At 40.8% G+C, this 48,114-nt stretch carries 50 protein-coding genes; 40 read left to right on the forward strand and 10 right to left on the reverse strand.

The window, feature by feature from the left end; all coding sequences use genetic code 11:
- Nucleotides 1–30: 30 nt before the first annotated feature.
- On the reverse strand, nt 31–861 hold the full coding sequence (locus HHA43_RS09030; protein WP_168419037.1) for a hypothetical protein: 831 nt from the start codon (nt 859–861) through the stop codon (nt 31–33).
- Nucleotides 862–1,071: 210 nt separating this feature from the next.
- Between HHA43_RS09030 and HHA43_RS09035 the strand changes: the two genes are divergently transcribed.
- Together HHA43_RS09035 and HHA43_RS09040 are read left to right on the forward strand one after the other, a co-directional pair.
- Nucleotides 1,072–1,992: a LysR family transcriptional regulator gene (locus HHA43_RS09035; RefSeq protein ID WP_168419036.1), complete on the forward strand. Its 921-nt coding sequence runs from the start codon at nt 1,072–1,074 to the stop codon at nt 1,990–1,992.
- 119 nt (nt 1,993–2,111) lie between these two features.
- Nucleotides 2,112–3,287 carry an MFS transporter gene (locus HHA43_RS09040; RefSeq protein WP_323126718.1) on the forward strand — a complete coding sequence of 392 codons (1,176 nt, stop codon included), beginning with the start codon at nt 2,112–2,114 and terminating at the stop codon, nt 3,285–3,287.
- A gap of 42 nt (nt 3,288–3,329) precedes the next feature.
- Here the strand turns inward: HHA43_RS09040 and HHA43_RS09045 are convergent, their stop codons facing one another.
- Nucleotides 3,330–3,785 (reverse strand): DUF441 domain-containing protein, encoded by a 456-nt coding sequence (locus tag HHA43_RS09045; RefSeq protein ID WP_168419040.1) that lies wholly within the window; start codon nt 3,783–3,785, stop codon nt 3,330–3,332.
- Nucleotides 3,786–3,943: 158 nt separating this feature from the next.
- On the opposite strand from HHA43_RS09045, the gene HHA43_RS09050 reads away from it, so the two are divergent.
- The gene (locus HHA43_RS09050) at nt 3,944–4,666 is read left to right on the forward strand and encodes a pseudouridine synthase (RefSeq protein ID WP_168419035.1); all 723 of its coding nucleotides are present in this window, start codon (nt 3,944–3,946) and stop codon (nt 4,664–4,666) included.
- A 43-nt stretch (nt 4,667–4,709) separates the two neighbouring features.
- Here HHA43_RS09050 and HHA43_RS09055 read toward each other — a convergent pair whose 3' ends face one another.
- The 3 genes from HHA43_RS09055 to HHA43_RS09065 form a co-directional block, all read right to left on the reverse strand.
- Nucleotides 4,710–5,153 carry a GNAT family N-acetyltransferase gene (locus HHA43_RS09055; RefSeq protein ID WP_168419034.1) on the reverse strand — a complete coding sequence of 148 codons (444 nt, stop codon included), beginning with the start codon at nt 5,151–5,153 and terminating at the stop codon, nt 4,710–4,712.
- 93 nt (nt 5,154–5,246) lie between these two features.
- Entirely contained in the window at nt 5,247–5,603 is a 357-nt protein-coding gene (locus HHA43_RS09060; protein WP_168419033.1) for a type II toxin-antitoxin system RelB/DinJ family antitoxin, read from the reverse strand.
- 109 nt (nt 5,604–5,712) lie between these two features.
- Nucleotides 5,713–6,627, reverse strand: a complete 915-nt coding sequence (locus HHA43_RS09065) for a pseudouridine synthase (protein WP_168419032.1) — start codon at nt 6,625–6,627, stop codon at nt 5,713–5,715.
- Nucleotides 6,628–6,843: 216 nt separating this feature from the next.
- Here HHA43_RS09065 and tsaE point away from each other — a divergent pair, with 216 nt between their 5' ends.
- The 4 genes from tsaE (at nt 6,844) to hfq (ending at nt 10,857) form a co-directional block, all read left to right on the forward strand.
- Nucleotides 6,844–7,320 (forward strand): tRNA (adenosine(37)-N6)-threonylcarbamoyltransferase complex ATPase subunit type 1 TsaE, encoded by a 477-nt coding sequence (gene tsaE, locus HHA43_RS09070; RefSeq protein WP_168419039.1) that lies wholly within the window; start codon nt 6,844–6,846, stop codon nt 7,318–7,320.
- On the forward strand, nt 7,313–9,295 hold the full coding sequence (mutL, locus tag HHA43_RS09075) for a DNA mismatch repair endonuclease MutL (RefSeq protein WP_168542435.1): 1,983 nt from the start codon (nt 7,313–7,315) through the stop codon (nt 9,293–9,295). The genes tsaE and mutL overlap by 8 nt, the downstream gene beginning before the upstream one ends.
- 6 nt (nt 9,296–9,301) lie before the next feature.
- Complete coding sequence (miaA, locus tag HHA43_RS09080) at nt 9,302–10,246, forward strand: tRNA (adenosine(37)-N6)-dimethylallyltransferase MiaA (protein ID WP_168542437.1); 945 nt, start codon at nt 9,302–9,304, stop codon at nt 10,244–10,246.
- A 92-nt stretch (nt 10,247–10,338) separates the two neighbouring features.
- Nucleotides 10,339–10,857: an RNA chaperone Hfq gene (hfq, locus tag HHA43_RS09085; RefSeq protein ID WP_168419029.1), complete on the forward strand. Its 519-nt coding sequence runs from the start codon at nt 10,339–10,341 to the stop codon at nt 10,855–10,857.
- Nucleotides 10,858–11,027: 170 nt separating this feature from the next.
- On the opposite strand, the gene HHA43_RS09090 is transcribed toward hfq, so the two are convergent.
- Nucleotides 11,028–12,329, reverse strand: coding sequence for a peptidylprolyl isomerase (locus HHA43_RS09090; protein WP_168419028.1), 1,302 nt, complete (start codon nt 12,327–12,329; stop codon nt 11,028–11,030).
- A complete protein-coding gene (locus HHA43_RS09095; RefSeq protein WP_168542439.1) occupies nt 12,329–14,770 on the reverse strand; it encodes an LPS-assembly protein LptD in 2,442 nt (813 codons plus the stop codon). The genes HHA43_RS09090 and HHA43_RS09095 overlap by 1 nt, the downstream gene beginning before the upstream one ends.
- Before the next feature lie 120 nt (nt 14,771–14,890).
- Between HHA43_RS09095 and HHA43_RS09100 the strand changes: the two genes are divergently transcribed.
- From HHA43_RS09100 to pyrF, 28 genes are all read left to right on the forward strand, one after another.
- On the forward strand, nt 14,891–15,904 hold the full coding sequence (locus tag HHA43_RS09100) for an aminoglycoside phosphotransferase family protein (protein WP_168542441.1): 1,014 nt from the start codon (nt 14,891–14,893) through the stop codon (nt 15,902–15,904).
- Nucleotides 15,905–16,594 (forward strand): N-acetylmuramate alpha-1-phosphate uridylyltransferase MurU, encoded by a 690-nt coding sequence (gene murU, locus HHA43_RS09105; protein WP_168542443.1) that lies wholly within the window; start codon nt 15,905–15,907, stop codon nt 16,592–16,594.
- A gap of 84 nt (nt 16,595–16,678) precedes the next feature.
- On the forward strand, nt 16,679–17,311 hold the full coding sequence (gene rsmG, locus HHA43_RS09110) for a 16S rRNA (guanine(527)-N(7))-methyltransferase RsmG (RefSeq protein WP_168460346.1): 633 nt from the start codon (nt 16,679–16,681) through the stop codon (nt 17,309–17,311).
- A 24-nt stretch (nt 17,312–17,335) separates the two neighbouring features.
- Nucleotides 17,336–18,118, forward strand: a complete 783-nt coding sequence (locus HHA43_RS09115; protein ID WP_168419023.1) for a ParA family protein — start codon at nt 17,336–17,338, stop codon at nt 18,116–18,118.
- Nucleotides 18,115–19,002 (forward strand): ParB/RepB/Spo0J family partition protein, encoded by an 888-nt coding sequence (locus HHA43_RS09120; RefSeq protein WP_168419022.1) that lies wholly within the window; start codon nt 18,115–18,117, stop codon nt 19,000–19,002. The genes HHA43_RS09115 and HHA43_RS09120 overlap by 4 nt, the downstream gene beginning before the upstream one ends.
- 30 nt (nt 19,003–19,032) lie before the next feature.
- The gene (locus tag HHA43_RS09125; RefSeq protein WP_168542445.1) at nt 19,033–19,686 is read left to right on the forward strand and encodes a MotA/TolQ/ExbB proton channel family protein; all 654 of its coding nucleotides are present in this window, start codon (nt 19,033–19,035) and stop codon (nt 19,684–19,686) included.
- Between the two features lie 9 nt (nt 19,687–19,695).
- A complete protein-coding gene (locus tag HHA43_RS09130; protein WP_168419020.1) occupies nt 19,696–20,118 on the forward strand; it encodes an ExbD/TolR family protein in 423 nt (140 codons plus the stop codon).
- Nucleotides 20,118–21,845 (forward strand): lipid A export permease/ATP-binding protein MsbA, encoded by a 1,728-nt coding sequence (gene msbA, locus HHA43_RS09135; protein ID WP_168542447.1) that lies wholly within the window; start codon nt 20,118–20,120, stop codon nt 21,843–21,845. The genes HHA43_RS09130 and msbA overlap by 1 nt, the downstream gene beginning before the upstream one ends.
- A gap of 3 nt (nt 21,846–21,848) precedes the next feature.
- Complete coding sequence (lpxK, locus tag HHA43_RS09140; protein WP_168542449.1) at nt 21,849–22,865, forward strand: tetraacyldisaccharide 4'-kinase; 1,017 nt, start codon at nt 21,849–21,851, stop codon at nt 22,863–22,865.
- Nucleotides 22,862–23,623 carry a 3-deoxy-manno-octulosonate cytidylyltransferase gene (kdsB, locus tag HHA43_RS09145; protein ID WP_168460252.1) on the forward strand — a complete coding sequence of 254 codons (762 nt, stop codon included), beginning with the start codon at nt 22,862–22,864 and terminating at the stop codon, nt 23,621–23,623. The genes lpxK and kdsB overlap by 4 nt, the downstream gene beginning before the upstream one ends.
- Nucleotides 23,624–23,637: 14 nt before the next feature.
- Complete coding sequence (locus HHA43_RS09150) at nt 23,638–24,627, forward strand: DNA polymerase III subunit delta' C-terminal domain-containing protein (RefSeq protein ID WP_168542451.1); 990 nt, start codon at nt 23,638–23,640, stop codon at nt 24,625–24,627.
- A gap of 10 nt (nt 24,628–24,637) precedes the next feature.
- A complete protein-coding gene (locus HHA43_RS09155) occupies nt 24,638–24,979 on the forward strand; it encodes a PilZ domain-containing protein (protein ID WP_168542453.1) in 342 nt (113 codons plus the stop codon).
- A gap of 24 nt (nt 24,980–25,003) precedes the next feature.
- A complete protein-coding gene (locus tag HHA43_RS09160; protein ID WP_168542455.1) occupies nt 25,004–25,777 on the forward strand; it encodes a TatD family hydrolase in 774 nt (257 codons plus the stop codon).
- 97 nt (nt 25,778–25,874) lie between these two features.
- Nucleotides 25,875–26,489 (forward strand): TetR/AcrR family transcriptional regulator, encoded by a 615-nt coding sequence (locus HHA43_RS09165; protein WP_168419013.1) that lies wholly within the window; start codon nt 25,875–25,877, stop codon nt 26,487–26,489.
- 7 nt (nt 26,490–26,496) lie between these two features.
- Nucleotides 26,497–27,048 carry a prepilin-type N-terminal cleavage/methylation domain-containing protein gene (locus tag HHA43_RS09170; RefSeq protein ID WP_168542457.1) on the forward strand — a complete coding sequence of 184 codons (552 nt, stop codon included), beginning with the start codon at nt 26,497–26,499 and terminating at the stop codon, nt 27,046–27,048.
- On the forward strand, nt 27,038–27,418 hold the full coding sequence (gene gspI, locus HHA43_RS09175; protein WP_168542459.1) for a type II secretion system minor pseudopilin GspI: 381 nt from the start codon (nt 27,038–27,040) through the stop codon (nt 27,416–27,418). The genes HHA43_RS09170 and gspI overlap by 11 nt, the downstream gene beginning before the upstream one ends.
- Nucleotides 27,415–28,044, forward strand: a complete 630-nt coding sequence (gene gspJ / locus HHA43_RS09180; RefSeq protein ID WP_168542461.1) for a type II secretion system minor pseudopilin GspJ — start codon at nt 27,415–27,417, stop codon at nt 28,042–28,044. The genes gspI and gspJ overlap by 4 nt, the downstream gene beginning before the upstream one ends.
- Nucleotides 28,045–28,059: 15 nt before the next feature.
- The gene (gspK, locus tag HHA43_RS09185) at nt 28,060–29,040 is read left to right on the forward strand and encodes a type II secretion system minor pseudopilin GspK (protein ID WP_171525205.1); all 981 of its coding nucleotides are present in this window, start codon (nt 28,060–28,062) and stop codon (nt 29,038–29,040) included.
- 178 nt (nt 29,041–29,218) lie between these two features.
- Nucleotides 29,219–29,815, forward strand: coding sequence for a 6-pyruvoyl trahydropterin synthase family protein (locus HHA43_RS09190; RefSeq protein ID WP_168419009.1), 597 nt, complete (start codon nt 29,219–29,221; stop codon nt 29,813–29,815).
- A gap of 37 nt (nt 29,816–29,852) precedes the next feature.
- On the forward strand, nt 29,853–30,566 hold the full coding sequence (gene ung, locus HHA43_RS09195) for a uracil-DNA glycosylase (protein WP_168419008.1): 714 nt from the start codon (nt 29,853–29,855) through the stop codon (nt 30,564–30,566).
- The gene (locus HHA43_RS09200; RefSeq protein ID WP_168419007.1) at nt 30,563–31,684 is read left to right on the forward strand and encodes an enoyl-CoA hydratase/isomerase family protein; all 1,122 of its coding nucleotides are present in this window, start codon (nt 30,563–30,565) and stop codon (nt 31,682–31,684) included. The genes ung and HHA43_RS09200 overlap by 4 nt, the downstream gene beginning before the upstream one ends.
- A gap of 28 nt (nt 31,685–31,712) precedes the next feature.
- A complete protein-coding gene (gene tadA, locus HHA43_RS09205; RefSeq protein ID WP_168460259.1) occupies nt 31,713–32,240 on the forward strand; it encodes a tRNA adenosine(34) deaminase TadA in 528 nt (175 codons plus the stop codon).
- 66 nt (nt 32,241–32,306) lie between these two features.
- Nucleotides 32,307–32,738, forward strand: coding sequence for an SRPBCC family protein (locus tag HHA43_RS09210; RefSeq protein WP_168542463.1), 432 nt, complete (start codon nt 32,307–32,309; stop codon nt 32,736–32,738).
- 17 nt (nt 32,739–32,755) lie between these two features.
- A complete protein-coding gene (gene cmk, locus HHA43_RS09215; protein WP_168542465.1) occupies nt 32,756–33,448 on the forward strand; it encodes a (d)CMP kinase in 693 nt (230 codons plus the stop codon).
- Nucleotides 33,449–33,568: 120 nt separating this feature from the next.
- Nucleotides 33,569–35,245, forward strand: a complete 1,677-nt coding sequence (rpsA, locus tag HHA43_RS09220) for a 30S ribosomal protein S1 (protein WP_168419003.1) — start codon at nt 33,569–33,571, stop codon at nt 35,243–35,245.
- Between the two features lie 160 nt (nt 35,246–35,405).
- Complete coding sequence (locus tag HHA43_RS09225) at nt 35,406–35,711, forward strand: integration host factor subunit beta (protein ID WP_065992960.1); 306 nt, start codon at nt 35,406–35,408, stop codon at nt 35,709–35,711.
- A 17-nt stretch (nt 35,712–35,728) separates the two neighbouring features.
- A complete protein-coding gene (locus HHA43_RS09230; protein WP_168419001.1) occupies nt 35,729–36,094 on the forward strand; it encodes a lipopolysaccharide assembly protein LapA domain-containing protein in 366 nt (121 codons plus the stop codon).
- Between the two features lie 182 nt (nt 36,095–36,276).
- Entirely contained in the window at nt 36,277–36,957 is a 681-nt protein-coding gene (gene pyrF, locus HHA43_RS09235; RefSeq protein ID WP_168542467.1) for an orotidine-5'-phosphate decarboxylase, read from the forward strand.
- Nucleotides 36,958–37,045: 88 nt separating this feature from the next.
- Here the strand turns inward: pyrF and HHA43_RS09240 are convergent, their stop codons facing one another.
- Nucleotides 37,046–37,951: a lysine exporter LysO family protein gene (locus tag HHA43_RS09240; protein ID WP_168542469.1), complete on the reverse strand. Its 906-nt coding sequence runs from the start codon at nt 37,949–37,951 to the stop codon at nt 37,046–37,048.
- A gap of 69 nt (nt 37,952–38,020) precedes the next feature.
- Nucleotides 38,021–39,499, reverse strand: coding sequence for a flavin-containing monooxygenase (locus HHA43_RS09245; protein ID WP_168542471.1), 1,479 nt, complete (start codon nt 39,497–39,499; stop codon nt 38,021–38,023).
- A 154-nt stretch (nt 39,500–39,653) separates the two neighbouring features.
- Here HHA43_RS09245 and HHA43_RS09250 point away from each other — a divergent pair, with 154 nt between their 5' ends.
- The 5 genes from HHA43_RS09250 to HHA43_RS09270 all read left to right on the forward strand — a co-directional run bounded on the left by HHA43_RS09250 (nt 39,654) and on the right by HHA43_RS09270 (nt 46,863).
- Nucleotides 39,654–40,661: a helix-turn-helix transcriptional regulator gene (locus HHA43_RS09250; RefSeq protein ID WP_168525462.1), complete on the forward strand. Its 1,008-nt coding sequence runs from the start codon at nt 39,654–39,656 to the stop codon at nt 40,659–40,661.
- A 101-nt stretch (nt 40,662–40,762) separates the two neighbouring features.
- Nucleotides 40,763–41,917 carry a cell division protein ZapE gene (zapE, locus tag HHA43_RS09255; protein WP_168542473.1) on the forward strand — a complete coding sequence of 385 codons (1,155 nt, stop codon included), beginning with the start codon at nt 40,763–40,765 and terminating at the stop codon, nt 41,915–41,917.
- Between the two features lie 357 nt (nt 41,918–42,274).
- Nucleotides 42,275–44,440, forward strand: a complete 2,166-nt coding sequence (locus HHA43_RS09260; RefSeq protein ID WP_168542475.1) for a malate synthase G — start codon at nt 42,275–42,277, stop codon at nt 44,438–44,440.
- Nucleotides 44,441–44,641: 201 nt separating this feature from the next.
- Nucleotides 44,642–46,084 carry an aldehyde dehydrogenase family protein gene (locus HHA43_RS09265; protein ID WP_168542477.1) on the forward strand — a complete coding sequence of 481 codons (1,443 nt, stop codon included), beginning with the start codon at nt 44,642–44,644 and terminating at the stop codon, nt 46,082–46,084.
- Between the two features lie 101 nt (nt 46,085–46,185).
- Nucleotides 46,186–46,863, forward strand: coding sequence for an SOS response-associated peptidase family protein (locus HHA43_RS09270; protein WP_168542479.1), 678 nt, complete (start codon nt 46,186–46,188; stop codon nt 46,861–46,863).
- Between the two features lie 30 nt (nt 46,864–46,893).
- Here the strand turns inward: HHA43_RS09270 and HHA43_RS09275 are convergent, their stop codons facing one another.
- Entirely contained in the window at nt 46,894–47,358 is a 465-nt protein-coding gene (locus HHA43_RS09275) for a MarR family winged helix-turn-helix transcriptional regulator (protein ID WP_168418921.1), read from the reverse strand.
- Between the last annotated feature and the right edge of the window lie 756 nt (nt 47,359–48,114).

Here is a 48,114-nt window from a genome sequence, read left to right on the forward strand (position 1 = left end):
ATTTTGTGTGTAGGCTTCTTCATTTGAAAATTATATCGCTGAAAAAGCCTTTACAGATAGGTTTGTGCAACAAAGCCGTTTTAAACCATCACGACGCTGTAATAGGTGATAAACCCGTTCAAATGCAGTTTGCCATTCTGGCTCAAGGTCTAAAACCAAGGCAGGTTCATCGAGTTGTACATAATCCACACCACGTGCTTTTAGTTCATCAAACAATGCAGCATAAATAGGCAGTAATGCATCTATAAATTGCAAAGTGGCTTGATTTGCGGCAACTTCACGCTGCATTATATTACATTCACACGTATGCTGTTTTGTTTCTAGCGTTTCATAGGTATCGACAATGCGTGATAAGTACAAAAACGTTAGCAAGCCGGGTACAACAACTTTTAGCGGTTTATTAAAGGCTTTTGCGCGTTCCACTTGTGTAAATAAGTCGGAAAAATCAGCTTTAAATTCCTGAGCTGAATTTAATTCAGGTACAAGATAATGGTAGTTGGTGTCGAACCATTTGGTCATTTCCAGCGCTGCAACATCACTACAGTTTGGTGCACGACCACGTGCTAAATAAAATTGTTGATCGACTTGATTCAGTTTTGCTGCATCTTTAAAACGTGCTGGAATGATACCTAAACGTACAGCATGTGTGAGAACGCTGTCATAAAGTACAAAGTCACCCACTGTAAGTATAGAAATCCCTGCATCTACCTGTGCTTGCCAGTTAGCGGCTTCAACCGCTTGAGCTTCAGCTAGAAAGTCAACTTGTTGAATTTCACCTTTCCAATAGGATTCTTCTGCAAATTTGAGTTCACGTTTTGCCCCAATACGTGGGTAGCCTAAAATATGTGTGGTTAATGTCATGATAATTCCAAGGGAGATTGAGCTGATTATGTTGTAAATATCATCAAATAAAAAATAAGATGAAACAAACTCATTATTTTCATGTTAAAATTAATTAAATTCATTTTTTTGTGTTTGCATTTAAGCTTTGTGAAATGATCTGCTACAGATTAAATCTCAATAAAAGCATCGAACAAATACATCAGCAGTTTTAAAAATTAGGAACAAGCAATGCTTGAAATTCGTCACTTAAAAACTTTGGCAGCCCTGCGTGAGCATGGTTCTTTGGTTGCTGCCGCCAATGATTTGTGTCTGACCCCATCAGCAATTTCTCACCAGTTAAAAGAATTAGATCATTGGTATGGGGTAGAAGTGGTGAACCGCCGTAGCCGCCCTGTGACTTTTTCTAATGTGGGGCAGCGATTATTAAAATTGGCCGATGATGTCTTGCCGCAAATTCAGATTACCCAAACCGACATTACCCGCATTGTGCATGGTCAAACGGGGCGAATTATTTTTTCTTCGGAATGTCATAGCTGTTTTGATTGGTTGATGCCGCTACTAAATCAGTATCGACAACAATATCCTGATGTAGATTTGGATTTCGCTTCAGGTTTTGAAGCTAATCCTCATGAATTGCTGCAAACGGCAGAGTTTGATTTGTTGATTACCGCAGACCCGATTGCACTCAAAGGTATCGAATATTTTCCAATTTTTGAATATGAATCACGTTTGGTATTGTCCAATACTCATCCTTTGGTACGTGCAGAGCGTATTACCGTGCAGGAATTGGCTGAAGAAACGTTAATTACCTATCCTGTAGATAAACACCGCTTGGATATTATGTCTAAGCTGTTTATTCCTGCCAATATTCAGCCCAAAGCCATTCGTACTACAGATCTAACCCAAATGTTAATTCAGCTTGTGGCCAGTGGTCGCGGTATTGGTGCTTTGCCTGACTGGGTGGTGAATGAATATGAACAAAAAGGCTGGGTGACTTCACGTCGTTTAGATTGTGTTGCTGCAGGCGGGTTACGCCGTACTTTGTATGCAGGTTATCGGAGCGAAGAAAAAGAAAAGAGTTATTTTGAAGGTTTTTTAAAGCAGCTCGAAAAATTTTCACAAAAGCGGACACAGTATTATTCAAGCTGAGCACGCTATAAAAGATAGTGCAGACTTATTGTTAAAAGCATTAAGCTGATTCAAATATTCTCTAAAGCCAACGGAATGTTCTTGCTAAGCTTGCCTTGCAAATATTAAGGGAGAGCGTGGTGAGTTCGGTGCGTTGGCTGACAAAGGATTTGTGGATTGTGGCAGCGGGTTTTATGGCCGCAATGCATATTGGCAAATTGCCGCCCACTGTTCCTGTGCTACAGGCTGAACTTGGGATTAGTTTGGTTCAGGCAGGCTTTTTACTGTCTTTGGTACAAGCTGCAGGCATGAGTTTTGCCTTACTGTTGGGCAGTTATACTGCAAAAATTGGATTGAAGCGTTGCGTATTATTAGGTCTGACTTTACTGGGTAGCGCCAGTTTTATAGGTGGTTTTGTTCAAGACTATTCAGCCTTATTAATACTGCGTGTCATTGAAGGTTTTGGCTTCTTACTGGTCACTTTGAGTGGTCCTGCAATGATTCGTCAATTGGTTGCTATAGAACAACTGCCTGCCAAAATGGGACTTTGGAGCGCCTATATGGGTGGTGGTATGGGCATTGGCTTATTGACCACACCTTTTTTATTGGATGTGTTGGATTGGCAAGGCGTGTGGATGTGCTTTGCATTGTTATCCTTTATCCTTGCAATCATCATTTATAAAGTCGTGCCGAGTGTGCAGATCGGCACGCAAACGATCGCCATATTTGACCTGATCAAAGCGACTTTAACTCATCCACCTGCATGGATACTGGCTTTGGTTTTTGGTGTATATGCTGGGCAGTGGTTCAGTTTGGTGGGTTTCTTACCCACGATTTATCAGCAATATCAAATTTCATTACAAACTGCAGGCATACTCACGGCAATGGTGGCAATAGCCAATGCAGTGGGGACATTTGTGTGTGGAATTTTATTGCAACGTGGTTTTAGAGCGTTGGTTTTGATGCAACTCGGCTTTGTTGTACTTATACTGTGCGCGCTGAGTTTTTACATATTACGTGAAGCTTTACCCTTTGCTGTACAGTTTTTACTGGTACTCAATTTTTCTTTATTTGGCGGTTTGGTTGCCGCGGTAGTATTTGCACAAGTGATGCATTTTGCCCCTCAACCTGTTGCAATTAGTACAACCATAGGTTTGGTGCTGCAATGTTCAGCAAGTTCTCAATTTTTGTTGCCACCTGTGGTGGCGGCTATCGTTTCTGCCACAGGAACATGGTTTTGGGTCGGTATTTTAATGGCAGTCTTATCTGCTATAGGGATGCTGTTAACCGCTATCTTATTTCGTAAAACTGCATGAATTTGGAAGGTTTTCATTTCCAATGCGTGATCTAAATTAAGTTCAAGAATAGCCAATAAATAAAGTTAAAATTCCTGCGGCAATCAATGGGCCGACAGGAACACCACGTAACACTGCAACACCTACCACAGTGCCGATCAACAAGCCTGCTACGACATTGGGCTGATTGGTCATTAGTTTCACACCACGCCCACCTAACCATGCAACAAAAACACCAATCGCAATAGCAAGTAACGATTTCCAACTAAGAAAAGATTTTAAAATTGCATCACCAGGAATTTTGCCACTGGCAATGGGTGTCAGTACACCAATGGTCAGAATAATAATGCCAATATTTAAACCGTGCTGCTGCAATAGTGGGAAAAACTCACTCAGAGGTGTAATTCTGAACACAATCAATATACCTGCAGCAATGGTTACTGCGGAGTTTTGACTGAAAATACCGCAGGCCAGCAGCACGATCAGTACCATTAAGTTAAGGTCTAATTGGGAGAGCATGATGATCAATACAATAGAAAACTGGAAAAGTGTCATTATTGTAACGGCTTTTAGCCATGAATGGGCAGAGCGCACGAACTGATCAGAAATTGTTGTGTATTTGGTTTAGAATAGCGGGCAACAGTTATTTTTAAATGTTTATGCACGGAAAGGTCGTTATGTTGCTGGAAAAAATGCTGCAATCACAAGGTTTTGGTTCACGTAAACATTGTCAGCAACTTATTAAAAATGGTGCAGTAAGTATTCAGAATGAAATTCAGACCAACCCTAAATTTGCTATCCAGATAAAACCAGATACTGCTTTGCAGTTTAGCGTGTACGGACAAAACTATCAGTACCGTGAACAGGTATATATTGCCTTACATAAACCACAGGGCTATGAGTGTTCGCATCAGGCGACGCATCACTTTAGCGTATTTGACTTGTTTGATGATGTATTGCTGAACCGTGGGCTACAATGTGTAGGACGTTTAGATCAAGATACTACAGGTCTGTTGCTGCTGACTGATGATGGACAATTTTTACAGGCGTTGACCCATCCTAAAAAGCATGTGGCAAAAGTGTATTCAATGCATACAGCAGACCCAATAAGTGCTGCACAAATACAGCAACTAGAGCAGGGTGTAGCATTGCGTAATGAAACAGGGCTATTTGCTGCAACAGAAGTACAGCAACTTGCTGAATGTGAATTGCAAATGACCATTCATCAGGGGGTATATCATCAGGTCAAACGTATGTTGGCGGCAGTCGGCAATAAGGTGGAACAATTGCACCGCCAGCAGGTGGGTGCATTAAATCTGAATGATTTGGCCATAGATGTCGGTGAATGGGTCTATTTAAGCCCCGAACAAATCCAGTTAGCGAAAACACGTATTGAATAAAGCACGAATAAAACTACTGATGCAAAGCTAGTAAGGTGCACTACTATTTTAAAAAGCAGTGATAGGTTTGAAACTCATCATCTTTGACAAAACCCATCTTTTCATACAATTGATGCGATTGGTAATTACTTTTCTGTGTTTCAAGGCTAATGCGTAGTGCATTTTCATGTCGTGCAAATAAAATAGCGGTATCAATTAGCTGTTTGGCCGAGCCTTGTCGTCTAAAAACTGGGGTGACATAGACGTCATCTAAAATATAGTAAGTTGAACAGGCAACAGATGAAAAACCTAAATAAAGTAGTACAAATCCAGTAATTTTATGGTCTTTGATATGTATGAAAATCACACTTTCCTGATTTTTAAAACGCTGTTTTAGGAAGGCTGCAGAAAGGCTTAAATTTGAGGAAGCGCCATAAAATTGACGATACTCATCAAACAATACCGCAAGTTGTTCTAAATCTTCTAAAGTGGCACGTCTTACAATCATATTGGTACTCCATGCTTTTTTATTATCCTTGCATGAAGCATAGCTAAGTTTTTAAAGCTATTTTTTAAAATTTTGTTTAAAAATGCAACACTGTTAATTTTTGTCAGTTTCACCCAAAATGGCATTCAACTCATCAAACAGATCTAAATGCTCATCATCTAGCTCAAATTCTTCGGTTTGAGCGGTAGGCATTGCGCTTGTATCTGGGGTTGCAGATGGCTCTGTAAGGTCTGCTTTTTGCTCTTGTTTTAATTTACGTAACTTAATCAATTGCTCCAAATTAATATTCTGATTTTCAATTGAAAAGGGGATTGATTTTGTTAGTACCACTTGCTTAAAGAATAGGCGTACTGCTTGCGCAGGTGTAATCCCGAGTTGTTTAAACACAGCAAAAGCTTGTTTTTTCTCTTGAGAGTCCAAGCGTACTTGATAGACTTCAGTTTTTCTCATAATTTTTAATGGAATAAAAAGATTTAAATTTTAGCGTTATTGTAAACAATTGGAGTGTAATTTCAATATGACTACAGATAAAATACGCTATTTTGTAATGACAAACATATTACAATGTCAATTCTTGTACTGCACTAAATTGTAATTGCTGTTGGCTGATCGGGTCAAAAAATGCTAAATGCTTGGCCAGTAATTGTAATGGCTGAGAAAAATCATCATTTTTTTTATGCTGCAAAATAGGATAAAAAGGGTCATTTTTAATTGGGATGCCTAAATGATTTAAATGTACTCGCAATTGGTGTTGTTTACCTGTGGTGGGATGCAGTTCGTATTTTCCCCATGTCTGATTATGTTCAAGTAAATGAATATCTGTTTCGCTATTTGCAGTGCCTGACACCACTTGCATCAAATAAAAAGGTTCGCCTTTTTCCATGCGTAATTGCACTTTACATGGCAGTGTTAAATTCGCTCGATAAGGCGCAATTGCATGATAAATTTTTTGCACCTGACGTTCTGCAAATAATTGTTGATATACCGCACGAGTTTCAGGCTGTTTGGAAAACAGCACCACACCTGCAGTTTCACGGTCTAAGCGATGAATAGGGGTGAGTTGTTCATTTTGCGTTTGTTTTTTCAGCCTTACCAATAAGGTTTCTTGTACATATTGCCCAGTGGGGCTCATGGTTAAAAAGTGAGGTTTATCGACCACCAGTAAATGTTCATTTTCAAACAAAATTTGATGCTGAAAAGGCACAGTAACTTCATGTGCTAAAAATCGATAATAAAAAATATCCTGATGTGCGAGGTAAGGTGCATCTACATTTAGACGATTGCCTTGATTGTCATAAACCAGACCATCTACAAAGCGTTGTTGCCATTCCTGCGCAGAAATATGCGCAAATTGAGTTGTTAAATAATCAAAAACAGAGCTAGGGTTGTTGTCTAATTTGGGTAAATGCAATTTGCTGGCGCTCACACCATCTAACATAGGCGGAATAAAAGGGCTGAGGTGAGTCGACTTCATCTGCGAATTGCTCGTATGAGGTGAAAATAATTTACATTTGATTAAATACAAATAGCCTAAGCAAATTCGGGTATTCAATTGCGTCAGATCAGACAATCTAGCTGTATAAATATGCAATATATTGTCCACATTTACACAGTTTTATACATCAGTACATAGGCTTTAAAGCAGTGCGATGCTATCATAATTGGTCTTTTGAATCATGTCGTGAGCGCTATGCAGTATTCATTTAATTTGGCTTTAAATAATGAGCAAGATACCCAAAATCTGGCACAGGTTTTGGCTACGCATTTTCGTTCTGGTGTGATTTATTTGATCGGCGATTTAGGTGCAGGAAAAACCACCTTATCGCGCTATTTTTTGCAGCATTTGGGGCATCAGGGTGCAGTTAAAAGCCCGACTTACACATTGGTAGAGCCGTACCAAATTCAAGGGCAAGATATTTTTCATTTTGATTTATATCGCTTAAACGACCCATACGAATTGGAGTTGATGGGTATTCGTGATTATTTAGAAACTCCAAATGCCTTATTTTTGTTTGAATGGCCTTCTAAAGGTGGCGATGAAATTCCAGCTGCCGACCTCATTATTGATATTAAAAAATCTGAAGATGAATTAAGCCGTTTTGCAACACTGAGTTCATCTTCGGCTGAGTTACAACAAGCTTTGGAGCAACAGTTTAATCATGCCTAATGATGCGTTAAATCTACGTCGTATTCATACGCTTGAACCTGCATTAGCCAACCAAATTGCTGCAGGGGAAGTGATTGAGCGGCCTGCGTCTGTAGTCAAAGAATTATTAGAAAATGCGATTGATGCAGGTGCAACTGAGCTGATTATTCGTGTGGCACAAGGCGGCAGTACACTGATTGAAATTATTGACAATGGTCGTGGGATTCATGCCGAAGACCTGCCTTTGGCGGTCACTCGTCACGCAACCAGTAAAATTCAGACAGCGGATGATTTACATGCCATTGTCAGTTTAGGCTTTCGTGGTGAGGCCTTGGCATCAATTGCAGCGGTATCTCGTTTGACTTTAGTCAGCAGTCAAACGGAAGATGGTGTGGGGTATCAGGTCGAAGTGAATGGTACAGCCTTTGATCATCAAGATATTCAGGCTGTGGCTGCACCCAAAGGTACACATATTCGAGTACAGGATTTATTTTTTAATGTCCCTGCACGACGTAAATTCCTAAAAAAAGCGGGTACAGAATTCGGACATATTGAAGAAATTGTACGCCGTTTGGCGCTCACGCATTTTGATATTCGTTTTGTTTTAGAACACAACGACAGCATCAAACTGAATTTACCCATTGCCGACAGTGGCGAATTGCGTTTTCAACGGGTACAACAACTGCTAGGGCGAAACTTTGTTGAAAATGCTTATTGGATAGATGCTGACAGTGTCACTATGCGCTTATCGGGCTGGTTGGGTCATCCTTCCGATGCTCGCTCGCAAGCCGACTTGCAATATGTGTATGTAAACGGGCGTATTGTTAAAGACAAGACCATTTCCCATGCTTTACGCATGGCTTATGATGGTATTTTGCATGGGCATCAACATGCGGCATATTTACTGTTTTTAGAAGTTGAACCTGAAAATATTGATGTCAATGTGCATCCAACTAAGCATGAAATCCGCTTTTTAAATCAGCGTGAAGTGCATGAGTTTGTACGGCATTATACCAAAGAAACCTTGGCACAATTTCAAACTGCAACAGCTGATCTTGCGACCGCAATGAAAGCCGACCCAGTAGAGCAGGCAGCACCTTATGTCGTACAACCACGTTACCAAGAACAATTTCAGCTGCACAAATCTGTGCAGACCAATCCCCTAAATCCGTACGAACAAACGGTAGATGTAGATCACGTATTAACTACAGCAGCATCAGGTAGTGATTTACTCACGGAGTTTAATCGTAGCCATCCGCAAACTGTGCAATACAGCCAAGCAATGCAAGGCAGGTACCAAGGCTCACAACAGCTGAATAATGCCTTAAAAAGCTATCTTGCACCTTTGCGTGATGCTGACCCTCAAGATTCAACTAGCGTAGCGTATGAATCAACGACAGCTGTAGATGAACACCCACTTGGAATTGCGATTGCACAATTGCACGGTATTTATATTCTGGCGCAAAACAGCGAAGGTCTGATTATTGTCGATATGCATGCCGCACATGAACGTATCGTTTTACAGCAGATGAAAGCTGCATGGGATAAACCAGAGTTTTGGACTTCACAGCAATTACTTATTCCTAAAGTTATCAGCATTAGCCGTATGCAGACCATGCGTGTAGATGATTTAAAACCACAATTGGCACGTTTAGGTTTGGAAATTGATCAATATGGCGATGAGCAAGTTATTGTGCGTGGTGTACCAGCCATTTTGCATAAAGCAGATTTTGCAGAGTTAATCCCAGAATTGCTGAATGATTTAGACCCAAATGATGAAGCGCAGGCATTACTGCAAAAACGTGATCATATTTTGGCGGGTATGGCGTGTCATAGTGCAGTACGTGCACATCGGATGCTGAGTCTTTCTGAAATGAATGCCTTGTTACGTCAAATGGAACAAACCGAATTTGCCAGCCAATGTAATCATGGTCGTCCAACATGGCGTACTTTCCCATTGGCCCAATTAGATAAACTTTTTGCTCGAGGAGAGTAGTATTACATGTCAAAACAATTGCCGGTCATCAATTTAATGGGACCAACTGCAAGTGGTAAAACTGCTTTGGCATGTGAACTCTATGAACTAGGTCATTTTGAGCTAATTTCAGTCGATTCTGCGCTGGTTTATCGAGATATGGACATTGGTACAGCCAAACCAACTAAAGCGGAACAGGCGCGTTATCCGCATCATTTGATTGATATTATTAGCCCGCTTGAAGTTTATTCTGCTGCACAGTTTGTGGAAGATGCCTGCGCCTTAATTGATGATATGCACGCACGTGGAAAAACCCCAATTTTAGTGGGTGGTACCATGCTGTATTTTAAAGCTTTGCTTGAAGGGCTATCTTCTAATTTACCCAGTGCCAATTATGACGTCCGTGCAGAAATTGAAGATAAAGCTGCACGCGAAGGTTGGGAGGCGGTCTATGCAGAGTTATGTGCAGTAGATGCACTAGCAGGTGAAAAATTTAAGGTGTCAGATAAACAACGTATTATTCGTGCACTGGAAGTTTATAAATTAACAGGAACGCCAATTACCCAGCTTCAGGCAGAACAACCCAAAAATGTACCATATCGTTACACTTTTCATAACCACGCTTTGATGCCTGATCGGGTAGAATTACATCAGCGTATTCAAAAACGCTTAGAGATTATGTGGGAAATGGGTTTTTTGAATGAGGTGCGGCATCTTATTGAAAATTACGATTTAGATGCTAATTTACCCTCTATGCGTTCAGTTGGCTATCGTCAAGCTTTAGAGTTTTTGCAAAACGGTGATGAAAGTCGCGAAAAAATGCAGGAAATGGAGGATAAGGCGCTATTCGCGACACGACAACTCGCGAAACGTCAATATACTTGGCTCAGATCGTTGCAAGAATCGCATAAATTTCACACATATTTTACGATAAAGCAGGCTCAAGAAGACTTGCGAAACTGTTACGGATAAAGCAAAATTTACCTACTGTCTTTTTTATAATTTTTAATTGAAAAATAGAGATAGTTTTTGCGCTGATTTTTAATTATTTTTGGAGTTATAACATGTCTAAAGGTCAAACTTTACAAGATCCGTTCTTGAATTCTCTCCGTAAGGAACGTATTCCTGTTTCTATCTTCCTTGTGAACGGTATTAAGCTACAAGGCCATATTGAATCTTTTGACCAATATGTTGTTTTATTAAAAAATACAGTAAGCCAAATGGTTTACAAACATGCAATTTCTACAGTTGTTCCTGCACGTAATCCACGTCCTGCTGGTGCACCTGCTGGTGGTCAAGGCGCAGGCTTTGGCGGTCAAGGCGGTGGCTTCGGTGGTCAAGGTGGTGGCTTTGGTGGTCAAGGAGGCTTCGGTGGTCAAGGTGGCGGCTTTGGCGGTCAAGGCGGCTTCGGTGGTCAAGGTAGCGGTTTCGGTAGTCAAGGTGGCTTTGGTGGTCAAGGCGGCGGCTTTGGTGGTCAAGGTGGCTTCGGTGGTCAAGGTGGCTTCGGTGGCGGTCAAGCAACAGGCGGTTTTGACAACGATTCTAAATTTGAAGAATCTTCAGAAGACGATAACAACCATTAATTGATCTTCTTAAAAAAACCTCTCAAAATGAGAGGTTTTTTTATGTCTATGGTTTTTATCAAAGTCATATTTGAGTAGTAAATAAGATGCGGTGCACATGTTAGAAAAGCATAAAAAAAACCAGTGTAGCAACACTGGTTTTAATCTTAGAAATAGCAGAAAACTTAAGCTTAGTTTTTCTTGCGGTCTAAGCTTGGGTCTTTAATTTCTACAAAAGCATTGTTGCGCGTTTCACGTAACCAGCTATCCAATTCAGTATCAAACTGGCGTTCACCTAGTATTTGACGTGCCATACGTTCTTGGTATTCACGAGTCATATCTTGCTGGCGTGTATCGGTCACTTGCAGTACATGCCAACCAAACTGGGTTTGGAATGGTGCGCTAATTTCACCTTTTGCAGTGTTTTTCATTTGATTTTCAAATTCTGGCACCATCACGCCAGGATTCACCCAGCCTAGACTACCGCCATCACGTGCAGAGCCAGCATCATTAGAGAAAGTCGAAGCTAAGGTTGCAAAGTCTTCACCCGCTTTTAAACGGTTGTGAATACTGTCAATCATGTGTTTCGCATTTTCAGGGCTTACTACTTCACTTGGCTGAATCAAGATATGTCGAGTTTGGTATTGTGGAACTAGTGCACGTTGCTCAGTACTTTTGCGTTCCAGTAATTTTACGACATGAATACCATCACGGACTTCAATCAATTCACTGGTTTGCCCCACATCTAATGGCGTAATACGTGCAGCAAGTTCTGCAGGAATATCGGTCAAGTTACGTAAGCCCATGTCTGCAGACTGAACAGTTATGCCGTTGCCTGTATATTTTTTACTGATGGCTTGAATGTCATTGTTCTGCGCCAGTTCAGCTTTGACTTGTTGCGCAACCTGAGCTGCATTTTCTTTTCCTGAAACACGCACATGCAAAATATGGACTTGGTTGCCTAAAGCGGCCTGACCTTGTGGGGTTTTCAGAAAGTTATCAACGTCTTGATCGCTAATTTGAATACGTGACATCACCACTTGCTGACGCAAACGATTCATGGCCAAATCTTCTGCAATACGATTACGTAAAAATGCATAACTGCCAGGAGATGATTTATCTAACTTTTGCTGAAAAGCCTCTAAGCTATTGCTTCCATTTTGCTGTGCAACTTTTAACACAGCTTCATTCAGGGATTTTTCATCAGCTTTAATGTTATAGCGTTTTACTTGTTCTAATTGAGCCTGACGTACAATTAATTGCTCTAAGGCTTGTTGTTCTAAAATTTGTTGAGGTGGAACAGGGCGCTTTTGCATTTCAAGCTGTTGCTTAAGTTCAACCACGCTTTGCGCTAAATCACTTTTTAAAATGACACTATTGTCAACTACAGCCACAATTTGATCATTCGCAGCAGCAAATGCAGGCAGGCTAACAGCCATGCTCAGTGCCAAGGTAGATGCTTTTAAAAATCGTTTTAACTGTACTGTCTTCATTAACGTTGTGTCCAAGATTGATTAATTTTATTAAAACCTAAAATACGGTTTTCAAGCAAAGAAGCAAGTTTATTATTGAAACTGCCTAAACCTTTTAAATTTAGCTCTGCCATAATGGCACGTTTTGGTTTAACACCTGCATCTGTCACATCGTCCAAGTCGTTATAGTAAGAGCGACCATAGACTGAAATACCCCAGCAGCATGATTCGTAATTTACACCCAGTAAATACTCACGTGCCACACTGTTATCTAAGTCATATTGTGCGTGACCTAAAATACGCCAGTTGTTGTGAATGGGTTGAATGAATGATGCAACCACTTGATCATAATGGTCTTGGCGGTTTGGAATATAACGACGGTTAATATAGCCAAAGTTATATAAGTTACCCTGATCGCCAGCGTAAAGCAGATTTACATTACGCTGAGCATTGTCGCCATTAGACATCCAAGCAGCATTGGCACTGATGCTGAGATTTTGGCTTAATTGGCTGGTGAGGCTGACAATTGGCCCTGTACGGCTTTGCGTGTCAAAATCATCGCTGGTATTTTCTAGTGTGACACGGCGGTCTTCAAAATAGAAACTTTGACCAATGCCTGCCTTAACGCGCTCTAAACCAATTTCATCAAACAGACTGTAGCTTAGGCCTAAAGATAGGAAATTATTATCTTCTAAACGGTCATGTCCATAGAAACGGTTTGGACTGAATAATTGATCATAATTGATTGATGCTGTTGCAGAATCAAAGTTAGGGTGATCATTTTGATTTTTATACGGTGCATAGGCATAGAATGCACGTGGCGTAATCGTTTGTAGGAAGCGACCATTTTTTTCAAAGGTAATCCCTGTGTCCAATGTAAATTGTGGCACAGTGACAGATTCACTTTCACTAGATGAGTGATATTGATTCAACGCATTGTCATAGAAGGTGTTAATGTTGCGTAAAGACACTTCTGGAATAACAAATGACCACGGATTGCGGTAGTTATAACGTACTGCAAATTCGTTATAAATACGGGTGCCGCTTGGTTCGCCTACATCTAATGCACCAATGTCTTTTTTGAAGTAAGCCGTGTCGTTATTAAACTCGACTTGGAAACCTTGAGGATTACCTGTTTTATAATTCAACAAGAATTGTGGTAAACGTGCATAAGGGCGTTTTTCATAGGCAATAGATTGATCCAGCGTTTGGAAATCTTCAACTTTGAGCTGAGCTTTTAAGCCAGGAATACCATTGCGATAGTTAAGTTCCCAAGCACGACGTAAATTAAGATCGGTTTTGGAGTTAGGGTTATTATTTAAATCGGCAAAGTAATCTTTGTCTGAAGCATAGTTGTATTCAAGATTAGTCGAAAACTGATTGTTAATTTGCCAGTTGTGTAAAAAGTGCAAGTCTTTACGGTCTTGATCATCATATTTGGCATCTGAAGCTAAATAACCACCCCAGATTTGGCCTGAACCAAAATTTTCAGTTAAATAACGGAATTCACCCTCTAGCATTGCACCACGATCGCCAATATAGCGCGGGCTAACGGTTGCATCGTAATTAGGTGCTAGGTTCAAATACACAGGTACAGAAAGTTCAACACCACCATCATTGGTAAAACCAAAACTTGGGGTCAAAATACCTGTCGTGCGGCGGTCGTCAATCGGAAAGTTAAAATAAGGCACAGCCATGACCGGTACATTTTTTACATATAGTTTTGTACCGCGTGTTTCACCGCGTCCAGTTTCCTGATTGAGCTTAATTTCGTTGGCTTGAATTTTCCAGGTTGGCGCTTGCTCGGGCGGGCAGGTGCTGTAGGTGGCGTTATTGAGTACCATGGTATTGGTTGAGGTACGTGCAATTTTTTCTGCCATGCCATGAGCATGCTGTTCTTCAGCAATATAAAAACTGTTATTTAAATCGCCTTGCTGAGTTTTAAGGTTGTAGTTAATTTCATCACTTTGCGCAAGTAAACCAGCTTGTGCCATTTGAACACGACCTTCGGCTTTGGCAAAGGTTTGGGTCTGATCAATGGTAATTTTATCGGCGCGAATTTGACGGCCTTGCTGGTCAATCAGGACATTGCCTTCTAAGACAGAATCGCCATTTGGGTCATAGTGACCATAATCGGCAGTAACGGTAGAGGTTGCTTCTGCAGCGTCTACAGCAACTGTATTTGAACTGATAGGTGTCAGCCAAGCACCTTTACAATAAGCCGAGCTGGCTGTGTTACCAAATTGTTGTTGCGCTTCGGGCGTTGCTTTATCAACATAATATTGCTCAAAGAATTGCTGACCTGGGTAAGTCTCTTGAATACTTTGTTTAAGCCGTTGGTTGTCAATATGACTGACCGATGAAGCCTGATCTGCTGTCTGTGCATAACTGGAAACAGAGTGACCACATAACAGAGTTAAGACCGCAGTCGCTAAAGGATTAAATTTAAACTGATGCTTCATTTATCTCATCAACCAAGAGTGCTTAATCGCAATTAATTATTGTCGCATCATAGAGAAAAAGCGCAGAAGTAGCTACACTTAGCACTTTAAAAACTCAGCCTGTATTAGAATTTATTGCAAATGAATACACAACGTGAACAATTGATACAAACATGGATAACATCTGTACTTGGTTCAGATCAATTTGAAACTCATTTTTTAGCAGGCGATGCAAGTTTCCGTCGTTACGCACGAATCAAATTGAATAATAAAACATTTATGCTCATGGATGCACCACCAGAAAAAGAAGATTGTGGTTCTTTTGTCACGATTGATGAATTTTTTGCTGCCAATGCTGTGCGTGTACCCAAAATTGTGGCCAAAGACCTGACACAAGGCTTTTTGTTGTTGGAAGATTTTGGCGATGTGCTGTTATCGACCTTATTAAATGAACACACAGTAGATGACTATTATGCACAGTGCTTTAAGCAACTGATTCAATTACAAGCGATTGATGGTGCGGCACATTTCCCTGGATATTCGTATGACAAGTTGATCAGTGAAATGGAGCTACTCACCGACTGGTTATTGCCCGCTTTACAGATTCAGCCAACGGCTGAAGAAAGTGCATTAATTAAACGTACATTTGCGATTTTGGCCAATGCTGCTTTGGCGCAGCCACAAGTGATTGTGCATCGTGATTTTCATAGTCGTAACTTAATGAAAATTAATGATGATGCCGAGTTAGGAGTAATTGATTTTCAGGATGCTGTGATTGGTGCAGACACTTATGACCTGATTTCAATTACACGCGATGCTTATGTGCAGTGGAATGCTGAGCGTGTGTATCGCTGGTTTAAAATGTTCTATGACTTGTTGCCAACAGCATCTAAGCAAGATCGTGACTTTGAACAATTTAAAAAAGATGCCGATATGATGGCAATTCAGCGTCATATCAAAATTTTAGGTATTTTTGTGCGTCTGTTTGAACGTGATGGTAAGTCGGGTTATCTCAAAGACTTACCAAGAGTAATGTGGTATTTGCTTGAAGAAAGCAAGCCGTATCCTGAATTACAACCATTTATGCAATTCATTCACAATATAGTAATGCCAAAATTTACGGCTAAATATGGTCAGTATGAGGTGGTTGCTTAAATGAAAGCCATGATTCTTGCTGCGGGCATGGGTAATCGTATGCGTCCTTTAACACTGCATACGCCTAAGCCATTATTGGAAGTCGGTGGTAAGCCTTTAATTGTGTGGCACATCGAAAAATTGCAAAAAATTGGTGTGCAGGAAATTGTCATTAATACCGCATGGCTAGGTGAAAAACTCACAGATGCTTTGGGTGATGGTTCGCAATTTGGTGTAAAAATTTTGTGGTCGCATGAAGGTGAAGGCTTAGAAACCGCAGGCGGAATCATCAATGCGCTGTCATTATTAGGCAATGCGCCTTTTATATTGGTGAATGGTGATGTTTGGACCACGATGGATTTCGCACCTTTGTTGAATGTACAACTGCAGGATGCTTTGGCACATTTGGTTTTAGTTGAAAACCCTGTGCAGCATCCACAAGGTGATTTTACCTTGTCTGAAAATAAGGCTTATACCTTTGAACAAGCACAGTCAGGTGAAAATCTGACTTACAGTGGGGTCGCGGTGATGCATCCACAAATGTTTGTTGGCTTAGAATCGGGCAAGCGTCCACTAGCACCATTATTGAAACAAGCCATGCAGCAAGAAAAAATTTCTGCACAGAAATTGCAGGGCGTTTGGGTGGATGTTGGCACTCCTGAGCGATTAAATGCACTAGATCAACAAATTCAGCAGGGTGTGTACGCTTAAGTGCATATTCACTAAGCATTCGCCCCTATGACTGCAACTATAAATCGGTATACTTCCATTAACTTTTTCGAGATGTGAATTGTGATGCATTCGTTTTTTCAGGAACTCAAGCAAGGTAGTCAGGCTTTAGGTTTAGAGCTCAGTGATGAGGCTTTAAATTTATTACTCAAATACCAAGATGCTTTGGTGCTATGGAACAAAGCGTACAATCTCACAGCAATTCGTGATCCGAAAGAAATGCTAGTGAAGCACTTGCTAGACAGCTTAAGTATTTTAAAAGATTTGCCTGCCGGTCGTTTGTTGGATATTGGTACAGGTGGTGGTATGCCAGGCATGATCATTGCCTTATGTCAGCCTGAACGTGATTGCGTGCTATTAGATTCTAATGGTAAAAAAATTCGTTTTTTAAAGCAGTTTATTGCTGATTTAAAACTGAAAAATGTAGTTGCTGTACAAACTCGTGTCGAAAATGAAGATAGCATTCGTGAGCTAGGTCAGTTTGATGTAATTACCAGTCGTGCTTTTGCATCTTTAACTGACTTTGTTGCAGCATCTAAACCATTTATGCATGAACAAAGTATTATTGCTTCTATGAAAGGTTTGGTTCCTGCCGATGAAGTGGAAGCATTGAAAGATGAGTTTAGCTGTGAAATTATCGAGCTCAAAGTTCCACGTTTAGACGAACAGCGTCATTTACTTTTATTAAAACGTATTTAAATTTTTCAAAGGACTGGGGTGATCATGGCACAAATTATTGCGATTGCGAACCAAAAAGGTGGTGTAGGAAAAACCACAACCGCAGTAAATTTGGCAGCATCATTAGCTGTTTTGAAAAAGCGCGTTTTATTGGTCGATATGGACTCGCAAGGCAATGCCACCATGGGGTCGGGTATTCAAAAAAATGATTTGCTCTATTCTGTGACCGATGTATTGTTGGGTGAAGTACCCATTGAAACAGCGATTACCAAAGCAGAAGTTGGCTATAAAGTTTTGGGTGCCAATCGTGATTTGGCAGGGGTTGAACTGGTCATTGCCGAGCAAGAAGGACGTGAATTTATTTTACGCAATGCTTTGCAGGAAGTTGAAAAAGATTTTGATTACATTATTGTCGACTGTGCGCCAAGTTTAAGCTTAATTACGGTGAATGCTTTGGCTGCTGTGCAGAGTGTGATGATTCCAATGCAGTGTGAGTACTATGCTTTGGAAGGTTTAGCCGATTTAACCCAAACCATCGACCGTATTCAGCAAGCCTTGAACCCTGATTTGGAAATTATTGGTGTACTACGCACCATGTATGATGCACGTAATGCCTTAACTCGTGATGTTTCAGAAGAATTGTCACATTATTTTGGCAAAAAATTATACGATACCGTAATTCCACGTAATGTGCGTTTGGCAGAAGCCCCAGCACATGGCCTGCCTGTCATTTATTTTGAAAAAAGCTCTAAGGGGGCTGTTGCCTACCTAAATTTAGCAGCTGAAATGTTGAAAAAAAGCAAAGTGAAAAAAGGAAGTAAAGCATGACCACAAAAAAACGCGGATTAGCCAAAGGTCGTGGTTTGGATGCCTTGTTAGGATCGATCCAAAAAGAAAAATTACAACTCGAAGTACAAGCCTTAGATCACGGTCAGCTGAAACAGGTAGATGTTAATTTATTAAAGCGGGGTGAATACCAACCACGTCGTTTTATTCATGAGCAAGATTTGCAGGAGCTGGCCGCATCTATTGAAAAACATGGTGTGATGCAACCGATTGTGATTCGTCCAATTGACGATGAACAGCACCCTTATGAAATTATTGCAGGTGAACGCCGCTGGCGTGCAGCGCAGTTGGCAGGTTTAACCGAAATTCCAGCAATTGTGCGTGACCTGACCGATCAGGTGGCAATTGCTTTGGCGTTAATTGAAAATATTCAGCGTCAAGATTTAAACCCGATTGATCAGGCACTTGCATTACAGCGTTTTCATGATGAGTTTGGTTTAAGTCATCAGGAAATTGCAGAAACAGTGGGTAAAGCACGTACTACAGTCAGCAATTTATTACGTTTATTGACTTTGACCGACGCTGTAAAAGATTTGATGCAGCAAGGTTTGCTGGATATGGGGCATGCACGTGCGATTTTGACTTTAAAAGCCAAAGATCAGCTCAAAGTTGCGCAGCATGTGATTGAAAAGAATTTATCGGTACGACAAACAGAGCAATTGGTGCGTGATTTCAATGCACCAAAACAAGAAAAACCTAAAACTGTGGTTGCTCCCGATATTCAACAACTCACACAGCGTTTGTCTGAGCGCTTTAGTGCAGATGTAAAAATTGATTATAACAAGCAGGGCAAAGGCAAATTGGTCATCAGCTATCACTCTCTGGAAGAGCTGGATGGCATTTTAAATATTTGCCTGTCCGATTAATTTTAATTCGTATTTATTGGGGAAAAACGAATGTGGGAATTAGTAAAAGCAGGTGGTTGGCTCATGCTACCGTTGGTGTTGTGCTCGGTATTTACCGTTGCCATCACCATTGAACGTTTTATGCGTTTAAAGCGTGCTGGCGTGTTACCAAATGCACTGTTATTAAACCGTGGACAGAGTTTGTCTACAGTGTTGCAACAGTTGAACCAAAGTGAAAGCTTAAAAAACAGTACCCTAGGTCGTATTTTTACTGCTGGCGCACGTAACCAACAACAATCAGAACAATATGCACGTGCACAAATGGAAGCGACTGCATCACAAGAAATTGGTTATTTAGAAAAAAATATTAATTTTTTAGGGACGCTTAGTGCTGTTGCGCCATTATTAGGTTTGTTAGGTACAGTGCTTGGAATTATTGAATCATTTTTAGTGATTGATGTAGGCGCAAGCAATCCCACACTCATGATTCCAGGGATTTCTAAAGCTTTGATTACTACAGCGGCGGGGATGTTAATTGCAATTCCTGCGTTATTTGCCTATCGTTATTTTCAGCGTTTGGTGCAAGAATATGTTGCGGAATTAGAGCAGCAATCGACCCTATTTCATGCGGGACTTTTTCATCAAAAACCACTTACTCAGGCTGAACCTGAGTTGAATGCGCAAGATGTGAAGAAAGTTAGCTAGGGTGAAGATATGAAATTCAAACGCTCGCAAGTCGAAGATATTCATATTAACTTGACCCCAATGATTGACTGTTTATTGTTTATCTTGGTGTTTTTATTGCTTTCGACCACATTTAACCAGTTTAGCCGTATGAATTTAACCTTGCCTGAAGCGCAGGGTGTTCCACCAAAATCCTATGAACATAAAATTGAAGTGGTGGTCGACTCTACAGGGCATTACTCTGTGAATGGTCAGGCACTTTCTACTAAAGAAGTGGCAGACTTAAACACAGCAATTAAACAAATTTCGCAAGATCGTCGTGATTTAATGTTTATTATTGCTGCAGATGCCAAAGCAAGCCATCAGGATGTGATTCGGGTGATGGATGTCGCAGGACAACTTGGTTTCGTCAACATCAATATCAGTACGAAAGTCCCAACTCGAGGTTATTAGTGAAGAAGGATTTACAGGTCTACCGCCGTCTTCTGAGATATTTGCTCCCTTTTTGGGGTTTGGCTATTTTGGTCATTGTTGGTTTTGCCATCAATGCAGCCACAGAAGTTTCAGTGGCAAAACTCTTAGAGAAAATTATTAACGCCATTCAGGAGCGAGACCAGTCGTTTACGACACTTTTTCCACTTTTAGTTATTGCTTTAATGTTTTTCCGCGGTTTAGGCACCTTTATTGGAGGATACTTTACTGCGGTGATTTCACGTAATTTGGTCTTTAATATTCGTCAGGAAGTTTTTGCGAAACTGCTGCGGCTGCCTGCACAGTATTATCTGGATAATACCAGTGGCCATATTACGGCCAAAATTATGTATAACGTAGAACAGTTGACCGCTGCCTCTACGGAGTCCCTGCGTACTTTGGTACAGCAGGGTTTAATTACTTTGGGTTTGTTGGGGTATTTGCTGTACACCAACTGGCGTTTGACCTTATGTATTTTGGTGTTTGGTCCATTAATTGGTTTGCTGATTCGTAAAGCAGCAAAACGTATGCGCCGTTTGTCTATTCAGGTACAAGACACCATGGGTGATGTAAACCATGTGGTGCAAGAAACTGTAAATGGCAATTTGGTGGTGAAAGGCTTTGGTGGTCAAAGCTATGAACAAACCCGTTTTAAGGAAAACTCTTTAGAAAATTTACGTCGTGGTCTAAAGATGGTGGCTGTACAACAACTGAACAGCCCAGTTGTGCAGTTTATTATGTCGATTGCGTTGGCCATTATTATTTGGATTGCATTACGACCTGAAATTTTGCGTGATATTTCAGCAGGTGAGTTTGTAGCATATATCACTGCGGCTGGTATGCTCAGTAAACCAATTAAAGCCTTGACCGATATTAATGAAAAATTACAGCGTGGTTTGGCTGCAGCACATTCAGTATTTGAACTGCTAGATATGCCTGAGGAAGAAAATCAGGGCACGCTCACGCCAAATCTAAAGGGTAATTTACAGTTTAAGAATGTCAATCTGGTTTACTCAGATGGTCATCATGCTATTCATGATTTTAATCTGGATGTTAAAGCAGGTGAAACGGTCGCTTTAGTGGGGCGTTCTGGTGCAGGCAAGACTTCATTGGTCAATCTGTTGGTGCGTTTTCAGGAAGCATCCTCAGGGCAAATTTTATTTGATCAGCAAGATATTCGTGATATTGAGTTAAATAGCCTACGCTCACAAATCGCCATGGTTAATCAGCAAGTGGTGTTGTTTAACCGCACGGTACGAGAAAATATTGCCTATGGTCAGCTTGAAGGTGCTAGTGATGATGCCATTATTGCTGCAGCCAAAGCCGCCTATGCACATGATTTTATTATGGCTTTACCACAAGGCTATGACACACCATTGGGTGCGCAAGGATTGAATTTGTCAGGTGGTCAACGACAACGTATCGCCATTGCTCGTGCTATTTTAAAAAATGCGCCCATTTTAATTCTAGATGAAGCTACCAGTGCTTTAGATAATGAATCTGAATATTTTATTCAGCGCGCATTTGATGCGGCCATGCTAAACCGTACGACCATTGTTATTGCACACCGTTTATCTACCATTGAAAATGCTGATCGTATTGTGGTGATGGATCAGGGACGAATTCTAGAGCAAGGTACACATCAAGAGCTTATGACGCGAAAAGGTGCATACTTTCAGTTGCATCAACGTAATTTTGAGGAACATTAACTCATGTCTTTGGCACAATTCATTCAGGACGCTTGGCATAAACGAGCCAAATGGCTGGTTGTGCTGAGACCGTTGTCATTGTTGTATCGTGGCGTGAGTTTGTTGAATCAAAATTTATATCGTTCAGGTATTAAAACGGCTTATACCGCACCCGTACCAGTTATGGTGATTGGTAACATTACTGTTGGAGGAAGCGGTAAAACCCCTTTACTGATTCACTTGGTGAAATATCTGCAAAGCCTAAATGTCAGTGTCGGTGTGATCAGCCGTGGCTATGGCGGCAAAGGTCCATTTCCAGCCTATGTGGGTATTGATGCCGATGTTGAGGCAGTAGGCGATGAGCCAACCTTGATTGTGCAATCAACAGGTGTGCCGATGGCTGTCGGGCCAAACCGTCAAAAAAGTATTGAGCTATTGCTTGAACAGCATGATTTAGACTTGATTATCAGTGATGATGGTTTGCAGCATTTGGCTTTAAACCGTCAACTGGAATGGATTGTTTTAGATAATAACCGTGGATTGGGTAACGAGAAAATTTTGCCTGAAGGTTATTTGCGAGAACCAAAATCACGTTTGGATGATGCCACCGTGATTGAACATGCAGCACAACCGCACTCGAACTTAAATATGCATCTCGCAGTGGCTGCACCGTATTTGTTGCATCCTCAACAAGAACTGATTTTTGACCGAACCCAAAATTTTTATGCGGTGGTTGGTATTGGTTTTCCTCAACGATTTTACACAACTTTAGAGTCAATGGGAGTAACGCAGTTTCAATGTCACGAATTTCCAGATCACCATGACTATGAAATTACCGATTTGCAGTTTGAGGACTCGCAACCGATCATTACCACAGAAAAAGATGCAGTGAAATTATTAGCATTGTTGAAGCAATATCCAGATTTTCAGCGTGAAATTTGGGTCGTGCCTGTAGAGGCAGTATTGTCATCGGCCTGCTATGCCACCTTACATCAACAATTGAAACAATTAGGTTTAAACCTGCCTGAAGGAACATTATGAAGCACATTGTTATCCCTGCACGTTATGCCAGCTCACGTCTACCAGGCAAACCTTTGTTGGAAATTCATGGTCGTGCCATGATTTTACGTGTGGTCGATCAGGCTAAAAAAGTGGCAGGTTTTGATGACTTGTGTGTGGCGACCGATGATGCTCGTATTGCTGAGTTATGTCGTGCCGAAGGAGTTGATGTAGTGCTGACCTCGGCAGACCATCCCTCTGGTACAGACCGTTTAAGTGAAGTGGCACGTATAAAAGGTTGGGATGAAAACGATATTATTGTGAATGTACAGGGTGATGAACCGCTTTTACCTGCACAGTTGGTGCAACAAGTGGCACAGTTACTTGAAGATCAACCCGAGTGCTCTATGTCTACGCTGTGTGAGCCGATTCAGCAACTAGATGAATTCACTCGTGATAGCATTGTGAAAGTGGTAATGTCTAAGCACAATCAGGCTTTGTATTTTAGTCGTGCCACAATCCCTTATGACCGTGATGGTGCAAAAGCAGCGGAAGCTCAATTGCATGCACATGCCTATCGTCATTTAGGTTTATATGCTTACCGTGTAGCGTTGTTACAAGAATATGTGACTTGGGAAATGGGCACATTGGAAAAATTGGAAAGTTTAGAGCAGTTGCGTGTGTTGGAAAATGGCCATCGTATTGCTATTGCCGTAGCAGAAGCAAATTTACCACCTGGCGTGGATACGCAGGCAGATTTAGACCGATTAAATGCAATGGATATTGCTCATTTTGAATAAGTGAATTGCCCACCATGCAGCATGATGTAATTGGACACGTTTATCCGTGGCAGCAACAAGTTTGGGAAAACCTGACTGGTCGATTTCCCCAAATGGGGCATGGTTTATTATTTTTTGGTAAGCAGGGTTGTGGTAAAGAAGCTTTTGCACAGCAATTTGTGGCCTGGATTTTGTGCCAGCAGCGTGATGTACAATCACAGCCTTGTGGTGAATGTAGTAGTTGTCAGTGGTTAAAATCAGATACACATCCAAATTATGTCTATATCAGCACCGATGAAGAGAATAAAAAACAAAACGCGAAAATTAAGATCGAGAAGATCCGTGATTTATTACCTTTTGTCCAGCAAACGGTAGATGGTTGGCGGGTAATTGTGATTGAACCTGCTGAAGCCTTAAATATAGCATCATCCAATGCTTTACTAAAAACCTTAGAAGAGCCAGGTGATCGGATTGTGATTATTTTGCTGGCAGATCATTATCTTAAATTACCTGCAACCATTCGCAGCCGTTTACAGCATTTTGCTTTAGACCGTATTGATTCAGTGCAAGCCACAGCATATTTGCAGCAGCATTTACCTGATTTGGATGTAACTAAGCAACAATTGTTGATGAATCTGTCCAACCACATGCCATTGCAGGCTTTAGCGTTGGCAGAGGCGGCATGGCTTGAGCAACGTACAGATTTTCTTAAAGACTGGTATAGATTGGTCACTCAAAAAAATATGCCAATAGCAATCGCAACAAAATGGAACAAAGCGCTGAGTTTTACCGAGTTCAGTCAAATGTTTGAATACTTGTTGTGTGATTTAATTTGTGTCAAGCTAAATCAAAGCATTAAAAATCTAGATTTAAGCACTGCTTTGCAGCATTTAGCCGAACAATATGACTTGGAACGTTTGTTTGGCCTATATGCAGAATTACAGCAAGCCAAGCCAATGCTTGAGCAAAACGTGCAAAGTAATCTGGTGCTTGATCAATTATGTATTAAGTTAATGAATATTTAAGGGGAACATCATGCAACCACGTATGGGCGGTATTATTCAGGCCAATATTCCTGATCTCGACACGCTATATTTAAGTTATATGCCATACGTTGTGGGCGGTGGCTTATTTGTACCCTCAAAACAACCTGTAAAAATGGGTGAAGAAATTTTTGTACTCGCGACTTTACCTGAGCAATCACAAAAAATTCCCCTAACAGGCAAAGTGATTTGGATTTCCCAAAAGCAAAATGGTATCAAATTGCAGGGCTTTGGCATTCAGCTCAGCGGTGAAAAAGGCGTTTATTACAAATCAGAAGCCGAAAGAATCCTTGCGGGGCTTAAGTCTGACAACCGTACAAGTTACACTATGTAGGTAGTTTGCTTTTAGGAAAAAATCGTGTTTGTAGATACACATTGTCATTTAACCATGTTGGATTTAAGCCCTTATGATGGTGACTTAGATGCAGCAATTGCACAGGCACGTCTCGCAGGTGTCTCTAAAATAATGGGTATCTCGGTTGAGTTAGACGATCATATTGCCTTGGCTGCAATTGCAGCTCGTCATGCTGATGTAGGTTATAGCGTTGGTGTACATCCCTGTGAAAATGCAGAAAATATGGCACGAGCTACCACAGAACAACTGATAGCTTTGGCACAAGCAGACAAAGTCTGGGCTTTGGGGGAAACAGGTCTAGACTATTTTCATAGTACTGATTTTGTTGCGGAGCAAAAAGCCTGTTTTGCGCGCCATATTCATGCCTCGCAAGCTGTGAAGAAACCAGTTGTAGTGCATACTCGCGCTGCCAAGCAAGACACAGTGGATATCATCCGTGCCGAAAAATCGACCCATGGCGTTTTGCATTGCTTTACTGAAGATTGGGCAACTGCCAAAGCGGTGCTAGATTGCGGTTACTATGTGTCATTTTCAGGCATTGTTTCTTTTAAAAATGCACAAGATTTACGGGATGTGGCCAAACAAGTGCCTTTAGATCGTGTGCTTATTGAAACAGACAGCCCATATTTGGCACCTGTGCCATATCGCGGTAAGACAAATGAGCCAAAATACGTTCCGTATGTAGCCAAAGCCCTAAGTGATGTATATGATAAGTCCTTAGAGGAAATGGCTTTCATAACAACACAAAACTTTGAAAACCTGCTCAAAGGACATTAATTTACACGCTGGATGTGTGTAAATGTGGCGCATGTCCACGTGAAATATGAAAAATTTTAATTGATAGAATAGTGAAAAGAGAGTTTATCGGGTGAAGATGGATCGTCAGGCTCAGTTTCGAGCAAGAGAAACGTTAATTTTCCAAGTGGCAGAGCAATTGCTTTTGGAAAATGGTGAAGCAGGAATGACCCTTGATGCTTTGGCAGCAGAACTGGATTTGGCCAAAGGGACTCTATATAAACACTTTCAAAGTAAAGATGAGTTGTATATGTTGCTCATTATTCGTAATGAGCGCATGTTGCTAGAAATGATTAAAGATGCTGAAAAGCAGTTTCCTGAGCATTTAGCTTTTTTTATGCTGCATCACTTGCATCATCCTGAGCGCACTGTGCTTTTTCATCAAATTGAAGAGCGTCTTTCTACCACAGGTGTTGGCATTGGCTTGTTGTTCAGTGAACTCTATCAAGTCCGTAAAAGCCGATTACGCATCATTATCCGTATGACTGAACAATATTTAGAATCTATTCATAGTCACATGGAAGTACGTGACTATTTAGCTTCGATTTGGGCGTTGACGCATGGTGCTGCAGCTATTTTAAATTCAAGCTTCTATCAGCGTTATTTGGGTTCGCGGGATACTTTACGTGTGGCCTATATTGATCAGGCTTTGGCTATGCCAAAACAAGCACAGTCTTTTGAACAATTGACCTAATTAAAATATGAACACTCCACTGTCTTCGGTACGCGGTTTCACGCTCATTGAATTGATGGTGGTGATTGTGATTATGGCAATCATGGCATCACTGGTTTTAATGAATATTGGTGGTGTCGATCAGCGTAAAGCCATGCAGGCGCGGGAAGTGTTTTTATTGGATTTGCGTCAACTGAACCGTGAAGCCAATGATCAAGCACGTATTTTTGCTTTAAATTTGCATACCGCAACTGATGTTTCTCCTGCACGCTATGAGGTGTTGGAATATCAGCCTTACGCTTCAGAGCAGCAATTAAGCCTGCAAAATAATCAAAAATGGCGAACTTATACAGAATTTAAAACGAGAATTTTGCCTGAACAAGTTTCTATCCAAATTTTATCTTTAGAGCAAAATTATCCGCAAGCGAATCAGAGTGATTTGTTGCAAAGTAATGCGCCTGCCTTGATTTGGCTGGGTAATGGTGAAGCCAAACCTGTGCGGATTCAGTTTTATTTTGAACAACGTCCAGTAGGTGCAGAAATTGAAGTCGATCATTTAGGGAAAATCCATGAAAGTTAACGGATTTACACTGCTTGAAGTGATGGTTGCTTTGGCAATTTTTGCAACGGCTGCCATGGCCATGACCAAGGTGGCCATGCAGTACACTCAATCTACCGCAAACGCTATTTTAAGAACCAAGGCGCAATTTGTGGCCTTGAATGAAGTGGCATCTATGGAAATGCATCGCCAGTGGTTAAGTGGCACAGAGTCAAAACAGGTTACGCAACAGGGAGAAACTTGGCAAATTGACAAGTCTACACAAGCGACCATTAGCCCAAATGTGCAACGTGTGGATATTCAAATCAGTTTATATAATACAGACACTGGACAGGTTGAAGCAGGGGTAACGTCTTTGGTGTTTTTTAATGCACGTGAGCAAAACCCATGAGTGCAAGAAAAGGCTTTACCCTAGTTGAGTTATTGGTTGCGATTGCTATTTTTGCTGTACTGTCTGCATTGGGTTGGAAAGTGTTTGACTATTTATCTAAAGTCAAAGACCGCAACGCCATGCATGAAGCCAATTTGGAGCAGTTGCAGGAAAGCTATCAGCAAATTTTACGTGATACCTTACAGGCTGTGCCTTTGGCTGCGAATGTAAAAGGGCAGCAACAACCTGCTTTAGTCTTACAGAGTGGACGTTTTAATTTTAGTAAAACAGGTGTGACTGATCCTTTGCAACAAGGTATTTCACCGAATGAACGCGTAGAATATCAATATCGTGCCGATGAAAAAAAGGTGTATCGTTTAAAATATCGTAATTTGCATCAAACAGGGCATGACCAACCTGAATCGAGCGTGTTATTAGATCAGGTCAATGCATTTGAAATAGTGGTATTAAATCCTCAAACATTAAATAGCTGGCCTGAAAACCCGATCAATCCAAACCAAACCGAGCAGCTTCGACTTTTACCCAAAGGCGTAAAAATTAATTTGACTGTGCGTGATGTGCAGTATGAATGGGTTTTTAGTTTATTACAGACCGATTTTTTAAATAAAAATAATCAAAATAAATAAAGACAAAGGGCGGCCATGCGTTTACACCATACACAGACCTCACGCATTATCAAATCACAGCAAGGTATAGCCTTGATTACGATTTTGATGTTGGTTGCCTTGGCTACAATTTTGGCAGCGACTATTGCTAAACGCCAAATGTATACTAGCGAGAATACCGCGTATTTAATGCGACAAAATCAGGCGCTTTTGTATGCCAAAAGTGCTGAAGTATTTTTTTCGGAATTGCTGCAAGATGATGCTAAAAATGCTGGCCAGGTCGATCATTTACAAGAAAACTGGGCGAAACCGATGCCGCCATTTCCAGTCGAAGATGGCTATGTGTCAGGTGTGCTACAAGATGAGTCGGGTAAATTTAATTTAAATAGTTTGCTGACACCTGAAAATCAGATCAATGAAAAAGCGAAAAAGTATTTTGAAAAATTGTTGCAGCGGGTGGGTTTGCCTGCGCAGTTGAGTGAAGCGGTGATTGATTGGCAAGACCCGGATGATGAACCGAGTGGCGCAATGGGTGCAGAGTCGAGTTATTATCAAGGTTTGCCGCTGCCATATTTACCGCCCAATAATTTATTTCACAGTGTTGAGGAATTAAAACAAGTCCGAGGTTTCGAGGGCGGTAAATATCAGTTACTTACGCCTTATGTGAGTGCATTGCCAAAACGTGACACGACCATCAACATCAATACTGCACCAGCATTAGTGTTGGTGAGTTTAGATGAAAAACTGGATGTTGCTGCTATACAAAATTTATTAGACCGTCGCAATGCGAATTTAGAACATTTTAGTAACGTGAATGCGTTGTGGGAGTTGGAAGGCTTTCAGAATGTAGATGCGTCAATACGCAACGAGTTTTCAGGTTTGCTGGGTGTGCAATCTAATTATTTTAAAGCGAAAATAGAAGTGGTGTTGAGTGAGCGTAAACGACAATTTAGCAGTGAATTTGTACGTAGTGAGAAAACGGTTGATGTGGCATATCGAAGTTTGACGCCTTTTTAATTGGTTTTAAGTGGGCGAGCTTTGCTGAGCTTTTGATCTTAGCTCAAATTGACATGAGAACGCATCTTTAAATACTGTTATTGTCAGGCAATCTGAGGGCTAAAATTAGCTTATTGTTCACGTTTTGCATTATAATTATAAGGAATATCCCCCAAATATTGTGATGACCTAACGACACATGATAATTCGTAAGTTATTTAAGTTTGAAAATGCACATATTGTGCGTAATTGCACTTCCGACCGTTGCAAGCGCTCGATTCATGGTCATAGCTATAAAGTAGAATTGTTACTGAAAGCTTCCAAACTTGATCATGGTCAAATGGTGTATGACTTTGGCTTACTCAAAGGCGTTATTAAAGAATTATTTGATGCCTTCGATCATGCAATTTGTTTTTGGGAACATGATGACCCTGAGTATATTCAGGCCTGCAAAAAATTTAGTGCACGTTGGGTATCTTTGCCAGTGTCACCATCGGCAGAGCAGTTTTCTCGCATTTTCTTTTATTTGGCACAGCAGGTATTGGCATCGACCATCACACAAAATGGGGAAGGTGATGTAGAGGTCTATTCTGTGATTGTGCATGAAACAGATACAGGCTATGCACAAAGCTTTTTAGAAGATATTGAAAATGCACAAATGGGTGAGTTGCAGTTAGCGCAAATCCATTTTTCTGATCAAGTGCAGGCAGAGTGGTCAGACCCTCAAATGTATGAAAAATTAAAACAGGGGATGAAGTTTCAAAACCCTAATGTTGAGTTACAAGTCAAACTTTAAACCAGACCATTAGACATCTACAAGGATTGATACAAGCATGTCTTTTACTGAGCAGCAATATGCGAGCTTAAACAAAGTCCAGTTGGATGACAGTTGGAAATACAGCTTGGCTGAATTTTTATTAAGTCCTCAAATGGATGCGCTACGTGAGTTTTTGTTGCAAGAAAAACAACAGAATAAGGTGATTTATCCACCAAGTTCGCTGATATTTAACGCTTTAAATACCACCCCTTTAAATCAGGTGAAAGTGGTTATTATTGGGCAAGACCCTTATCATGGGCCAAATCAAGCGCATGGACTCAGCTTTTCTGTGCAAAGAGGGGTTGCATTACCCCCATCTTTGCGTAATATTTTCCATGAGTTACATACAGATTTAGGTATACCTGTTCCACGCCACGGCGATTTAACCCATTGGGCGGAACAAGGGGTGTTGTTACTCAACAGTGTGTTAACTGTACAAGCAGGACAACCAACCTCGCACCAAAAGCAGGGTTGGGAAGATTTTACAGATCATGTGATTGATGTGTTAAATCAACAACGTGAGCATATTGTGTTTATTTTATGGGGCGCATATGCACAACGTAAGGGACAACGTATAGATCCGAATAAACATCTGATATTGAAGGCAGCACATCCATCGCCACTGGCAGCAAATCGTGGTGGTTTTTTTGGGTGTAAAGTATTTTCAAAATCAAATAATTATCTTAAACAAAATGGCATTGAGCCTATAGACTGGCAGCTGGACGCATGACACATTCTCCCATTTCAAAAGAATACCACCCAGATTTAATTGTAGAAGAAGCAAAAAATGGCTGGCGCATTGTGCGTTTGAATCGCCCAAAATCATTGCATGCTTTGGATGAATCAATTGTTTCTGCATTATTGGCAGTATTTGAAGACTTTCATACCGATGACAGCGTGAAAGCAATTTGGCTGGATTCAACTACACCTAAAGCGTTTTGTGCAGGCGGTGATGTGCGTAAGTTACGCCAGTTGGTTATTAATGATGAAGTTGCAACCGCCAATAAATTCTTTGAGCAAGAATATGCACTGGACTTGTTGTTGCATAACTATGCCAAGCCAGTGTTGGTTTGGGGTGAAGGTTATGTGATGGGCGGTGGTTTAGGTCTCTTCATGGCTGCGCCATTCCGTTTGGTAACACCATATTCACGTTTAGCGATGCCAGAAATTAATATTGGCTTGTACCCAGATGTAGGTGCAACCCGCTTCTTGGCAGACCGTGGTGCGATTGGTTTGTTCACTGGTTTAACAGGTTCAATCATGACTGCAGCGGGTGCCTATGGTATTGGTTGGGCAACGCATATTTGTGATGCGCAGCGTGCAGCAGTGTTAGATAAAGTCATTAATATTGACTGGAATCATTACCCAGCAGGTGACTTCCGTGCCATTGATGACACCTTGAACAGTATGCATCGTCCTGTAGGCCCAGGGCCGTTGCAAAACTCTTTAGATGTGATTCAAAGTGTGTGCCGTGGTGTGAGTTTTGAAAGTGACTATGAGTCGATTATTGGTTTGAGTGATGCGCGTAGTGACTGGTTGCGTCAAGCCAGCGAAAATCTGCAAAAAGGTTCACCAACCACAGCGGCTTTAACTTGGTTGTTATGGCAATGGGGTAAACAAGTTCATTCTTGGAATGAAGTATTTGAACTAGAAACTCAAATTTCTGACTGGAAAATCCGTCACGCAGATTTTGTAGAAGGTGTGCGTGCGCGTTTAGTTGATAAAGACTTGGCACCTGCATGGCAACAAAACGGCAAGATTAATCTCAAAAATATTTTTGTAGATAATCCACCTGTGACCACTATTGAAAGCTGGAATGAATTGTTAAAGCAATACGAAATTATTTAATTTTTCATTCTATTTCGCTGTTATTTGAATGTCAGAACAACACTATAGTGATGAAGATTGGATGCAGCTTGCTTATGCGCAGGCTGCATTGGCTGCGGCACAGGGAGAAATTCCTGTGGGTGCAGTGATTGTGAGTCAAAATCAAGTGATCGGTGCGGGCTATAACGCACCTATTTCTTTACATGATGCAACTGCACATGCTGAAATTGTGGCTATTCGTGCTGCTTGCGCCAATATTAAAAACTATCGTTTACCCGAAGACGCAACCTTATATGTCACCTTAGAGCCTTGCACCATGTGTGTGGGGGCATTGATTCATGCGCGAATTAAACGGGTAGTGTTTGGCGCGACAGAACCCAAAGCGGGTTCATTAATCAGTGCCAGAAAGCTTTTAGAATCGGGTTATTACAATCATATTTTTGAATATCAATCAGGTTGTTTAGAGCAACAATGCTCGAGTCAGTTAAGTGATTTTTTTAAAATGCGTCGTGCACAAAAGAAACAACAAAAGCAGCAACAGCTAATAAATGACCTAGATGATCAAAAGCAAACCTGAGTTTTACTGCTGATTTGCGTTAAACTGAATGACAGATCATTTAATAATTTATTCTCAGGTCTTACCATGAATGCCATTCAAATCAAAAAAGAATTTAATGCGCCTGTGTCGCAGGTTTTTGAATTACTGTCTAAACATGCGACATATAACATTGCCTTTGCGCCTATGCAGGTAGTACGTGTGAAAGATTCAGCTGACCCTGAGCGCCCTGATGGAGTAGGTTCTGTACGTCGCATGGGTATTGGGCCAATTAAGCCTTTGCAGGAGCAAATTACTTTGCTCGAACCGAATCAGCGTATTGAATATAAAATCATTAAAAACCCATTGATCAAACATCATTTGGGGGTAATTGAATTTCAGGATATGGCTGATAATAAAACTTTGGTGACCTACAGCATTGAGTTGCAAACTCGTGTGCCATTTGTGAGTAAGGCTATTTTGGCTCAACTAAAAACTGCAATTAAAATTGGCTTGTCTAAACTGGCCAAATCTCTCTAAATCATTACGGAAACATCATGACCGTTCAAATTATTACCATTGATGGCCCAAGTGGCTCAGGTAAGGGCACCTTAGCTGCAAAACTGGCAGCGCATTATCAATTTCATTTGCTTGATTCAGGTGCATTGTATCGTTTACTTGGTTTGGCTTTACATAAGCAAAATCTGCTAGATCGTCTAGATACAGAGCTGCAAGCGTGCATCAACATCGCAACGCACTTAAACATTCAATTTGTAACCCAGTCTGATGCAACTCAAGTGCTATTGGATGGCGAAGATGTCACCCAAACTATTCGTACTGAGCGTGTAGGTGAGTATGCTTCTAAAGTGGCAGCTGTGCCAGAACTAAGAATCGCATTGCTTGCCCGACAGCACGCTTTTGCCCAAGCACCAGGCCTGGTGGCAGATGGGCGTGATATGGCAACCAGCATTTTTCCTGCAGCGCAAGCCAAAATCTATTTAACGGCTTCGGCGGAGTCACGTGCACAAAGACGTGTAAAACAGTTGCAGGGTATGGGGCTGGATGCTAAAATAAGCGACATTTTAGCGAATATCCAAGCTCGCGATAAACGTGACATGGAGCGCACAGTTGCTCCACTTAAGCCGGCAGATGATGCTTACATCATTGATAGTTCTGAACTGAACATTGATGAAGTATTTGCATTAATGACGGTTTATGTCGATCAGAAGCTTGGTATTAGCCGCGCTTAATAGGCGTGAACCTAATATATTCAGCGAACGCATAGCTTGATCAGTTTTATACGGACTATGTAGACGCTTAACTAAACCGGCCTTGTCTGATCCAAGACCGCTGACTTTATCAGGTATATCATGACCGAATCTTTTGCAGCCCTCTTTGAAGAAAGCGAATTAAACCTCAACGTTGAAAAGGGTGCTGTCATCCAAGGCGTTGTAGTAAGCATCGACTCTGACTGGGTAACAGTTGATACTGGCCTTAAATCAGAAGGCGTTGTAGACCGCGCTGAATTCTTAAACGAACAACGCGAACTTGAAGTTCAAGTTGGTGACACCGTTGATGTTGTTGTTGAAGCACTTGACAACGGTATGGGCCAAACTGTTTTATCACGTGAAAAAGCGAAACGTGCTGAAACTTGGACTAAACTTGAAAAAATCTTTGAAGACGGCGAAATCGTTACTGGTGTTATCTCTGGTAAAGTTAAAGGCGGTTTCACTGTAGACATCGGTCCAGTTCGTGCGTTCTTACCAGGTTCTTTGGTAGATACTCGTCCTATCCGTGACACAACTCACCTTGAAGGTAAAGAGTTAGAGTTCAAAGTTATCAAACTTGATGCTAAACGTAACAACGTTGTTGTATCTCGTCGTGCAGTGATGGAAGCTGAATCTTCAGCTGACCGTGAAGCGCTTCTTGCTCAGCTTGAAGAAGGTCAAACTGTTACTGGTACAATCAAGAACCTTACTGACTACGGTGCATTCGTTGACCTTGGTGGTATTGATGGTCTTCTTCACATCACTGATATGGCTTGGAAACGTATCAAGCATCCATCAGAAGTGGTTGAAGTGGGTCAAGAAGTTACTGTTAAAGTACTTAAATTTGACAAAGAGCGTAACCGCGTATCTTTAGGTCTTAAGCAATTAGGCGAAGATCCATGGTTAGCGATCATGAGCCGTTATCCTAAAGGTTCTATCGTTAAAGCTCGCGTAACTAACTTAACTGACTACGGCTGTTTCGCAGAAATCGCTGAAGGCGTTGAAGGTTTAGTTCACGTTTCAGAAATGGACCACACAAATAAAAACATCCACCCATCTAAAGTTGTTCAGATTGGTGATGAAGTTGATGTTATGGTTCTTGAAGTTGACGAAGAGCGTCGTCGTATTTCTCTTGGTATCAAACAAACTCGTGCTAACCCATGGGAAGAGTTTGCTAAGAACCACGACAAAGGTGAAAAAGTTTCAGGTACTATCAAGTCAATCACTGACTTCGGTATCTTCATCGGTTTACCAGGCGGTATCGATGGTCTAGTTCACTTGTCTGACATTTCTTGGAACGAGCAAGGCGAAGAAGCTATCCGTCGTTACAAGAAAGGTGACACTGTTGAAGCAGTTATCCTTTCTGTAGACGCTGAAGGCAACCGTATCAGCCTTGGTATCAAGCAATTGAACAGTGATCCATTCAACGATTTCTTAGCTGCTAACGAACGTGGTGCTTTGGTTAAAGGTACAGTAACTGCTGTTGACGCTCGTGGCGCAACTGTTAAGTTAGCTGACGAAGTTGAAGCAACTCTTAAAGCATCTGAAATCAACCGTGATCGCGTTGAAGATGCAACTAAGTTCTTAGAAGTTGGTCAAGAAGTTGAAGCTAAAATCATCAACGTAGATCGTAAATCTCGCTCTATCAACTTGTCTATCAAAGCGAAAGACGAAGCTGAAGAGAAAGAAGCAGTTGCTAACTTGAAAACAGCAGCTAGCGGTCAAGACAATGGTCCTAAGACTATTGGTGATTTGATCAAAGCTCAAATGGGCAACTAAGTTGCGGGTAAACTGTATTGTTAATGTAAATTAACTAATACTTTTTACACAAATACTGTAAACGGTAGCGTAGTATTCAATTATTACGCTACCGTTTTGTATTTAAACAGGTTATTATCAGTTTTAGGTAAAAGTAGCTTGATAATTAAAGAGGTCGCAGATGACTACTGAAGCACTTAATAAGTCTGACTTGATAGAACGAATTGCTTTGAAAAATCCACATCTGGCTGAGCCATTGGTGGAAGAAGCTGTTAAGATAATGATAGATCAAATGATTGCATCACTATCGGCAGATAACCGAATTGAAATTCGTGGATTTGGTAGTTTTGCATTGCATCACCGTGAACCACGTGTAGGTCGTAACCCAAAAACAGGTAAGTCTGTAGAGGTTGCGGCTAAAGCTGTACCGCACTTTAAGCCGGGTAAAGCACTACGTGATGCAGTAAACGAATCGGCAAATAAATAAAATTCCTAGGGGTGTTTATGCGTTACGTTCTCGTCGCTATTTTAGTTATTCTATTTGGATATTCTCTGGCACTGGTTTTGCAAAACGGCACTGAACTTTCGGTTGATCTATTGTTTACCCAAGTACCTGCAATGCGTTTGGGCTTATTGCTACTGATTACGTTAGCACTTGGTTTAGTGCTGGGACTGTTGTTGGGTGTGCAAGTTTTCCGTGTATTCCAAAATAGTTGGGAAATTAAGCGACTACGTAAAGACATCGAACATCTGCGTAAAGAGCAAATTCATGCGGCTCAACTGGCTGCTGCTGAAGCTGCTGCACATACGCGCCATGAAAAAACAGTATTAGATGTGCATACAGAAGACCGTTCTTCTAATGCCCTTTAAATTAGCAAATTAAGTTAATTTAAAAGCAACACCCCAAGGTTTACTTTGGGGTGTTTTTTTATGCTTATGTTTTTATAGTCATCTATTCCGCTTATGATCAGATTTGAGCTGTCTTTTGACTATCTGCCTCATGCGAATCACTTTATAATAAGCATTATTTGTCTAATTCATAGGTAATTCTCTTGAGTATCATTGTTGCCCTCGATGCTAAAAGCCAATATGACGCCTTAACCATTGCAGAGCAGTTGGATCCTGCATTATGTCGAGTAAAAGTTGGTAAAGAGTTATTTACCCATGAAGGTCCAAGTGTAGTTCAAGCCTTGCATGCCAAAGGTTTTGAAGTGTTTTTGGATTTAAAATTTCATGATATTCCAAACACAACTGCGCAAGCGGTCTGTGCTGCGGCAGATTTAGGTGTGTGGATGGTTAATGTGCACGCCTCTGGTGGCCGAAAAATGATGGAAACCTGCGTGGAGCGTTTAAAAGCAGGGAATTACCAAACACAACTGATTGCGGTAACTGTATTGACGTCTATGGGGCGTGAAGATTTAAAAGACTTAGGTCTAGATATTGAGCCATTTGAGCAAGTGCAGCGATTGGCTAAACTCACAAAAGATAGTGGTTTAGATGGGGTAGTATGTTCTGCACAAGAAGCAAAAATGTTGCGTGATACTTTGGGACAAGATTTTGCCTTAGTGACGCCAGGTATCCGCCCAGAAGGTGCTAACGCTGATGATCAAAAACGCATTGTCACACCCAAACAAGCCATGCTAGATGGTTCGACGCATTTGGTGATTGGTCGTCCAATTACCAAATCTGAGAATCCTCGTCAAACTTTGAAAGATATTTTAGCGACGCTTTAATTTTCCAATCTCTGACTCTCCAAAAGAGAGATAAGCCCTCTCTCTAACTCTCTCCCAAAGGGAGAGAGGACAATTGTGGATTCTACTTTTAAATAGCAGCCAATATACTTACAGCAATGGGGGCAAGGACTGACAATACAAATCCACTGACCATTGCATGTGGAATAAAATCATTACCACAGGCTTGTTTGACCATGGGTAAAGTCACATCCATTGCTGTTGCACCTGCAGCTGAAATTGCAGCACGTGGATAACGCCAGCCAAGTGCATACATCAACAATATTGCAAAAATCTCTCTGAATAAGTCATTCATTAACGCAATGCTACCCAACTCAGGTGTACGTAGTTCAGATACGACAATGCCACTCATAGAATAAAAGCCATAACCTTGTGACAACATCAGTAAATCTTTGAGCTGGATGGGTAGCCATAGTGCACAAAGTAACACGCCAGCGACAGAACCCATGATGCATCCAGCAGGAACCAACAATATTTTCCAATTCAACCAAGCGCGATCCAATGGTGAATAGGCAAGATCGAGTCCAATCATCCACATAAAAAATAACAGTAAGTACCACGTTTGTATCTGTGCTTGAAAATTCAAGCTATCTGTAATTTGATGCAGTGCATAACCAGCAAACAACGCTAGAAATGCATAACTGATGTTCAGGCAGGATTTGCGTAATAAATGGAGTGACACTTTACCGTGTGTGGTTTGTATTCCAATACCTTTAAATAAAAGATAACAGCATAGAAATGCACCCATTGAGGTGGCAAATGCAATTTGCATCGCCGTAGATAGAATCTGCACGGGTTGCTGTAGTGTGCTAAATGTCTGTGCAAATTCAAATGCAATTGCAACGAGTAAGATATAGCTAAAATATGGCAGTAATTGAAATACAATTTTTTCAACGATAACGGGCAAGCGTTTAGCGAGTATAAAGCCTAAAAATAAAAAAAATAATAATTGGAAAATCAGCCAAAGAGATTGCATGACATCAACAGGTGAGAAGGTGGATTGAACACCTGTTGATTATGCCTATTCAAATGACAAAGCGGAACTTTATGCTGCTTTACTGATTAATCTAAAATCACTTGGATGCAGGGATTTGGTTTGAAGCCAGTATTTCCAAGTATAAGCTGGCCAAAGCGCAAAGTTTTTGCCACCATCTTGTTGATACCAACTCACACAGCCAGATTGCCAAACGGTGTTGTTTAGCATTGCTTCAACTTTTTGATTAAATTGATCTTGCACTTGATCTTTAACCACAATCGCCTGAGCATGCGATTGATTCACTAAATCCATCATTTGCAAAATATAATCGACTTGCGCTTCAATCATAAAGATAACTGAGTTATGTGCTAACACTGTATTTGGTCCAAGTAACTGGAACAAGTTTGGAAACCCTTTGTGGCTAATGCCGTAATAGCTTTCTGCGCCATCTTTCCAAGCATGTTTAAGATCAATGCCATGCTCGCCAATACAACTAAATGGCTGTAAATAAATACGTGGGTCGGTAATAAAACCTGTGCCATAAATCAAACAATCTATTTTACGTGTTTGACCATCGGCAGTAATGATACTGTCCTCAGTCAACTCTTGAATGGCATCAGTGACTAGCTCAACATTTTTACGGTTAAAGGTCGGAAAGTATTTGTTAGAGACCAAAATGCGTTTGCATCCCATAATATAATCAGGGATGAGCTTTTCTGCCAATTGTTTGTCTTTGACCTGATAACGGATATACGCTTCTGCTAGCTTCTGAGTGTATTTCATCACACTGGGTTGCATGATTGGAATTGCACGTGATTCATTTGACCAATATAAACGAGCGCGATGCAGCTTTCTAAACCAGTCTAGTCGCTGAAAGATTTTTTTCTCTAAAGCTAAATACTTACGTTCATCCCTCGGAATAACCCAAGCTGCGGTCCGTTGCATTACATACAATTGTTTGACTGTTGGTGCAATTTCGGGAATATACTGAATGGCGCTACCGCCTGTGCCAATAGAGGCCACCACTTTGCCGTTTAAGTTGTATTGATGATCCCATTGCGAGGAATGAAAAACTTTGCCCTTAAATTTTTCAATGCCTTTAATTTTAGGAATTTGCGGAACATGCAGTGGGCCAGAGGCCAAAATTAAATATTGGCAACTTAATTGTTTGCCATCTTTTAAAGCAATGTGCCACACACAGTCTTTTTCCTGATATTCGGTATGCACCACTTCGCTATTGAATTGACAATAGTCACGTAAATTAAACTGTTGCACCACATCCTGAATATATTGAAAAATTTCTGGTGCTTCTGCGTAGCGTTTGCTCCAGTCGGTTTTTGGTGCAAAAGACAATGAATATAGATGCGATTGCACATCACAGGCAGCGCCAGGGTATTGATTTTCACGCCAAGTTCCGCCCACTTCATTGGATTTTTCTAAAATCACAAAATTTTGAATATTGCGTTGTAATAGACGAATCGCCATGGCTAAGCCACCAAAGCCTGCACCAATAATTGCGACTTGATAATGAGCTACTGCATCCTGCATGAAGACATCCTTATATTTATTTTGTTTGACTCAGGATAGAATAACCCGATGCCTGACAACATGATCGTGCTGACATAAAAATTGATATTTTCGGCAATTTCTATCTGTGGGTGAATCAGGTAAAAAGGATATTCTATTTCGCACTGTTCATTTTATGAAAAGATCTATACTTGGCTTGATGTATTTAATACAAGGCATGCGTAAAGCAGGCGTTGATGTCGATGCAAAATTGCAAAGTATCGGCTTGCGTGCAGACGCATTGGACACCAGTTCGGTGATTCATCCAAGTCTGGAATGGGATATTTTAAAAGTCATTGGTGCGGATGTTGAACCTGAAATGGGGCTGTTTATTGGACAGCATTATGCCTTGGCAGGTTATGGTCCTTTGCTGATGTTATTGGTGACCAGTCCTAATATTGCAACAGCATTAGAAAAGGGGATTCAATATCAGGGCTTGACCCATTTGAGTGGTCAATTGAGTTTGCAGCATCAAGCACAACAGATTGCACTGTGCTATCAACCGAACGATCTGCACAGCAGTTTAGGGATACTACGCGCACAATGTGAAATTTCAGGCACATTTAAGTTTATTCAAGACCTTTATAAAATGATGGGCTTGAGCGCACCACGTATTCGCATAGAATTACCCTTTGCACAGCCGCAGCAAAGTGAAGTGTTGCAAACCTTTTATGATTATTATGGCCAAGACATTGTCTTTAATCAGCCTCAAGCCGCATTTTGGTTTGATGATGTAGTGTTGAATGCACGTATTCCATCTGCAGATGCAGTAACGTTTAGTAGCTACGAAGCTAAATGTATTGTAGAGCTAGACCGCTTAAAATTAGAAGACAATACGCCTTCAGTGGTGCAACGTGTTAAAGATTATTTAGAGCTGCAACAGGGCAGTATGCCTAGCATGGCAGAAACAGCACAGGCCTTACAAATTCCAGAGCGGACGTTAAGGCACCAACTGCAACAATTGAACACCAGTTACAAACAAATTCGTGAAGATTTAATCAAAGATAAAGCACTGCGTTTAATTGAATATCAGGAGTATTCAATTGAAGTGATTGCAGAACTGTTGGGTTATTCGGAGCCTGCGGCATTTAACCATGCCTTTAAGCGCTGGTTTGGGCAAAGCCCACGCCAATATACCAAATAGCCTGTGTTTAGCTGAAGTATTCAGCAAACCTATGCCAAAGTGTTATATCTCGTGATTCGATCTTCGTTATAATCTATTTGCCCAAACAAGTATCCATGAATATGTCTGATTTTAATTCACCACACAATACAGCCTTTAATCCACTGTCACCTGCAGAGCGTTACGCACAAGCGATTGCATCTGGGCAGTTCATGCCAGATGATGCACAGGCGCAGGCTGTACACGAACTTGACCGTGTGTGGCAGGAATTAATTCAACGCTATAAAGCTTCAAAAAAAGCATTTCGACGTTTTCGTCGTCAGACTGCGCCACAAGGTGTTTATATGTGGGGCGGTGTAGGTCGTGGTAAAACATGGTTGATGGATCAGTTCTATGATTCCGTTCCGTTTCGTCGCAAAACTCGCATGCACTTTCACCATTTTATGCAATATGTGCATCGTGAACTCAACAAACTTTCAGGGCAGCGTAATCCCTTAGACTCTGTTGCAGATCAAATTTATAAAGATGCAGTGGTGATTTGTTTTGATGAGTTTTTCGTTTCAAACGTCACCGATGCGATGATTTTGAGTGATTTATTCCAGAAACTGTTCCATCGTGGGATTACTTTGGTCGCAACTTCAAATATTGCTCCAGATGGTTTGTATAAAAATGGCATCCACCGTGACCGTTTTATTCCAACCATTGAAATGGTGAAAAAGCATTGTCAGGTACTCAATGTCGATGCTGGGGTAGATTATCGTTTACGTGTATTAAAACAAGCTCAGTTGTTTAAATCGCCACTCAGCCATGATAACCAAAACTGGATGGCGCAGCGTTTCAGTGCATTGACCAATACCCAGCAGCATTCATCTGAACCGATTATTATTAATCAGCGTACTGTAGAAACCATTGCACATACTGAAGATGTGTTGTGGTGTGAGTTTTCTGAACTGTGCTTTAAGCCACGTAGTCCTGCAGACTTTATTGAAATTGCCAATATCTATAATACAGTATTGGTCAGCAATGTACCGCATTTGACTGATTTCTTGTCTGAAGGCACACGTCGTTTTATTTACTTGGTTGATGAATTCTATGACCGTGGGGTAAAACTGTTATTGACCTCAGAAGATTCGATTATCGAAATTTATCAGGGCGAAAAGTTAGCATTTGAAATTGAACGCACGCGTTCACGTTTATTGGAAATGCAATCCGATGACTATTTAAATGCAGAACACCGCCAAATACAGGCAACAGAAGCCGAACAGCAAATTAGTTGATTTTAAAGCGCCTAGAATTAGGCGCTTTTTTATGTTAGAAATTCAGTGACTGCTGGTTTTATCGACATTTTGTCATAAACATGGCTTAATCTTGTGGTGTTGAAATAGGACTGTCGATGGTTTTTACAACAAAATCTGAACTTAAGTCTAATTTCGACATTTCAAAAACTTTATACACTGTGAAAGTGTATTTATATGAATAATAATGTCATGTTTCAGATCAGAATTTCAGGTGTTTATTGTTACTCATCTTGTAATAAATGATCGTTATTTTGAAATGTGATAATACTATTCAGCTAAATATAAATCAGTATACTAGAATCTCTTGTATAAAAAGTAGCAATATCAGGAAAGACAATGACTGCACGTATTCAAAAAGGCAAGTTAGCGATTGCTAAAGAACTTTACGATTTCATCGAAAATGAAGCACTACCAGGTTCTGGTTTAGACAGTGATGCATACTGGAAAAACTTTGAGCAAGTCGTTGTCGATCTTAGCCCTAAGAACAAAGCGTTACTTGCAAAGCGTGACGAGCTTCAGGCTAAAATTGATGAATGGCACCGCAATAATACATTTGAATTAGAAGCTTACAAAGCTTTCTTGACTGAAATTGGCTACTTATTACCAGAAGTAGAAGATTTTCAAATTACCACCGAAAATGTTGATGAAGAAATCTCATTATTGGCTGGTCCACAACTCGTAGTACCTGTACGTAACGCACGTTACTGCTTGAACGCAGCAAACGCACGTTGGGGTTCGTTATACGACGCACTTTACGGTTTTGACGTTATTTCTGAAGAAAATGGCGCAGAAAAAGGTAAAGGCTATAACCCAGTTCGTGGTGAAAAAGTAATTGCATTTGCGAAAAACTTCTTAAACGAAACTTTCCCATTGGCGCAAGGCTCACATGCCGATGCGACTAAATATGCTGTAGATGCAAACAAACTTGTAGTAAGCCTTAAAGATGGTTCTACAACAACACTTGCAAATGAAGCATTATTTGTTGGTTACAACGGTGAAGCTGCTGCTCCAACAGAAATCGTATTCAAAAATAATGGTCTGCACGTTGTAGTTCAAATTGATGCAACTAGTCCAATTGGCCAAACAGATGCAGCTGGTGTAAAAGACGTTGTTCTTGAAGCTGCTGTAACGACAATTCAAGACTTGGAAGACTCAATTGCAGCTGTAGATGCTGAAGAAAAAGTTGAAGGCTACCGTAACTGGTTAGGTCTAATGAAAGGTACTTTATCAGAGTCAATCGAGAAAAATGGCAAAACCATGACTCGTACATTGAACGCTGACCGTACTTTCAAAAACCTAGAAGGCGGTGAAACTAAAGTTCATGGTCGTTCATTAATGTTACTACGTAACGTAGGTCACTTAATGACTAACCCTGCAATTTTGGTTGATGGTCAAGAAATCTATGAAGGGATCATGGACGCATTGATCACTCCATTATTGACTTTTGCTGACATTCGCGGTGAAAACACGATCAAGAACTCACGTCAAGGTTCTATGTACATCGTGAAACCAAAAATGCATGGTCCAGATGAAGTTGCATTTGCAGTTGAATTGTTTGAACGTGCTGAACAAGTGCTTGGCTTGCCTGCGAAGACTTTGAAAATCGGTATCATGGATGAAGAGCGTCGTACTTCTGTAAACTTGAAAAACTGTATTGCTCAAGCTAAAGACCGTACTATCTTCATTAACACTGGTTTCATGGACCGTACAGGTGACGAAATCCATACGTTCATGGAAGCAGGTCCATTCGTTCGTAAAGGCGAAGTAAAAGGTCAAATTTGGTTCCCAGCGTATGAAAACCGTAACGTGATGATCGGTTTGAAAGCAGGTTTACGTGGTAAAGCACAAATTGGTAAAGGCATGTGGCCAAAACCAGACATGCTTTTAGACATGTATAAAACCAAAACTGAACATCCTGAAGCGGGTGCAAGCTGTGCATGGGTTCCATCACCTACAGGTGCTGTGATTCACGCTATCCACTATCACCAAGTGAACGTAGCAGACCGTCAACAAGAATTGTTGGCAACTGAGCCTTTATCTTTAGATGACTTGTTAACTCCGCCATTGGCGAAAGACACTAACTGGTCTGACGAAGAAAAAACTAAAGAGCTTGAAAACAACTGTCAAGGTATCTTGGGTTACGTTGTACGTTGGGTAGATTTAGGTGTAGGTTGTTCTAAAGTTCCAGACATCAACGATGTTGGTTTGATGGAAGACCGTGCAACTTTACGTATTTCTTCGCAGCACGTTGCCAACTGGTTACGTCACGGTATCGTGACAAGTGAGCAAGTTGAGGAAGTAATGCAGCGTATGGCTAAAATTGTGGATCAGCAAAACGCTAACGATCCATTATATACGCCAATGTCTAACGACTTTGAGAACAACATCGCATTCCAAGCTGCGTCTGACTTAATCTTTAAAGGTGGTGAGCAACCTTCTGGTTATACAGAGCCACTTTTACACGCTGCGCGTTTAAAATTAAAAGGTTATACAGGTGACTAATCCTTTGGGAATGATTGTTCACTGATTGTGTATTACAAACAAATGAGCCTCTTCGGAGGCTTTTTTGTTGTCTATATTTAGCCTATGGTTTCTTGAAAATTTTGCAGAGGAATGGTTACAGGATGTACTTGCAGCTAGAAAAGCATCACGCTGCGGAGTAGAGTGGAAGCTATATATAAAAAGTAGCGCAAGGACAAATACATGCCAGCATATCAAGGTTTGAATCAACAATTTATTGGTGGACATTGGACGACTGGCACATCAACCAAGACCATAACCAATAGCAATCCTTATCAGCAAACTGTGATTTTTGAGATGCAGGCTGCCAGTGTAGTAGATGTTGATAGTGCCTATAGTGCGGCACAAAAAGCCTTTGATGAACAGGTGATTAAATCAGCTGAAGTGCGTAAGCAAGTCATTACCAAATTACAGCAAGTCATTCAGCAGCGACGAGAAGAAATTGTACAATGGCTGATTGATGAGTCAGGCAGTACTCGTTTAAAAGCCAATATTGAGGTGGATGCTGCACTAGGGATTATTCAAGAAGCTGCACAATTTCCTGATCAAATGACGACCACACCATTAGAAAGTAAAGATCCTCAAGTACGCAGTTTTGTTTTGCGCAAGCCTTTGGGTGTTATTGCAGTGATTAGCCCTTGGAATTTTCCATTTCATTTATCTATGCGTTCGGTGGTCACAGCAATTGCTTGCGCCAATAGTGTAGTGTTGAAACCTGCCAGCGACACACCAGTCACAGGTGGAACACTCTTGGGTAAATTGTTTGAAGAGGCAGGTTTACCTGCAGGCGTACTGAATGTCGTGGTTGGGGCTAGCCATGAAATAGGCGATTATTTTGTTGAGCATGCTACGCCTAAAATGATTTCCTTTACTGGTTCTACAGCAGTTGGGCAGCGTGTAGGGCAAAAGGCAGTAGGGGGAGAAACACTGAAACGTGTTGCGTTAGAACTTGGTGGCAATGCACCTTTGGTCATTTTAGATGATGCCAATGTCGATTTAGCTGTGGAACTTACGGTAATGGGTCGATTTTTACATCAGGGGCAAATTTGCATGAGTACCAATCGGGTTATTGTCGATCAGTCGATTTATGCTGTGTATATCGATAAGTTATTAGTACGTGCACAGCAATTGGTGGTGGGTGATCCTAATGCAGAAAATACACTCATCGGTCCAATCATTAATTCAGAGCAAGTAAAAAAACATCAGCAAATCATTCAGAAAGCAAAAGCTCAGGGCGCTGAATTAATTTATGAAGGTGGCGTAAACGGAAATCTAGTGGCACCACATATTTTTGTAAATGTTGATGCCAAGGCTGAGATTGTGCAGCATGAAAGTTTTGGGCCAATATTACCAATTTTGCAGGCCGAAAATGAAGTACATGCCTTGCAATTAGCGAACCAAACCCAATACGGGTTATCTGCAGCAGTATGTACAGCAAATTTAGAGCGTGGCATTGATTTTGCTGCGCAGCTCGATGTGGGGATGACGCATATAAACGGTATTACCGTTGCCGATCATGCCAATGCACCGTTTGGTGGAGAGAAGAACTCAGGTTTAGGTCGTTTTAATGGTCGCTGGATATTTGAAGAGTTTACTCGAACACATTGGATGACGTGTCCCGCTTAAAGATGGCTGTTTGCAAGCATATTGCGCTTAAACATGCTGAGTGCATGGGTAAGCGGTAATATGCGTGATATAGTAAATTTGTCTTTTTATACAAGTTAAATATGTGTGCCAATTTTAAACCGTTAAGCCTAACGCAGTTGTCTGCTTTAGGTTTACCAGAAATACCTTTTGAATATCCTGACGAAGTTTATCCGAACAGTACTGCGCCTTTATTATTTAAGTCTGAGAAGGGTTTGGAGTGGCGTTTGGTGAATTTTGGCTTGATTCCAAAATGGGCCGAAGACAAAAGCATTGCTTTAAAAACTTATAACTGTCGTAATGAAACTATACTAGAAAAGCCTAGTTTTAGCGAAGCTGCCTATAAGTGCAAATTTAGTGTAATTTCAGTATCTGAATTTTATGAGTCAAAATATATTGAAGGTAAGGCTCAGCGCTGGGGTGTACGACGTAAAGATGGGCAGGCATTCTTTATAGCAGCACTATACGAAATTTCTAGGCTAAATGTGGGGCAAGAAAATGAAGAGGTTGTACGCTCAGCCAGTATGATTACCATGGACGCAATTGACCATGACATGATGAAAGAGTTTCATGTGCCAGGCCCTGTGAAGCGTTCGGTTATTGTGATTCCACATGCACGTTTGGATGAATGGTTAAGCCTGAAAACGCCCAATATACAAAGTTTTGTACAAGGCTTTCCTGTAGATGAGTTTGAATGTTCCTTTGTTCCAAAAGCAAAGATCGAAAAAGTAAGTCCCCAACTCAACTTTTTCGATCTTTAACAGTATTTCAATGGCTTGTGATATTGCTTTTTAGCGAGCCAAGTTGTTAAAAATTTGACGCAAACTTTCCATCATTTTTTCAATTTGTAGAGGTGTCAAGCCATCAAAGGATTGTTCTAGCACAACACTTGTCAAATCATTGATTTTATTGGTCATGTCGTCACCTTTTTCTGTGAGTACAACACGAGTAATACGCGCATCATCATCACAGGAATAAGTTTCCACTAAACCTTCATCTTTCAGGCGATAAACAATTTTAGTGGTGGTTGACATTTTAGATACCACCATATCAGACAAGTCAGATACACTGGCATGCGGTTTAGAACGTAGCGCCAATAAAATACGGCGACGTGAATTGTCTAAACCATATTTCTTTAAAGCGTGATCAACGTTTTGCACATATTGTGCATGTACTTGTGTCACCCAATAATATGGAAATTGTTCAAGATCGTAATGATCGGTTGAAGGCAGAAATTTAGAATATTTCTTGGACATTGCATATTCCTTGCATTGTTTTAATTGTATTTTTTGATATTTCACATTTTATGTGAAAACTCATGTGCTTAGCAAGACGTTTTTATTACTTAAAGTTAGTGTGAAGCTAAACTTAATAAAATAAAGGTCTAATAAATAAAAAATTCTTAAACAGATACACGTAAATTTTGCGTTGTAAATGCAAGATCGTGATTGCCATTAGCGTGAATTCAGCATTGTAAATGCAAGATCGTGATTGCCATTAGCGTGAATTCAGCATTGTTTTGAGTGTAAATTTTTAATCGTATTTTGGCGTTTGAACAGAAAGTTCAATGTTTGGTTGTAGCTTGTAGGTCTGTCATACCGCATATTTATTAATCCTCTAGAATTTTTTTAGTACGGGGATTAGCAATTCATTGTTGTTATCTAGCAATCACATTGTGTGTGCCACAATGAATATTCATAATTAGGCAGCATTTTAGTCAAAAAAATACATTTGTACACTTCGCATTTCATTCAAAAGGTTGCGTGAATCTGATCATGATACGCAGAAGATATTGGTTTAAAGTCTTAAAATATTAATATCAATTAAATAACAATAGCTTGTAATGCATTTGTTTTGAATAAAAAGTAAACTTTACTCAAATGACTCATTTGTCAAATTTATTGCCTAAAATGGGTTTGACTTTTTATCTTATTTTGGCTTTGTTGCACAAACCTATCTGTAAAGGCTTTTTCAGCGATATAATTTTCAAATGAAGAAGCCTACACACAAAA

The organism is Acinetobacter sp. A2, from assembly GCF_012371325.1.
Lineage (GTDB): Bacteria > Pseudomonadota > Gammaproteobacteria > Pseudomonadales > Moraxellaceae > Acinetobacter.

What these genes read in the sequence shown, in the direction of transcription:
- HHA43_RS09030 (WP_168419037.1), bottom strand. Translation starts at nt 861, where the DNA reads ATGACATTAACCACACATATTTTAGGCTACCCACGTATTGGGGCAAAA.
- tsaE (WP_168419039.1), top strand. Translation starts at nt 6,844, where the DNA reads ATGCAGTATTCATTTAATTTGGCTTTAAATAATGAGCAAGATACCCAA.
- mutL (WP_168542435.1), top strand. Translation starts at nt 7,313, where the DNA reads ATGCCTAATGATGCGTTAAATCTACGTCGTATTCATACGCTTGAACCT.
- HHA43_RS09155 (WP_168542453.1), top strand. Translation starts at nt 24,638, where the DNA reads ATGCAACCACGTATGGGCGGTATTATTCAGGCCAATATTCCTGATCTC.
- HHA43_RS09060 (WP_168419033.1), bottom strand. Translation starts at nt 5,603, where the DNA reads ATGAGAAAAACTGAAGTCTATCAAGTACGCTTGGACTCTCAAGAGAAA.
- HHA43_RS09230 (WP_168419001.1), top strand. Translation starts at nt 35,729, where the DNA reads ATGCGTTACGTTCTCGTCGCTATTTTAGTTATTCTATTTGGATATTCT.
- rpsA (WP_168419003.1), top strand. Translation starts at nt 33,569, where the DNA reads ATGACCGAATCTTTTGCAGCCCTCTTTGAAGAAAGCGAATTAAACCTC.
- gspI (WP_168542459.1), top strand. Translation starts at nt 27,038, where the DNA reads ATGAAAGTTAACGGATTTACACTGCTTGAAGTGATGGTTGCTTTGGCA.
- HHA43_RS09115 (WP_168419023.1), top strand. Translation starts at nt 17,336, where the DNA reads ATGGCACAAATTATTGCGATTGCGAACCAAAAAGGTGGTGTAGGAAAA.
- HHA43_RS09275 (WP_168418921.1), bottom strand. Translation starts at nt 47,358, where the DNA reads ATGTCCAAGAAATATTCTAAATTTCTGCCTTCAACCGATCATTACGAT.
- HHA43_RS09120 (WP_168419022.1), top strand. Translation starts at nt 18,115, where the DNA reads ATGACCACAAAAAAACGCGGATTAGCCAAAGGTCGTGGTTTGGATGCC.
- HHA43_RS09190 (WP_168419009.1), top strand. Translation starts at nt 29,219, where the DNA reads ATGATAATTCGTAAGTTATTTAAGTTTGAAAATGCACATATTGTGCGT.
- lpxK (WP_168542449.1), top strand. Translation starts at nt 21,849, where the DNA reads ATGTCTTTGGCACAATTCATTCAGGACGCTTGGCATAAACGAGCCAAA.
- HHA43_RS09200 (WP_168419007.1), top strand. Translation starts at nt 30,563, where the DNA reads ATGACACATTCTCCCATTTCAAAAGAATACCACCCAGATTTAATTGTA.
- HHA43_RS09090 (WP_168419028.1), bottom strand. Translation starts at nt 12,329, where the DNA reads ATGAAGACAGTACAGTTAAAACGATTTTTAAAAGCATCTACCTTGGCA.
- HHA43_RS09270 (WP_168542479.1), top strand. Translation starts at nt 46,186, where the DNA reads ATGTGTGCCAATTTTAAACCGTTAAGCCTAACGCAGTTGTCTGCTTTA.
- murU (WP_168542443.1), top strand. Translation starts at nt 15,905, where the DNA reads ATGAAAGCCATGATTCTTGCTGCGGGCATGGGTAATCGTATGCGTCCT.
- ung (WP_168419008.1), top strand. Translation starts at nt 29,853, where the DNA reads ATGTCTTTTACTGAGCAGCAATATGCGAGCTTAAACAAAGTCCAGTTG.
- HHA43_RS09240 (WP_168542469.1), bottom strand. Translation starts at nt 37,951, where the DNA reads ATGCAATCTCTTTGGCTGATTTTCCAATTATTATTTTTTTTATTTTTA.
- HHA43_RS09225 (WP_065992960.1), top strand. Translation starts at nt 35,406, where the DNA reads ATGACTACTGAAGCACTTAATAAGTCTGACTTGATAGAACGAATTGCT.
- HHA43_RS09265 (WP_168542477.1), top strand. Translation starts at nt 44,642, where the DNA reads ATGCCAGCATATCAAGGTTTGAATCAACAATTTATTGGTGGACATTGG.
- HHA43_RS09065 (WP_168419032.1), bottom strand. Translation starts at nt 6,627, where the DNA reads ATGAAGTCGACTCACCTCAGCCCTTTTATTCCGCCTATGTTAGATGGT.
- HHA43_RS09170 (WP_168542457.1), top strand. Translation starts at nt 26,497, where the DNA reads ATGAACACTCCACTGTCTTCGGTACGCGGTTTCACGCTCATTGAATTG.
- gspK (WP_171525205.1), top strand. Translation starts at nt 28,060, where the DNA reads ATGCGTTTACACCATACACAGACCTCACGCATTATCAAATCACAGCAA.
- HHA43_RS09100 (WP_168542441.1), top strand. Translation starts at nt 14,891, where the DNA reads ATGAATACACAACGTGAACAATTGATACAAACATGGATAACATCTGTA.
- hfq (WP_168419029.1), top strand. Translation starts at nt 10,339, where the DNA reads ATGTCTAAAGGTCAAACTTTACAAGATCCGTTCTTGAATTCTCTCCGT.
- tadA (WP_168460259.1), top strand. Translation starts at nt 31,713, where the DNA reads ATGTCAGAACAACACTATAGTGATGAAGATTGGATGCAGCTTGCTTAT.
- rsmG (WP_168460346.1), top strand. Translation starts at nt 16,679, where the DNA reads ATGCATTCGTTTTTTCAGGAACTCAAGCAAGGTAGTCAGGCTTTAGGT.
- HHA43_RS09245 (WP_168542471.1), bottom strand. Translation starts at nt 39,499, where the DNA reads ATGCAGGATGCAGTAGCTCATTATCAAGTCGCAATTATTGGTGCAGGC.
- HHA43_RS09260 (WP_168542475.1), top strand. Translation starts at nt 42,275, where the DNA reads ATGACTGCACGTATTCAAAAAGGCAAGTTAGCGATTGCTAAAGAACTT.
- kdsB (WP_168460252.1), top strand. Translation starts at nt 22,862, where the DNA reads ATGAAGCACATTGTTATCCCTGCACGTTATGCCAGCTCACGTCTACCA.
- HHA43_RS09055 (WP_168419034.1), bottom strand. Translation starts at nt 5,153, where the DNA reads ATGATTGTAAGACGTGCCACTTTAGAAGATTTAGAACAACTTGCGGTA.
- HHA43_RS09045 (WP_168419040.1), bottom strand. Translation starts at nt 3,785, where the DNA reads ATGCTCTCCCAATTAGACCTTAACTTAATGGTACTGATCGTGCTGCTG.
- HHA43_RS09035 (WP_168419036.1), top strand. Translation starts at nt 1,072, where the DNA reads ATGCTTGAAATTCGTCACTTAAAAACTTTGGCAGCCCTGCGTGAGCAT.
- cmk (WP_168542465.1), top strand. Translation starts at nt 32,756, where the DNA reads ATGACCGTTCAAATTATTACCATTGATGGCCCAAGTGGCTCAGGTAAG.
- HHA43_RS09210 (WP_168542463.1), top strand. Translation starts at nt 32,307, where the DNA reads ATGAATGCCATTCAAATCAAAAAAGAATTTAATGCGCCTGTGTCGCAG.
- HHA43_RS09050 (WP_168419035.1), top strand. Translation starts at nt 3,944, where the DNA reads ATGTTGCTGGAAAAAATGCTGCAATCACAAGGTTTTGGTTCACGTAAA.
- HHA43_RS09130 (WP_168419020.1), top strand. Translation starts at nt 19,696, where the DNA reads ATGAAATTCAAACGCTCGCAAGTCGAAGATATTCATATTAACTTGACC.
- HHA43_RS09250 (WP_168525462.1), top strand. Translation starts at nt 39,654, where the DNA reads ATGAAAAGATCTATACTTGGCTTGATGTATTTAATACAAGGCATGCGT.
- zapE (WP_168542473.1), top strand. Translation starts at nt 40,763, where the DNA reads ATGTCTGATTTTAATTCACCACACAATACAGCCTTTAATCCACTGTCA.
- HHA43_RS09095 (WP_168542439.1), bottom strand. Translation starts at nt 14,770, where the DNA reads ATGAAGCATCAGTTTAAATTTAATCCTTTAGCGACTGCGGTCTTAACT.
- miaA (WP_168542437.1), top strand. Translation starts at nt 9,302, where the DNA reads ATGTCAAAACAATTGCCGGTCATCAATTTAATGGGACCAACTGCAAGT.
- HHA43_RS09165 (WP_168419013.1), top strand. Translation starts at nt 25,875, where the DNA reads ATGGATCGTCAGGCTCAGTTTCGAGCAAGAGAAACGTTAATTTTCCAA.
- HHA43_RS09150 (WP_168542451.1), top strand. Translation starts at nt 23,638, where the DNA reads ATGCAGCATGATGTAATTGGACACGTTTATCCGTGGCAGCAACAAGTT.
- HHA43_RS09125 (WP_168542445.1), top strand. Translation starts at nt 19,033, where the DNA reads ATGTGGGAATTAGTAAAAGCAGGTGGTTGGCTCATGCTACCGTTGGTG.
- gspJ (WP_168542461.1), top strand. Translation starts at nt 27,415, where the DNA reads ATGAGTGCAAGAAAAGGCTTTACCCTAGTTGAGTTATTGGTTGCGATT.